Here is a 49899-nt window from a genome sequence, read left to right on the forward strand (position 1 = left end):
CCGGCAACGCACAGACCAACGACAGCGACACCCACCAGGATACCGAGCTTGGGGGTGATCGGAAGATTCTTCAAAAATTTCACGGGGCTTCTCCGGGGGCTTCTCCGATGCGGGACCGCGCTTCTGCACGGATTCACCACATCAGTTACCGAAATTTCCTTCCCATGTACCGCTTGCAAAATAGGCATGCACAAAGAAACGGGCCGGAGAAAACTCCGGCCCGTTTCGTCTCGATATTTGATGTCGGAGTCGCCGTCAGAACGTCAGCGCCTTGGCCTGCTTGACATGCGGCAGGGTCAGGGTCTTGGCCAGCACGTCTGCGGGCACGGCTCCATCGACCTCGACCAGCGCGATGGCGTCGCCGCCCTGCTTGTGACGGCCGAGGTTGAAGGTCGCAATGTTGACGCCGGCATCGCCGAGCAGCGAGGCGAACTTGCCGATGAAGCCCGGCTTGTCCTCGTTGGTGACGTAGATCATCGACTTGCCGAACTCCGCATCGACGCGGATGCCCTTGACGTCGACGAGGCGCGGCACGCCGTCCGCGAACACCGTGCCGGAGACCGAGCGCTCCTGCCGCTCGGTGGTCACGGTCACCGTGATCAGGCTCTCATAATCGCCTTCCGCCGCGCGGACGACTTCGTCCACGACCATGCCGCGCTCCTTGGCCACCACCGGGGCGGAGACGACATTGACGTCGCCCAGCATCGGCCGCAGCAGGCCCGACAACGCCGCCGAGGTCAGCGCCTTGATCTTCATTTCCGCGACATGGCCCTCATAGGTGATCGTCACCTTGGAAATGCCGGTCTCGGTGAGCTGGCCCGCGAACGAGCCGAGCTTTTCGGCCAGCTCGATGAACGGCTTCAGCTTCGGCGCTTCTTCCGCCGTGATCGAGGGGAAGTTTACCGCATTGGAGATCGCGCCGGTGAGCAGATAGTCCGACATCTGTTCGGCAACCTGCAGCGCGACGTTCTCCTGCGCTTCGGTGGTCGATGCGCCGAGATGCGGGGTGCAGATCACATTCGGACGGCCGAACAGCACGTTGGCCTTGGCCGGCTCTTCCACGAACACGTCGAAGGCCGCGCCCGCGACATGGCCGGAGTCGAGCGCCGCCGCCAGCGCCGCTTCATCCACAAGGCCGCCGCGCGCGCAATTGATGATGCGCACGCCCTTCTTGGTCTTGGCGAGCGCCGACGCGTCGAGGATGTTGCGGGTCTTGTCGGTCAGCGGCGTGTGCAGGGTGATGAAGTCGGCGCGCTTGAGCAGGTCATCGAGTTCGACCTTCTCCACGCCGATGTCCTTGGCGCGCTCCGGCGACAGGAACGGATCGAACGCGATCACCTTCATGCGCAGACCGATAGCGCGATCCACGACGATCGAGCCGATATTGCCGGCGCCGATCACGCCCAGCGTCTTGCCGGTGATTTCGACACCCATGAAGCGGTTCTTCTCCCACTTGCCGGCTTGCGTGGAAGCGTCGGCGGCGGGGATTTCGCGGGCCAGCGCGAGCATGAGCGTGATCGCGTGTTCGGCGGTGGTGATGGAATTGCCGAACGGCGTGTTCATCACGATGATGCCCTTGGCGGTCGCCGCGGGAATCTCGACGTTGTCGACGCCGATGCCGGCGCGACCAATCACCTTCAGGTTCTTGGCCTTCTCGAGAATCTTCGCGGTCGCCTTGGTGGCCGAGCGGATCGCGAGGCCGTCATAGTTGCCGATGATCTCGGCCAGCTTGTCCTTGTCCTTGCCGAGATCCGGCTGGAAATCGACCTCCACGCCGCGATCCTTGAAGATCTGCACGGCGGCGGGAGACAGCGCGTCGGATATGAGAACTTTTGGTTTGGTCATGGTGTTCTTCCTTCACCTCCCTTCAGGGAGGTCGGCCTTCAAGGCCAAGGTGGGATGAAAGGATTCAAAGAAGCCGCGCTGCCAGGTCTTCTCCCTCTCCCCGTTCTGACGGGGAGAGGGTCGGGGTGAGGGGCGAAACGAAAAGAAAGATGCCCCTCACCCGACCGCGTTGCGGTCGACCTCTCCCCGCTTGCGGGGAGAGGTAAAAGAAGCGTCAGGCCGCCTTGGCCAGCGAGGCCTTGGTCTCGGCAAAAGCCCAGTCGAGCCACTGCGTCAGAATCTCGACGTCCTTGGCTTCAACCGTCGCGCCGCACCAGATGCGAAGGCCGGCGGGCGCATCGCGATAATGCGCGAAGTCGTAACCCGCGCCTTCCTTCTCCACGGCCGCGACCAGCTTTTTCGCGAAATCGGCCTGGGCGTCGGCAGAGAGCGACGTGATCGCCGGATCAATCACCTTCAGGCAGACCGAGGTGTTGGAGCGGATCGCCGGATCGGCGGCGAGGAAATCCACCCACGGGGTCTTCGCCTTCCAGTCGGCCAGCACCTTGGTGTTGGCATCGGCGCGCGCGATCAGCGCCTTGAGACCGCCGACCGACTTGGCCCAGTTCAGCGCATCGAGATAGTCCTCGACGCAGAGCATCGAGGGCGTGTTGATGGTCTCGCCGACGAAGATGCCTTCGTTGAGCTTGCCGCCCTTGGTCATGCGGAAGATCTTCGGCAGCGGCCACGGCGGCGTGTAGCTTTCGAGGCGGGCGACGGCGCGCGGCGACAGGATCAGCATGCCGTGGGCGGCTTCACCGCCCAGCGCCTTCTGCCAGGAGAAGGTGACGACATCGAGCTTCGGCCAGTCGAGCGGCTGCGCGAACGCGGCGGAGGTGGCGTCGCAAATGGTCAGACCTTCGCGGTCCGCCGCGATCCAGTTCGCGTTCGGAACACGCACGCCGGAGGTGGTGCCGTTCCAGGTGAAGATGATGTCGGAATTCTTGTCAGCCTTCGACAGGTCCGGAATCTCGCCATAGCCGGCGTGGAGCTTGACCACGTCCTTGAGCTTCAGCTCCTTGACGACGTCGCTGACCCAGCCTTCGCCGAAGGACTCCCAGGCGATGGTAGTGACGGGGCGCGGCCCGAGCAGTGACCACAGCGCCATTTCGACGGCGCCGGTGTCGGACGCGGGCACGATGCCGATCTTGTAGTCGGCGGGGACTTCAAGCACCTCGCGCGTCAGGTCGATCGCGAGCTTGAGCTTGGCCTTGCCGACCTTCGCACGGTGCGAGCGGCCGAGGGCGGCGTCCTTGAGATTTTGGGGGGCCCAGCCGGGGCGCTTGGCGCAGGGGCCGGAGGAGAAATGCGGCACGTTCGGCTTGGCGCCGGGCTTCGCTACAGTCATCGTCTATCCTTCCAGATAGTGAGCCTCCCGTTGGGGGGAGGTGTCCCGCCGCCGTCAATATGGAAGGTTTCGGATTTCGTCAAGAAACTTTGCCCCGCGCAGATCACAAAGCCGGGATGCAGGGCGCCCCTCCCCGCCCGGTCAGGCGGGCCGTTTCCAAGCCTCCAGCGGGATGTTCGGCATCTCGAAACGCTCGGTCGTCCGGGTGTACCAGCCGCCCTCCATGCGCCCGATCAGGTCGAGCTTTTCGGCGTCGACATACTGCCGCGCAGCGTCGATCACCGCGTGATCCTGGACATGAACCGTCAGGATGCGGCCGAGCACCAGACTGAAATTGCCGAGCGCCACCTCCTGCATGAAGGTGCATTCCATCGACACCGGCGAGGCTGCGATGCGCGGCACCTGCACCTTCTCCGAAGGCACGAGTTTCAGGTTCGCCTCCGCCGGTTCCTCGACGCCCTTGGGAAAAGCGATGGAGGTGATCCGCATTTCCTGCGCCAGCGCGTAGGGCACGAGGTTCACCACGAACTGCTCGTTGGCGCGGATATTGGCGCGGGTGTCCTTCGGCTCGCCCGGTCCCTTGCTGCCGATGCCGACGCCGACCGTCGCCGGATCGGAGCCGAACACATTGAAGAACGAGAACGGCGCGGCGTTCACCGCGCCGCTGGCATCGCGCGTGGTGATCCATGCGTTCGGGCGCGGCAATACGGTGGCCAGCAGCAGCTTGTAGCGCTCGCCCGGCTTCATCGCCTCGAAATCGAACTGCATCGTCGCCCTCCGTGACTTGCATGGTGCAAACCGTTTTGGGGCAACCTAGATGCTTTTTTGGAACTTACAACGCTGGACGCGGATTCACCCGCGCATGGGCGGTCTGCCCGCGCAGCGTCAGCCGTCCCGTGCCCCGGATTCCGGCGAAGCGCCAACCGGCGGTCCGCCCGGCGGACGATGCAGGAAGGTGATGGTCGCAAACGCGCCGATCCACGATCCCACCGCGGCAAAGGCCACGTAGACCCAGTTCTCGGTGTAGCTGATCACCGCATAGGACGAGAGCAGATACCAGATGCTGCTCCAGTTGGCGGCGGGCACGCGCTTGCGCGCCACCACCGCCGACGTGAACATGACATAGACGGCGTCGGTCGCGGCGGTGGCGAACAGAACCGCGACCGCGGTGAGGGGATTGATGGCCGGCATGGGCGCTTCCTCGGCTGGTGATAACCGAGCTTACTCCGCATCCGGCGCGGCCCGCCGCCACATGGATCAAAGACCGAGAATTTTTTCGCAATCGTCGATCCAGCGCCGCACGCAGGCGTAGCCGTCGAGGTGAAAACCGCCCTCATGCGCGACGCGCGTATAGGCCAGCAGCGCCACGTCAGCCAATGACAGGGTGTCATCGACCAGAAACCGGGTGGCATGCAACTGATGCTCCATCCGCGCCAGCGCGGCATAGCCGCGCTTCACCCTGTCCGGATCGAGCTCACCCTGCGACTTGCCGAGATAGACCATCATGAAACGGCAGACCGCGATATACGGCTCGTGGCTGTACTGCTCCCAGAACAGCCATTCATCCATCTTCGCCGCGAGAAATGCTTCCGCCGGAATGAGGTCGGTGCCGCGCGCCAGATAGCGGATGATGGCGTTGGATTGCGCCAGCGTGCGTCCGTCCTCGAGTTCGAGCACAGGCACCTGCCCCGCCGCGTTGAGCTTGAGAAACTCCGGCGTTCGGCTTTCGCCCTTCATCGTGTCGATGCCGATCCAGGTGTAGCGGCGCGAGAGCCGGTCGCACACCCACTTCACCTTCAGGCAGTTGCCCGAATTCAGATCGCCGTAGATTTTCATCGCAATCACCGCGTTCCGTGGCTGCCCCGGACCACAGTCCAACAAGCAAAGCGGCCCCTGTCAACGACAAGGGCCGCGGGAAACCATCGCACCGGATGACACGATCAGAACTTGTAGCCGAGGCCGCCGCGCACCGTGTTGATATTGGTGTCGATCGGGCCGCTGAAGCGGACATATTCCCACTCGCCGCGCGCGAAGAAATTGCCGAACAGCATGGCTTCCGCGCCGACGCCGAAGGTGTAGCCGACCATCAGCCGCTGGTTCTTGCTCTCGGTCGTGCTGTAGGTCACGTTGTAGTCCGTGATCGTCGGCGTTCCGGTGCCGACATAGGTGCCGGCACTGTTGATGGTGCTCGACCGGACACTGTCTGCAAGGCCGAGCGCAACGCCGCCGAAGGCATAAGGCATGAAGCTGCCGATCACATAACCGGCGCGGCCGCGGAGCGTCAGCACGTCGGTGTAGTTGATTGAAGCCGCCGCGTTCGCGGTCGCTGCATAGTTGACATCATCGACCGTAATCTGCCGGGACATGGTGCCGCTGGCCTTGCCGCCGAAGTTGCCATGCATGTAGCTGGCGTCGACGCCCATCACCACATCGCCCCATTGCCCGTTGTATCCGGCGAAGCCGCCGAACGCGCTGTTCTGGTGCGAGACCTTGCCGCCGATCACCGGCCAGGTCGACACGCCCAGAACCTGTTCAACGGTGGTCAGCGCGAGCTGCTGCGCGGCGATATCCTTCGTCGCGCCGTTGAAGTTGGCGTCGGACGAGCCGTAGGCGGCCTGACCGCCGACATAGAACCCCTGCCATCTGACATAGCGCGGGCTTTCGCGGAGCATGCCGCGCAACACCGGCAGATCATCCGGAAAATCGGCGGCGTGCGCACCCTGCACAGCTCCCGCCATCATCATCGCCAACACGATCCGACGCATCACGGCACTCCCGTTACAAACGCTTAACTACGTTCGATCATGCCGCGTTAACCCTAATCATTCGTTATCGCCGCGCGCCTCGCGCAAAAGAAAACGGCGCGGAAAAATCCGCGCCGTTGAAGTTTGAAGGAGGGAGAAGAGAGAAGAGTCGGTTCAGCCCTTGCGCATCAGCGGCATCACCGGCGGCGCATAGGCCGGCACCGGATCAATCGCCCAGCGCACACCGAGTTTCAGGTCGTGCGAGGTGAGATGCTTGAAGGTGGTCGGATTGTTGATGTTGTTGGTGCCGTCGTAAGCGATGACGTCGCCGGTGATGCCGTCACCCATGTCGAGGTAGCGGTAGGCCAGTTCGAGTGTCAGGCTTGGATTGATCTTGTAGGCAAGACCGGCGTGAACCGCCCAGGCGAAATTCCACTTCGAGGCATCGGCTGCGTAAGCGGAGCTAGGTCCACCGTTGGTGGTCTGACCAACATCCGTGTAGTTTGCCATCGTGACCCGCGCGGTACCGACACCGGCGCCGATGAATGGCGTGACGCACCACCAGGTGCCGAGATCGGCGTAGGCGTTGGCCATGATCAGCCATTCGGACTTGTTGCCGGTGTACTTGTTGAACCCACTCTGCAGGCCACCCGCGTTGAACGTATTCACCTCATAACCGTTCAGCGTCGAGCTGGCGCGGTATTCACCGGTCACGTCGGCGCGGAACCAGTTGTTGAAGCGATAGCCTGCGCCGAGGCCGAAAATGCCGGCGCTGTTGAAGTCCGCCTTCTGGCTCTGGCTGATCAGATTGGCTTCCAGCGCGTTGCTGAGATGCTGGACCTTCTGATTGCTGAAGCCGATATCGCCGCGCAGATACCAGCCGCCGAAATCCTCGACCGGAGGCGGCACATACATCGGAGGCGGAGGGGGAAGATCGGCGGCAAGCGCAGCCGAGGAAATGAATGTCGCCGCGCCGGCAGCAAGAAGATTCTTCAGAGTACGCATTGGTCCGGTCCTTTCGCCGGTGAGGCAGACAAACGCCTCACGCTCAAAACTCATGAGCGGACCATGGCACCAAATGTTTAAGCGGCACTTAACCCTAATTCTTAACCGCGATTTTTAATCTGGCTTAAGCGGGACGGTAAACATTTACACAACGCGCACGGCATCGCGCGCCGCAATTCCTAACGATGTGTTGATGAATTAAGTCAGCGATGCTGACTCAGTGACCGCTGTTGTCATGGCCGGGCTCGTCCCGGCTATCCACGTCTTGATTGCTGCTGTCCAAACGTGGATGCCCGGGACAAGCCCGGGCATGACGAAGGAAGATGCAAGATTGTATGCGCGCGCTTACAGCCTGTGGCGCTTGATCTGCGGCAGGAACACCGCAAGCAGGCCGATCGCCGGCAGGAACGCGCAGATCTGATAGACGAAGGCGATGCCCTTCCAGTCCGCCACTTCGCCCAACACCGCCGCGCCGATGCCACCGAAGCCGAACGCCATGCCGTAGAACAGGCCGGAGATCATGCCGAGGCGATGCGGCATCAGTTCCTGCGCGTACACAATGATCGCCGGCATCGACGAGGAGATGATGAAGCCGATCATTCCACTCAGCACCGCGCTCCAGAACAGATCCGCATAAGGCAGCGCCAGCGAGAACGGCAGCGCGCCGAGGATCGAGAACCAGATCACGTATTTGCGGCCGAAGCGGTCGCCCAGCGGGCCGCCGAAGAACACGCCGACCGCGCTCGCGCCGAGGAACACGAAGAGATAGAGCTGCGCCGCCTGCGTGGTGACGCCGAATTTCTGCATCAGATAGAAGGTGTAATAGCTGCCGATGCTCGCCGTGTAGAACGTCTTGGAGAACAGCAGCACCATCAGCACGCCGAGCGCGGCCATGGTGCGCGCCGAGGACGGGCCGTCAGCAGGAAGCGAGGCATGACCGCCCTTGCGCTGCGCGACGCGCGGCGCATACCAGCGGCTGATCTGCCAGAGGATGGCAATGGCCAGCGCCGCCACCAGCGAGAACCATGCGATGCTGCCCTGCCCGAGCGGCACCACGATCAGCGCGGCCAGCACCGGGCCGATCGCCGTTCCGAAATTTCCGCCGACCTGAAACACCGCCTGCGCGAAACCCATGCGTCCGCCCGAGGCCATCCGCGCAATGCGCGAGGATTCCGGATGGAACACCGCCGATCCCGTCCCCACCAGCGCGGCGGCGATCAGGATGGTCCCGTAGTGATGCGCGAGACTGAGCAGGATGAGGCCTGCGAAGGTGAAGCCCATGCCGAGCGGCAGCGAGAACGGCAGCGGCCGCTTGTCGGTGTAGGCGCCGACCAGCGGCTGCAGCAGCGAGGAGGTGAACATGAAGGCCAGCGTGATCAGCCCGATCTGGCTGAAGTCGAGCGCGTAATTGTCCTTGAGGATCGGATAGACCGCGGGGATCAGCGACTGCATCAGATCGTTGAGCAGATGGGTGACGCTGATCGCGCCGATGATCGCATAGGCGGGACCGGCAGCCTTGGCCGGCTGCTCCGGAGCCTCCACGACGATGGGCGCAGCGAGGGTGTCTTCCGACAGGATAACGGGCTTGTTCACGGCTGTTTCCGGGCAAAATGCAAAGCGAATGCGCCTGACATACAAATTCGGCGGATGCGCCACCAGTCGCGATTACCCATGGCTGATGTGCCGGATTGGCCAGACTGCTGCGAAGCTACTCCCCCTCCCCGCCCGCGGGGAGAGGTGAAAGAAAATCAAGCCGCCGCGGATGCTGTGCCGAGTGCCGAAACGATCATGTCGACGGCCTCCTCGACGAGATCGCGGTTGTCGCCCTCGCCCATCACGCGGATCACCGGTTCGGTGCCGCTCGGACGGATTAGCAAACGGCCGCTGCCGTTCAGACGCTTCTCGGCATCGAGGATCGCGGACTTCACGCCGGGATTGTCGAGCGGCTTGCCGGTGCGGTAACGCACGTTCTTGAGAATCTGCGGCATCGCCTCGAAGCGGTGGCAGACTTCCGAAACCGGGCGACCGAGGCGCTGCACCACGGCCAGCACCTGCAACGCGGCGACGAAACCGTCGCCGGTGGTGGCGAAGTCGGACATGATGATGTGGCCGGACGGCTCGCCGCCGAGGTTGTAGCCGCCCTTCAGCATCTGCTCGAGCACATAGCGGTCGCCGACCGGCGTGCGCAGCAGCTCGATACCCTGCTCTTTCAGGAAACGCTCGAGACCCAGATTCGACATCACGGTGGCGACGATGCCCGGCTTCGCCAGACGGCCGTCGTCCTTCCAGCTCTGCGCGATGACGGCGAGCAACTGGTCGCCATCGACCACATGGCCGCGCTCGTCCACGATGATGACGCGGTCGGCGTCGCCATCGAGCGCGATGCCGATGTCGGCGCGCATCTCGCGCACCTTGCGCGACAGCGCATCCGGCGAAGTCGATCCGCAGTCCTTGTTGATATTGAAACCATCCGGCTCGACGCCGATGGAGATGACATCCGCGCCAAGCTCCCACAGCGCTTCCGGCACCACCTTGTAGGCGGCGCCGTTGGCACAATCGACCACCACGCGCAGACCGTCGAGGCTGAGATCGCGCGGCAGGGTGCGCTTGGCGAATTCGATGTAGCGGTCATGCACCCCGTCGATGCGGCGGGCGCGGCCGAGACTGGCGCTCTGGGCGAGACGCTTGTCGAGATTGTCGTCCATCAACTGTTCGATCTGCGTTTCCACATCGTCGGACAGCTTGAAGCCGGCGGGGCCGAACAGCTTGATGCCGTTGTCGTCGAACAGGTTATGCGAGGCGGAAATCATCACGCCGAGATCGGCGCGCATCGATTTGGTCAGCATCGCCACAGCCGGCGTCGGCATCGGGCCGAGCAACAGCACGTCCATGCCCACGGACGTGAAGCCCGCAACCATCGCGTTCTCGATCATGTAGCCCGACAGGCGGGTGTCCTTGCCGATCACCACGCGATGGCGATGATCGCCGCGCTGAAACACCAGCCCGGCGGCCTGGCCGACCTTGAGCGCCAGTTCCGGCGTGATCAGACCATTGGCGCGGCCGCGAATGCCGTCGGTCCCGAAATATTTGCGCACCATGAATTCCCCTGTTCCGCCGAGTCTCTGGCCAGGCTTCGTGAAGTACCGGCCGGCTCTGGCGAACGCCCCATTGTAGCGGAGAGCACGTTATAAAGCCTCTGCGAGGGGAAATTCTTCAAAAAATATGATGAATCATTACCGCCGCCCAAGGCGGGCGGCGGCGCTTATCCAATTGAAATATAATGATATTTATCTCGATTGACGCCGGAAACCGGGCGTCACTTCTTCCGCTTGATGTCCTGGTCGTGCTTCGACGGCGGCGGCTGGGTCACATTCACCGGGTCAGACCCCGGGAACGATTCTTCCAGCCCCTTTTCAAGGGCGTCGTCGAGCTTCTTCTTTTCAGGGTCCCTGGGCTTGTTCTCGGATTTCGGCTTGGTATCCGCGTCCATGATCTGCTCCTGCGTTCGGGTTCGCAGGGTCAACGCCCGGGAACGGCCCATGTTCCGGCCCGGACAGCGGGCCGCCGGCACTAGTCCTTCCGCTCGGGATGCGGGTCGGGCTGGGTCAGCTTGACCGGATCGGACGCCGGGAAGGTCTCCTCCAGCGCCTCATTCAGTTCGTCGTCGAGCTTGCGCTTTTCGGCTTCGGCCTTTTTGGCGGCGTCCGGATCGGCTTTTTTCGTGGTCATCGCGCTCTCCAAAAGGATGGCGGCTGTTTGCGCGCGCCTCAACCATGATAGATGATTGCGGGAAGAAAAAATTCAATGAGGACGCGCCCATGAAGAACATCACCTGCATCGAGGACCTGCGGCAGATTCACAAGCGCCGCGTGCCGAAGCCCTTCTTCGATTATGTGGACGGCGGCTCCTATGCGGAAGAAACCCTGCGCGCGAACATCAGCGACATGCAGAAGTTCAAGTTTCGCCAGCGCATCCTCGTCGACATCTCGAAGCGTGAACTCAACACCACCATCCTCGGCGAACCGGCTGCGATGCCGCTGATCCTCGCGCCGATCGGCTCGGGCGGACTTCAGCATATGGACGGAGAAATCTACGCCTGCCGCGCCGCGCAGAAGGTTGGCATTCCCTACACGCTCTCCACCATGTCGATCTGCTCGATCGAGGACGTCGCCGCGAATGTCGACAAGCCGTTCTGGTTTCAGCTCTATGTGATGAAGGACCGGGGTTTCGCGAAGTCGCTGATCGAGCGCGCCATCGCCGCCAAGTGCAGCGCGCTGGTGCTCACGGTCGACCTGCAGGTGCTCGGCCAGCGCCACGCCGACGTCAAGAACGGCCTGACCGTGCCGCCCAAACTCGCGACGCTGCGAAACCTGATCGACTTCGCGACCAAGCCAGCCTGGGTCATGGGCATGCTCAAGGGCAAGAGCCGGAATTTCGGCAACATCACCGGCCATGTGAAGGGCGCGGGCGATCTCGGCTCCACCTCGGAGTGGGTAGCCTCGCAGTTCGACCAGTCGCTGAACTGGAAGGACGTCGAATGGATCCGCTCGATCTGGCCCGGCAAGCTCATCATCAAGGGCATTCTCGACGTGGTCGATGCGCGCGAGGCGGTGAAGACCGGCGCGGAGGCCATCGTGGTCTCCAACCATGGCGGACGGCAGCTTGACGGCGCACCGTCGTCGATTTCGGTGCTGCCGGAGATTGTACAGGATGTCGGCTCGCAAACCGAAATCATGTTCGACGGCGGCATCCGCACCGGACAGGACGTGATGCGCGCGCTCGCGCTCGGCGCGAAGTCCTGCATGATCGGCCGCGCCTATATCTACGGCCTCGGCGCCGGCGGACAGGAAGGCGTGGAGTTGGCGCTGGACCTGATCGGCAAGGAACTGAGCACGACCATGGGCCTCACCGGCATCAACCGCATCGACGAAATCGACCGCCATGTGCTGACGGACCACATGCAGACCAATGCGTGAACCGTTCTTCCTCCCCTCTCCCCTTGCGGGAGAGGGTGGCGAAATCGAGTGAAACGAGATTGAGCCGGGTGAGGGGTCGAAGCGGCTGCTGAGAGAACCCCCTCACCCGCCTTCGCTTCGCTCATGCACCTTCTCCCACAAGGGGAGAGGGGAAGAATTGCATCAGCCGAGAAACATGTTCGCGTCCAATATCTACTGACAACTCCACGTCGTCGTCTTGTCCGCAGCCATCGTAGCCGTACAGGCCTTCTGCTGGACCGCATCCGATCCCGGCGCCTTGAACTTCACGTAACCCGCCAATTCGCGCGGCGCGCCGCGGAGCATGCTCACCTCGGCCACTGTCATGCCTTTGGCGGTGAAATCGTCGGTGATCTTCTTCTTGATATCGTCGATCTCGGCGGGATTGAAACCCTGCGTGCCGCGATAGCTCGTATAGGCGCTGACCGCGACCAGAACGAGCGCGACGACAACGATGATTTTTCCGGTTCTGTTCAAGGCTGGTCCTTGTTTCGAGCGTGCTGAATATCGTCATTGCGAGGAGCAAAGCGACGAAGCAATCCATTGCAAGAAGAAGTGGGTTGCTTCGCTTCGCTCGCAATGACGACGACGTTACTTCACCAAGTCCGCTTCGACCAGCGCGCGCAGGTCCAGTGTGACAGTGGGACGCTTGCCGAACCACAGTTCAAAGCCGCGCACGGCCTGATGCAGCAGCATGCCGAGGCCGTCGGCGGTCTTCAGACCTCGCGCTTTCGCTGCGGCCAGCAATGGCGTTTCTAGCGGCACATAGACAAGGTCCGCGACGGTCGCGGTTGCGGGAAGCGCGCCGATATCAATATCGAGTGCGGGCTGCCCCTTCATGCCCAGCGATGTGGTGTTCACCAGAAGCCCCGCGCGCGGCAGCACGTCGCCAATGCTATCCCATGCCAGCGGCCTGACCCGTTCGCCGAACTGCTCCGCCAGTGCCTGCGAGCGCGACGCGGTGCGGTTGGCCAGATGCACCCGCGCGATGCCGCGCTCCAGCAGACCGAAGATCACCGCGCGCGCGGAGCCGCCCGCGCCCAGCACCAGCACATCGTCGGCGCTGTCCCATCCCGGCGCGCTGGCGTCGAGATTGCCGATGAACCCTTCGACATCGGTGTTGGTCGAACGCAGTTCGCCGTCATTGTCGAAGTAGAGCGTGTTGGCCGCGCCGACCGCCGTGGCCCGCGCGTCCGCAAGCGTCAGCGCGCGCGCCTGCTCCTTGTGCGGAATCGTGACATTGGCGCCGCGATAGCCGCGCGCCTCAAGATTTGCGATGAACTTCGCAAACGCCTGCGGCTCCACCGCCTCGATGCGATAATCGCCGTCGATGCCGAACGACGTCAGCCAGTATTTGTGAATCAGCGGCGAACGCGAATGCGCCGCGGGCCAGCCGATCAGACATGCGGCGGGAGTGATGCTCATTTGGATTGATTCCAGACGTCTCTTTCATTCCGTGCGGGCGGACGGTTGTCGCCGCCCGCGCCAGAGGAATATCAAAGCGCCCAGCAAAGCGCCAACGGCAATGCCCTCGGCAAGACCGATAAAAATGGTGAGCAGGAATGTCGCAAGCAGCATCAGCGCCGTGTCATACGCGCGAAGCTGCGTCATGAATTCGTGTTTCTCCGCCATGTTCCACGCCACCACGGCAAGGACGCCGGCCAGCGCCGCCAGCGGAATGTAGCTCGCCAGCGGCGCAGCCAGCAGCATGAAGGCGAGCAGGAACACCGAATGCAGCATCCCCGCGACGGGGCTTCGCGCACCGGCGCGGACATTGGTCGCGGTGCGCGCGATAGTGCCGGTAACGCAGATGCCACCGAACAGCGCCGAGCCGATATTGGCAAGGCCCTGCGCCACCAGTTCGCCATTGGAGCGGTGACGCCGCCCGGTCATGCCGTCCGCGACAACGGCGGACAGCAGCGACTCGATCGCGCCCAGCACCGCGAACATGATGGCGTCGGGCAGCACGGCCTCCAACTTCGCCAGCGTGATCGCCGGAAACGACGGCATCGGGAACGACTGCGGAATGCCACCAAAGCGCGTGCCGATGGTTTCCACCGGCAACGCCAGCAGCGCGGCGGCGACGCTTGTGGCGGCGACAGCAATCAGCATGCCGGGCCAGGTGGGGCGAACCCTGCGCACGCCGAGTATGATGCCGATGGTCACCAGCGAAATCGCAACCGCCGCGATATTCGTTGTGCCGATGGCGCGGCCGAGCGCTTCGAGTTTTGGAACAAGCTCGCCCGGCTCCTTGCCCGGCAGCGTGATGCCGAAGAGATCGCGAATCTGGCTGGCAAAGATGATGACGGCGATCCCTGCGGTGAATCCCACCGTCACCGGATGCGGAATGTAGCGAATGTAGCTGCCGATGCGCAGCAGTCCTGCAACGACCAGGAACAGTCCAGCCATCATCGTCGCCAGCAGCACGCCCTCGATTCCATGACGCGCCATCGAGGCGGCGACCAGCACGATGAACGCGCCCGCAGGCCCGCCGATCTGAAACCGGCTGCCGCCGAGCAGCGAGACAAGAAAGCCGCCGAAGATCGCGGCGTGGAGTCCACGGTCGGGCGTGGTGCCGGATGCGATGGCAATCGCCATCGACAGCGGCAGCGCGACAATGGCGACGGTCAGGCCCGCAACGACATCGGCGCGGAAGGCGTCGAGACTGTAGCCCTCACGCAGCACCGTGAGGGTTTTCGGCATGAACATGTCCGAGGAGGCCTGCTGCGGCTGGCTCGGCTCTGGGCTCGTTGCATCCATCGGTCTGCACCCGTGGTCCATGCCGGCGCGTCACCGGCTCAATGTTGCGGAGGCTCCTTCAGCCGCACGCCCCGGCCGCCGCCTTCGCTGCGTGCGTTGTCGCCGATCAGGTCGACGCCGGCCCGGTTCAGCGCGTCGACCACCTTGGTCAGGGAGTCGACAACGCCCCGCACCACGCCGCTGCTGGCCTCCATCCGCTGGATGGTGGGAAGCGACACGCCGGACAATTCCGCGAGGGTCTTCTGGTCTATGCCCAGCAGCGCCCGCGCGGCGCGCATCTGCGACGATGTGATCACGGTCAGGATTCCATTTCAGGCAAGCAGAATGCAACTAAAAAACTGCTCTAATGATGTATAATACATCATCGAAAGCCGTTTTGCATCTGAATTCGACCACGAACGCAATTTTCCACCTCTCCCCGTTCGTTACGGGAAGAGGTGAAGAATCTCGCATTTCTGTTCGTAACCGGCTCCGCCCCCTACGCCGCCGCGCTGTGGGCGGCGATGATCTGGTCCGCCGCACGGCCGATCACCTCCGCCATGTGGTCGAACTGCCGGGTGAAGCCGCCCGATCCCGCGGTCGCCGAGCGCACCTCCACAATGAGATCGCCGATTTCCGCTTCCGGCATCATCGCCCGCACCACATCCCAGCCGGTCCAGCCCTCGCGGGTGTCGAAGCCGAGAATCTGGCCGCGCCGCCCAGACAGGATCGAGTTGATCTTCGCCGTCGCATCGGTGGGGCAGACGATCTCGACCACATGAATCGGCTCCAGCAGCACCGGCGCGCATTGCGGCAGCGCTTCGGCGACGCCGATCCGCGCCGCCGTCCGGAACGCCTGATCGGACGAGTCGACACTGTGATAGGAGCCATCGGTTAGCGTCACTTCGATGTCGATCACCGGGAAGCCGAGCGGGCCGCGCGACATGCCGTCGCCGACGCCCTCCTCGACAGCACCGATATAGTTTTTCGGCACCGCGCCGCCGACAATCTTTTCACGGAAGACGACACCGCTGCCGCGCGGCAACGGTTTCACATCCAGCACCACATCGCCGAACTGGCCGTGTCCGCCCGACTGCTTCTTGTGCCGCCCGCGCTGGGTGACGGTCTTGCGGATGGTTTCCTGATAGCCGACCGGCGGCGCATGCTGTTTCACGCTGACGCCGAAGCGATCCTTGAGCCGCTCCACCGCGACGCGCAGATGCATTTCGCCCTGCCCCCACAGCACCATTTCATGGGTCAGCGGATTGTGGACCACACTGAGCGACGGGTCTTCCTCCACCAGCCGCGTCAGCGCCTGACCGAGCTTGACGTCATCCTTCCGGTCCGTCGCTGCAAGCGCCGTTGCCAGTACAGGCGGCGTCGCCGCAACATCAATGATCGACGCAGGCGTTGTCTTGCCTGTCGTCAGCGTTTCGCCGGTGTGAACCGCATCGAGCTTGCCGAGCGACACCGTATCGCCCGCGGCCGCAGATGAACGCTTGGCATCGGCACCGCCGTTCGGCGTCAGAATGCCGGACACACGTCCATTGCCGCCGCCGGAGGACTGGATGGTGTCGCCATCGGCGATGTGGCCGCGCAGGATGCGCGTCAGCGAGAGCTTGCCGCCGTGCTGAAGATGCGTGGTCTTCATCACGTAAGCCAGCGCGGTCTTCTCATCCGAGATGCCGAGACGCGCAGCCGTTGCCGCCACGCCGGGCGCTTCATGGCGCAGCGCCTTCATCAGCCGCAGCACGCCGTTCTCGCGGGTGGCGCAGCCGAGCAGCACCGGACAGATCTGCCCTTCACGCAGCTCGCTGGCGAGATCGTCGAACACCGCATCGCGCGGCGGCGGGATGTCTTCGAGCAACTGTTCAAGCAACCGGTCGTCATGATCGGCGAGCTTTTCCAGCATGCTGAGCCGGGCTTCCTTCTCGCGGTCGAGATCGCCCGCCTCGAGGTCGATCACTTCCGACGGCATGTGCTCGCGATAAACAAAGGCGCGCTCCAGCGCGAGATCGACGAAGCCGGCGATCAGGTCGCCCTTCCAGATCGGAATCTGCCGCAGCACCAGCGGCGTGCGCGAGGCCGGCTGCAATGTCGCCAGCGTTTCGCGGATGCGCTTGTTGGCCTTGTCGATCTTGTTGAGGAACAGGAAGCGCGGAACGCCCATGTCCTCAAGTTCGCGCATGATGATCTGCAGTTGCGGCAGCTTGCGCTCGTCGGCCTCGCACACGACCACGGCGGCGTCCACGGCGGGCAATGCGGCGCGCATGTCATGCGCGAATTCGACCGAGCCGGGACAGTCGATGAAGGTGTAGCTGTCGCCCATGAAAGTGGTGGTCGCGGCGGTCATGCCGACGCTCATGCGATGGCTGCGCGCCTCCGGAGACGAATCCCCGACGGTGTTGCCTGCTTCGACGCTGCCTGCTTTGGGAATGGCCCCGGTCCGGGCCAGGATTGCTTCGAGTAAAGAGGTCTTGCCACTCTGGAATGGGCCCACCAGTGCGATGCACCGGGGACCTCGGGGACTTCTCAGGTTGTCTTGCCGTCCAGCGTCTTGTCCCATTTGCCGTCTCCTGTCTGGAGCACGGCCCGCATCAAGCAGTCCCGGCGAAGTGCATCCGGTCGCCGCCGGAACGCTCTGACTTCAATGTTGCGCGCATTCCGCTCGCGCCAATCCCACTTCTGCGGAATGCGCTCATGCGGGTCGGCACTTCTGATCGTCTCAAGCGGCGATGCGGTTGGCAAGCGCGAAACATGCCGCTGCGCAGCAATGTGATGTTGTCATTGCGAGCGAAGCGAAGCAATCCACTCTTGAAATGTCAAAGAATGGATTGCTTCGTCGCAAACGCTCCTCGCAATGACGAGTGAAACTAGAATTCTTAGAAGCGGCCGGGGCGCAGTTCCAGGCTCTGGACACCGCCGGCGACGCTGAGGCCGGTCTGGCCCTGCACACTGAGCGGCTGAAGCGCGAAGGAATTCTGCGAGCCGCCGATCAGGGCGTTGCCGCCGACGCCGGCGACCACCGCGGCGCTGGCGCCGACACCGGCATAATTGCCGGAGAGGTCACCGGGACCGAACTGAACGGTCGGCGCGAACACCGCCCAGGACAACGCCGTCTCGGTGGTGATGCCGAGGTCGATGCCGACCTTGGTGATGCGCGCGGTGTACAGATCGTCCGGGCGGCCCTGCGAGCGGAACACACAGCCGAGGTTGGTGACCGAACCGACGATCATGCCGACATTCGGGCCGCCGCGGCACTCCAGCACGCCGACCTGGGTTGTGGGCTGCTGCGCATTCGCAAACGAAACGGCGGCAGCGAACACGGCGGATGCCACGGACAGAATGGTCGAGAAACGGCGCATGGACTATCTCCGGCTGAATGGCGCGAACAGAAACGATGATCTGAAAAGACCCGAAAGGTCTCCGCATCTAGTCACACCCTCCGGCAATCTTCAATCGCCGCCGGCCGATAGTCCTTAAAGAGCAACAAAAAAGGCCCGCGTGAACGGGCCTTTTCCATTGAGGTTTGTTAACCCAACACCTTAGTGGTGACGGCGATGGTGATGACGCTTCTTGCCGCGCTGGAAGGTCACCGGCTCGAGGTCGAGGCCGACCACGCCGCCGCTTACGTTCACGCCGGTCTGGCCCTGCAGGCTGAGGGGCTGAAGCGCGAACGAGTTCTGCGAACCGCCCCAGAGCAGGTTGCCGCCGCCGCCAACGCCGAACGAAACGTTGCCGCCGACGCCGCCGTAGTTGCCGGCCAGATCGCCGCGGCCGATGCGGCGGGTCGGTGCATGAACCGCCCAGGCAAGGCCGGTGTTCTCGGTGACGCCGAGGTCAACGCCGAAGCGGGTGACATGCGCCAGATAAGGCTCCGGCCGGCGGCCCTCGCTGCGGAACACGCATTCGAGCGTGGTCGCGGAGGCGACCACCATGCCGACGTTCTGGCCGCCCTGGCATTCGAGCACGCCGATCCGCACGCCCTGGGGCTGCTGCGCGTTCGCTGTGGCGAATGAGGCGACGAGAGCCACGGCAGCGGCTCCGAGAAGGGATGAAAGACGCATGGAATAAACTCCGGATTGCAGGTTTTTGATTGCGGGCGGACAAAAGGGAAGCGCCGTGTCAAAAACATGGCGCTTCTCCTATTTCCAATCAAACTGCCGTCATTATTCGGGCAGTGTGCTTTTTGAAGTGCTGCGTTACCGCAGATTGCCGCAAAACCGCTGGATGCGCTTGCAGGCTTCCTCCAGATCCGACGTCTTCGTGGCATAAGAAATGCGGAATGCCGGGCCGAGGCCGAAGGCCGATCCCTGCACCACCGCGACGCCTTCCGTTTCCAGAAGCTCGGTCACGAAATCTTCATCGGTCTCGAGCTTTTTGCCCGACGGCGCGGTCTTGCCGATCGTGCCTGCGCACGACGGATAGACATAGAACGCGCCTTCCGGACGCGGGCAGTCGATGCCAGTCGCCTGGTTCAGCATGGCAACGACAAGGTCGCGGCGCTCCTTGAACACAGCATTGTTCGCAGGGATGAAATCCTGCGGGCCGTTGAGCGCCTCGACTGCCGCCCACTGCGCGATCGACGACGGGTTCGAGGTCGACTGCGACTGGATGGTGGCCATCGCCTTGATGAGCTGCTCGGGGCCGCCCGCGTAGCCGATGCGCCAGCCGGTCATGCAATAGGCTTTCGAGACGCCGTTCACCGTCAGGGTGCGGTCGAACAGCTTCGGCTCGACCTGCGCCGGCGTGGTGAATTCAAAGTCGTCGTAGACCAGATGCTCGTACATGTCGTCGGTCATCACCCAGACATGCGGATGCTTCACCAGCACGTCGGTGAGCTTCTTCAGTTCGGCGCGCGAATAGGCCGAGCCGGTCGGGTTGGACGGCGAGCACAGGATGATCCACTTGGTCTTCGGTGTGATCGCAGCTTCCAGCGCCTCGGGCTGCAGCTTGAAGCCGAACTCGGCGGTGCAGACCACCGGCACCGGCGTGCCGCCGGCCAGCGACACCATTTCCGGATAGCTGACCCAGTATGGCGCCGGGATGATGACTTCATCGCCGGGGTTCAGCGTCGCCATCAGCGCGTTGTACAGCACCTGCTTGCCGCCGGTGCCGACGCTGATCTGGCTGCGCTTGTAGGTCAGGCCGTTCTCGCGCTGAAACTTCGCGATGATCGCGTCCTTCAGTTCGGGAATGCCGTCCACCGCGGTGTACTTGGTCTTACCGGCCTCGATGGCGTGGATCGCCGCCAGCTTGATGTTGGCAGGCGTATCGAAGTCCGGCTCACCGGCGCCAAGGCCGATGACGTTGCGGCCCGCCTCTTTGAGCTGACGTGCTTTATCCGTGACCGCGATGGTCGCGGACGGCTTCACACGGTCAAGCGCAGCGGACAGAAACGGCATCTTGTTCTCCTGAGGGATGCTGAGGGTCGCGAAGGCCCGGATTCGCGGATTTTAGCGGGCGGGGCACCCTAAAGCGGGTGACGCTGCATCGCAAGAAGGTTCCCGCAACTTGCACGAATTATTGAAAAAAGCAGGATTTTCCCGGCAGTTTGAACGTGCGATGACTTTGATATTGCACCCCAAAGTGAGTCCCGGCACCCCTTGACAGTTTCCCTTGAGAACAGCGCTCGCCTTGCCGCATTGGCTGGCACGCTTTTGCCGGATTCGGAGCCGGAAGAATCCTTCGATCGTCTCACGCGCATGGTGACTCGGCTGCTCGGTGTGCCCGTGGCGCTGGTGTCGCTGGTCGACGAACAGCGGCAGTTTTTCAAGAGCCAGCAAGGACTCGGGGGATGGGCTGCGGAAAGCCGGCAGACTCCGCTGACCCATTCATTCTGCCAATATGTCGTGATCGACGAGGCACCGCTCGTCGTCACCAACGCCGAGAACGATCCCCGCGTGTGCGATAATCTGGCGATTCCCGATCTTGGTGTGAAATCCTATCTCGGCGTGCCGCTCACGCTGCCGTCGGGCCACGTCATCGGATCGCTGTGCGCCATTGATACGAAACCACGCGAATGGTCCAACAGCGACCTTGCAACCATGGGTGAAATCGCCGCCATTGCAATGAGCGAAATCAGCCTGCGCCGTGAAATTGGCAGGCGGCGCGAGGCAGAAAACAATCAGGAACTGCTGATCGCAGAACTGCATCACCGTGTAAAGAACACGCTATCAACGGTTCAGGCGCTGATCCAGCTCAGCATCGCGTCATCGCCAGATTTGGCGAAGTTTCGCGACACCATCGGCGTGCGGATTGCCTCGCTCGCCAACACCCACACGCTTCTGGCGCACAAACGATGGGGCGCAATTTCGTTCCGTGACCTCCTCATGAGCGAACTCGCGCCCTACGCGCAGCCCGGCCGCATCGCGCTCCGAGGCCACGATTTCGATCTCGGCGCCGAGGTCGCCACGACCGTCGGCATGATGATTCACGAACTCACTACCAACGCCGCCAAGTACGGCGCGCTGTCGTCAGCGGAGGGAGAGATCACCGTCACATGGCAGACTGCCGAACGTGCGGAGCCCTGCGGCCTGGACGTCGCATTTGTCTGGCAAGAGACAAACGGCCCGCTGCTGGCCTACGAGGGTCACAAAGGCTTCGGCTCGACATTGATCGAGCGGCTGATCGACAAGCAGTTCGGGGGGAGTACCACCTTCGACTTTAGGCCGGAAGGTCTATCATTTCGCGCGACATTCACAGCGCCGATTTCACCGCAATAACTTCCGGTCGCAAAGGAGTGATAACACGCACCAAGATGTGCACGTCGGGGAGACGTGCATTTGCACTGCAATAGGGTACAATTTGCCATGCGAACTGATGGTCGCAGCCGATTTCCACTATTTCCAGATGCCGGGGCTTGCGGCATGCCGCCCTGCACCTCATTGTCTACCGGTCAATCCGCCAGCCTCTCGCGAACCCTTCGGCATGTACAAGCTCTACTCGATGCAACGCTCCGGCAACAGCTACAAGGTCCGCCTTGCGCTGGCGTTGCTGAACGCGCCGTACAAGGCGATCGAGGTGGACATCCTGCGCGGCGAAAGCCGCACGCCGGAATTTCTCGCGCGCAATCCATCAGGCCAGGTGCCGCTGCTGGAAGTCGCCGACGGACGTTATCTCGCAGAGTCGAATGCGATCCTCTGGTATGTCGCCATCGGTACATCATTGGCGCCGGAAGACCGCATCGACCGCGCGCAGGCGCTGCAGTGGATGTTCTTCGAGCAGCATGCGCTGGAGCCGAGCGTCGGCGCGGCCTATTTCTGGCTGGTGCTGGTGCGCGGCGGACGCGACCTGCAGACCCATTCGCTGGAAGACTGGATGGAGCGCGGCTACGCGGCGCTGCGGGTGATGGAAAACCATCTCAAGACCCACGACTATTTCGCGGCGGGCCACCTCACCGTCGCCGACATCGCGATGTACGGCTACACTCATGTCGCCAACCAGTGCGACTTCGACCTCACCGGGTATCCGTCGGTCCGCGCCTGGCTGAAGCGGGTCGAGAGCGAGCCGCGCTTCGTCTCGATGGCATGGAAGCCCGCCGAGGTGATGGCGCCCGGCACAGTGCCGGGAACCGAGACAGACCTTACCGCCGAAGCCTGATTCCGCCCGTTCCGAGGCCGGGATACCGGGCATAACCTGCTGATTTTTCTCAGGTTGCCTCGGTTTAGCCATGTTTGGCGGGGCCGTGCCGCAATGTTGACAGCGATTCCTGAGATTTTGTGACGGGGTGATTCGCTGCCTGTTTTGAGGATTCACGACCATGCTCCGGTCGCCGGTTTCAGGAATTGGTTTCGGACTGCGGTCTGCGCGCTTTGCGCCTGCCCGATTGTCGAACGCGCTCGCCGCCTCGCTCGCGGTGGCCTCGCTGTCGGTCTGCCTGCTCGTGACCGTCACGGTGCTGTCGATCAAGGTCGTGGCCGCCATGCCGATTTCCGGCTGACCCCCAAACTCCCTTTGCATCAGAACATTTTCTTCGATCGCACGGAGGCGCGCGATGGAGACACCGATGAAAACGCCGCTTGTCATGGTTTCAGCGACACTGACCGTCGCGATCATCCTTGTCGCGGGATTTCTGATCGCCACGCAGGCGCGCGGCCAGACCGCCGAGCCGCCGCGCGTGCGCTGTGTGGCGACGAAAACCATGACCGTCTGCGAGACGGGTCACGACCATTTGTGGAAAATGAAGAACGCGCCAGCGGCGATAAACGCAAAGCCGATCGCGTGATTCCAGCCCAGCGGCTCCTTCAGGTACAGCACCGAAAACCCGGCGAACACCACCAGCGTGATGACTTCCTGCATCGTCTTGAGCTGCGCGGCTGAATAGACCGCGCTGCCCCAGCGGTTGGCCGGCACCGCGAGCCAGTATTCAAAGAATGCGATGCCCCAGCTCACCATGATGACCAATGGCAGCGCGTGATCCTTGAACTTCAGGTGCCCGTACCAGGCGAAGGTCATGAAGACGTTGGAAAGCAGCAACATCAGGATCGGCAAGAGAAACGGCGACACCGTCGTGGGCATGGAAGTCCTTTCGGCAGATTATCTGGCAAGTCAGGGCTGAACCGCAGGCATGATGGGACCTGCAGGCAAGGGTGAATCTGAAAGCGTTTCCGGCATCCATATGTAGAACAGGATCAGGGCGCTTCCGGCAACAGCGGCGAGACAATAGAATGCCGCACTGTATCCGGCGGCCACGATGATCGCCCCGGCGACCGCCGTGCTCAGTGCTCCGCCGAGCCCCGCCGCCGTGGCAATCGCGCCCTGGCTGACATTGAAATGGCCAGTGCCCCTTGTCAGATCGGCCACCACCAGTGGAAACAGCGCGCCGTAGATTCCCGCTCCGATTCCGTCGAGCAGTTGCACGCCGACCAGCCACCATGGATTGTCGGAGAGCGGATACATCGCCCCGCGAAACGCCAGCACCGCCAGCGCCACGGCGAAGATCGGCTTTCGTCCCCATAGATCGGCTTTTTGTCCGACAATCACGGCCACCGGCACCATCACGAGTTGCGCGGCCACGATGCACGCGGACATCAGCGTGGTTGCAAGCGCGGGATTGGCCAGCGCGAGTTTCTGCCCGACCAGCGGCAACATGGCCGCGTTGGAAAAATGAAACAGTACGGTGACCGCCGCAAAGACCAGAAGCGGACGGCAGGTGAGCAGGACCCGAAAGCCGGACGGCTTTTTCTGTCCAACCGCTTCCTCGCTGCCGTCGAGGCCGCGCGCCAGCGCATCATCGATACTCGCCGCCGGGATCGACAGGGTTGCCATAACGCTGGCGACGGCCATCGCCGCCAGCAACCAGAACACCACAACAGGTCCGTAAAAATAGGCGAGACCGCCCGCGAGGACGGCCGACACCGCGTTTCCCGCATGATTGAACGCCTCGTTGCGCCCGATCCGCGCGGCGAAAGCCCTCGGCCCGACAATACCCAGTGTGATGGCGGCGATGGCCGGCGCGAAGATCGCGGCCGCGGTCCCGGCAAAAGCCTGAGTGGCGGCCACCAGCCAGAATTGCGGCACCAGCGGCAGGACTAGGCAGGCCACGGTCACCGCAATCGCGGCAGCCACCACCAGCGCCCGTTTCGCCTTACTGGCGTCTATCAGCGCGCCCGCCGGTGTTTGCGCGGCGATGCCCGCCAGCGCGGCCACGGACATGACGATACCGATGCTCGCTTCATTCCACTTCTGCTCGGTCAAAAGGTAGATCGCCAGATATGGCCCCAACCCGTCGCGGACATCGGCCAGAAAGAAATTCAGGGCATCCAGAGGCCGCTGGGCTTGCGTGGCAGCGATCGTGGACACTTGATTTCGTTCCTTGTCGGGACCCTCGAAAATGCGCGGACCCGGGAAAAGTTCCGCCCCCTGTGGACAACCGCCCGCTGTCACATGTCTGTTGTCGTCGTCCCCTAGCGTCCAATCGCACGATCCGCCCCCCGTCACGGATCGCGCGTTCGGGCGGTCCCCGGCTGCGTAAATCCCCTCTGCGCTGAATCCAGCCGGGGCCGCATTTTTTGACCGAAGCCGCTGCTGTTCCAATCCGCGTTATCGCTTTCGATCAATGCCCTGTATCCGCTATAACCGGCCTCAAGCGTTGACCGTCTCTTCGATCCCGGCACAGGTTTCATGATCCGCTGTTTCTATGTGGCCATCGTCATGGCCGTCGTCGCTCTCATTTTGCTGCCGTTCCAGCTTGCCGGCATCCTGCTCAACAACCGCCTGCAGCGCATCGTCCCGAACCTGTTTCATCGCACGGCCTGCGCCGTGATCGGCATCCGCATCAATCAGGCCGGCGAGCGCACGCGCGAAAGCCCGGTGCTGATCCTCTCCAACCACGCCTCGTGGCTCGACATCATCGTGCTCGGCGCCATCGCGCCGGTGGTGTTCGTCGCCAAGTCCGAAGTCGCGAACTGGCCGCTGTTCGGCCAACTGGCCAAACTCCAGCGCACCGTGTTTGTCGAGCGCGAGCGCCGCCATAAGACCGGCGATGCCGCCCGGGCCATGAGCGAGCGGCTGATCGGCGGCGATGCCGTCGTTCTCTTTCCCGAAGGCACTTCCAGCGACGGCATCCGCATCCTGCCATTTCGTTCGGCGCTGATCGGCGCGGTGCATCACGCCATCGGCGATTCCACTCATCACGATCGCGTCACTGTGCAGCCGGTGTCGCTGGCCTATGTCCGCTTCGGCGGCGTTCCGGTCGGCCGGGCGCTGCGCGAGAAAGTGGCTTGGTACGGCGATGTCGATTTGGTGCCGCATCTGCTCGGCGTGTTCGCGTCGGGCGCGGTCGATGTCACGGTGAGCTGGGGCGCGCCGGTGAGCTACGGCATGGACGCCAACCGCAAGGAGATCGCGCGGGAGGCCGAAAACGCGGTGCGGCGCATGACGGCGCACGCTTTGCGCTCGCCTGCGGCGCAGCCGTCAGGTAGTGAGGACGTGGCGGCAGGTGCCGTCCCGGTCTTTGAACAAACCTGACGGATCAAGAATCATGGACATCAGAAATCTGGGCGGCTCCGGCCTGCGCGTGTCCGCGGTCGGCCTCGGCTGCAACAATTTCGGCCAGCGCACCGACCTCGAAACATCGCGCAAGGTGATCCACAAGGCGATCGACATTGGCATCACGCTGTTCGACACCGCCGACATCTATGCCGGACGCGGCGGCTCGGAGACCGTTCTTGGCGAAGTGCTCGGCAATCGCCGCAAGGACATCGTGCTCGCCACCAAGTATTCCAAGCCGATGAGTGACGACGGCACGAAACAGGGCGCATCGCGGCGCTACATCATGAGCGCTGTGGAGGACAGCTTGCGCCGCCTCAAGACAGATTACATCGACCTTTACCAGCAGCACGATTTCGATCCGCTGACCCCGATTGAAGAAACGCTGCGCGCGCTGGAAGACCTGATCCGTCAGGGCAAGGTGCGTTACATCGGCTGCTCGAATTTCCCGGCCTGGCGCGTCGCCGAGGCGCAATTCACCGCGCGCGGCATCAACACCCACGCCTTCGTGTCGTGCCAGGACGAATACAGCCTGATCGTGCGCGACATCGAAAAGGATCTGCTGCCAGCGGCGCAGGCCTACAATCTCGGGCTGCTGCCGTTCTTTCCGCTCGCCAGCGGCCTACTGACAGGGAAGTACAAGCGCGGCGAACCCGCGCCCGCCGATACCCGTTTCGCCAAGATGAAGTATCTCAGCGACCGCTACATGACCGACCGGAATTTCGGCATCGTGGCGAAGCTGCAGGAGTTCGCCAGCGCCCACGGCAGGACCATGCTGGAACTGGCGTTCTCATGGCTTGCGGCGCGGCCGCAGGTCTCGAGCGTGATCGCCGGCGCCACGCGCGTCGAGCAGATCGAGCAGAATGTCAAAGCCATCGGCTGGAAGCTGACAGCGGAGGACATGGCGGAGATTGATCAGATCACGAAGGGTTGAGATGTCACTCACTCTCGTCATTGCGAGCGAAGCGAAGCAATCCACTCTTCGAGAGAAAAGCTGGATTGCTTCGTCGCTACGCTCCTCGCAATGACGAAGCCAACTGCTACACCACCAACCCCTGCACCGCCTTCGCGGAGCTGCTGTCCGGAAACACCGTGTCCGCCAGCACGCGCTCGCCGAGGCCGAGATGATCGCGCAGCACGCCCTTGATGACACCGCGCAGATCGGTGGTCGGCTTCAGGTCGCGGCCTTCATAGAGGCTTGCAGCCTTCAGTCCGGGCCAGTCCGAAATCACGCGCCCGCCATTGACCGCGCCGCCCGCGAGCAGCGCGATGGTGCCGGTGCCATGATCGGTGCCGTCGGTGCCGTTGATGCGCGCAGTGCGGCCGAATTCAGTGGCGACCACAATCACGGTGTCGCGCCAGCGTTCGCCGAGGCCGCTCTCGAATTCCGCCAGCGCACCATCGAGACCACCCAGCAATTGCGCGAGACGCCCGACGGGGCCACCCTCGTTCGCATGGGTGTCCCAGCCGTCGAAGGCCAGCGCCGCGAGGCGCGGGCCGTCATCCGCCGCCATCAATCGTGCCGCGCCCTTGGCCGCGAGTTTCATTCCGGCTGCGCCATTCATGCCGGGCTTCGGCTTCATGCTCTCGTCGCGCGCCGCGATCCTGTCGATCTGCAAGCCCTGCGACAGCGCCGCCGCCAGCGCGGGATCGCGATGGGAGTAGAGATTCATCAGGCGCAACGCGGTGTCGTCGGCGGCCTGCGGGATATAGGGCGGCACCCAGCCGACCGTCGGCGCGGCGCCGCGCAGCACCAGCGGCGTGGTCGGGCCGACCGCGAGCCCGCTCATGACGCGCTCGCCACGCGGCAGCGCTTCCAGTGCGCGGTTGAGCCAGCCGCTTTGCACGCGCCCGGGCCCGGCAAAGCCGCTTTCCAGCACATCCTGCCCGTCAAAATGCGACCGCTCGCGATACGACGTCGCCACCGCATGAACCACGGCGGCCTTCCTGTCCTTGTACATCCGCGCGAACTCCGGCATCGCCGGATGCAGAGCGAAGAAGGAATCGAGCGCGATGGCCGCATGCGGACCTTCGCGCGACAGTGCGATCGACCCATGCAGCGCGGCGTAGTCCGGATCGCCCACCGGCGCGACGGTGGCGAGGCCATCCAGCGCACCGCGCAGGATGATGGTGACGAAGCGTGGATCGCGGCCATCCTTCGCGCGCGCGAATTTCGGCAGGTAAGCCCAGGCCGCGAAGGCCGCCGATCCCATGAGCAGGGAGCGGCGCGTGATCCCGCGCCCAGCGTGGCTTTCGCAACAGTCGGATGACAGGCCGGACATGCTCATCTCCTCTGAAACTCGGGCGACATCAGCAATAGCGCAAGGGCCTGCTGTTTCGATTCCGCCCGTTCGATGGTCTGCCGCGTTTCGCCGGAAGCGGCCTCGCCCGCCACCACATCGAGCAGCGCACGCGGATCGACACTGTCGCCGATACGCGAGGAAATCTGCGAGGCGATATCGAGACGCAGCTTGATGCCTTCGGGCGCGGCCCATGCGGCATTGGTGTCGGCGAAACCATTGGGACCGGCGGGCGTCCAGAGCGGCTGGCCGAGCACGTTCAGGCCGCCGAGATAACGCTGCGGGTCTTCGGGAATGCGGCCCATCATGCGGCCCGAGGCCACCAGGTATTCGTATGGCATCCGGATCTTGGTCATCGGCGCGCGCCATGCCTCATCCGCATCCACCAGCGCCAGCGTCATCGCGCGCAGGTCGCCGCCGGTCTTCCTGAAGGTGGCCTCCAGCTTCGCCACCAGCGCGGGCGGCGGATCGTCGGCAATGAAGTGGCGCACGAACTTCGTGGCGATGAACTTCGCCGTCGAAGGATGGCGCGCGATATCGGCCAGCGCGGCCTCTCCCTGCGCGACGCCGGTGTCCTCATAGACCTTGCCGAGCAGTTTCTGCGGCCCCGGCTCATGGGCGTTCGGAAAAAAGACAAAGGTGCCGGGCGGCGCGAGCCGTCCGTCGCGCCCGGCGAAGGTCCAGCCGGTGATGATGCGCGCCAGCGATGTCACATCGGCCTGCGTGTAGCCGCCGTTCACGCCGAGGGTGTGCAACTCCATGATCTCGCGGGCGAGATTTTCATTCAGGCCGCGCTTGCGATTCTGTCCGGCGCGTGACTGCGGACCGAACGAGCGCTGGTTGTCGAGAAAGAACAACATCGCCGGGTGCTGCTCCACCGCACGCAGCATGTCGCCGAACTGACCGAGCACATGCGGCCGGATCGCTTCACGCTCGAACGCGCCGGACCAGATTCGCGCCAGCGCGCCCTTGCTGGCCGAGGTACAGAAATGATTGGACCAGAACACCACCAGCCGCTCGACAAAACCGCACTCCGCGATGGTGGCGCGCTGCAGCCGCGCCAGCGCCTCGGCGCGAAAGGTTTTCTGGATTACGTTGAGCGGCTTCGGCGGCTCCTTCGGCTGCGCTGTTTTCGGTAGCATCGCCTCGGTCTTGCTGTCGCCCTGCATCGTCTCGCGCATCGCCGTCATCTCGGCGGGCTTGTCCGCCGCGGATGACATGGCCGCATCCGTTTTCGCGGCCTCGCGCTGCTGCTTCACGTCCTTCTGATAATCGAACACCATCTGCGCCAGCGCGGGCGACGGCAGCAAACCCGGCGCATCGAGCAGCGCCGCGTTGGGCCGCCCCAGTTCCGCCCTCACAAAGCCGCGCGGATCGGACGCCGCGCTGGACAGGTCGCCGGCCGCGCCGCCGCGCGCACCCAATCCGAACCGGTTGAGTGCGACCAGAGCGCCTTGCGGGTCACGCGCCATTGCTGGAACTCACGATTGATCTCAAAGGCCGGTTGGCCGAATATGTTTGCGAGTATGCGTCATCGGCGCATGAACGTCACATGAAGGATTTGGCGGCGTTGTGAACGAGATCGTGACCAGACCACTCGCGAATGCCGCCGGGCAGCGGACGCTGAGTTGCGCGCGGTGCGGAACAGCGTTCACCTGCAACCTGTCCGGTTCCTGCTGGTGCTCGGACGAGACGGCGAAACTGCCGCTGCCTGCGGAGGGCGAGGACTGCCTGTGTCAGGCGTGCCTGCGGGCGGCGGCGGCGCGGACGATTTCTCCGCCCTAGCAACGTCATTGCGAACGAAGCGAAGCAATCCAGCTTTGCTCACATGGATTGCTTCGTCGCTTGCGCTCCTCGCAATGAAGGCACGCTAACCACTACACCGCATATCCCGGCGACTTGCGCGCCATGCTGCCGAATGCATCCAGCAGTTTCTCGCGCCAGGCGTAAACCGGATCGTCTTCCGTCAACAGCTTGAACGCACTGGTCGCACGCGCCCACTGGAACGGGCCGAATACGATGTAGTCAGCGTAGTTCGGCGACGCGCCGCCGATAAAGGGTTGCGTCTTGAGCGTGAGCCGCATCGGGTTCAGCGCGTTGCGAAAACCTTCCACCGCCTGATCGCGATTGGCCGCCGCGTCTTCCAGCGTTTTGCCGAGGCGCGCTTCGCGGGTCTTGCGGAAGTAATCCTGATCGACAGGACGCAGCAGGCCGTGAATATCCGCCGCGATCATCGGAAAGATTCCGCCGAGGACGACGGTGTCGCCCCACCAGTTCAGCATCCGCCCCATGGCGCGGCCGCCCTCGCCGCCGAACAGCGACGGGCGATCCGGATAGGTGTCTTCGAGATAGTTCGCGATCGCCCACGAATCCGCGACGGCGGTCTCGCCGTCGAGCAACACCGGCACCTTGTCCGACTGATGCGGCGCGATGGCCTCTTTTTCGGTGAAGCGCCAGGGAATCGTTTCGGCCTTGATCTCCTTGTGCGCTAGCGCCATGCGCGTGCGCCAGCAATACGGGCTGAACACACGCTCGGTTTCGGTGCCGCAGAGTTCAAACAGTTTGCGCGCTACAGCCATTGCCTCAACCTCTCACGACCGAAGCGGTCTGCCCGAACAGAACCTTCTTCTGCTCGTCAGTGAATGTCTTGCCGAGACTTGAATTCACCGTCGGCCCGACCGCATAGGCGCGCACGGTCGCCGGTTTCGCCTTGATGGTCTCAAACCAGCGCTTGAGATGCGGGAAGTCTTCCAGCTTCTGGCCCTGCCGTTCATAGGGCACGATCCACGGATACGCCGCCATGTCGGCAATGGAGTAATCGCCTGCGACATAGTCGCGATCGGCAAGGCGGCGGTTGAGCACGCCGTAAAGCCGGTTGGTCTCGTTGACATAGCGGTCGATGGCATAGGGAATTTTTTCGGGCGCATAGTTGCTGAAGTGATGGTTCTGCCCGGCCATCGGGCCGAGGCCGCCCATCTGCCACATCAGCCACTGGATCACATCGAAGCGCTTGCGCAGATCGGACGGCAAAAACTTGCCGGTCTTTTCGGCGAGATAGATCAGGATCGCGCCGGATTCGAAAATCTTCACCGGAGCGCCACCGTCCGCAGGCGCATGGTCGATCATCGCCGGCATGCGATTGTTCGGCGAGAACGCCAGAAAGTCGGGCTTGAACTGATCGCCGGTGCCGATGTTCACCGGGTGAATCGTGTACGGAAGGCCGGCTTCTTCGAGAAACATCGTGATCTTGTGGCCGTTCGGCGTCGGCCAGTAATAGAGGTCGATCATCTTTTTTCCTTGGCTTGATCCGCGGGGCTTAAGGCCCGGCGATGCGCGCGGCAAAGTCAATGCGATTGCATGAAACTCGCCCAAGGGGCCGGTGTCAAGCGCGCCCGCCCCTGCTGCGCGGCTTTCGCGCGGCCGGTTCGGTCACAAAAAAATGACGGCGCCACGCAGAGGAGACACGCGGCGCCGTCATCACCTTACGACCGGGAGAGCGCCCGGGTCGAAGGCATCACATCCCGAGAATCGCGATGTCCTTCACCGTGCCGCTGACGCCGGAGATCTTCGCGGCTTCCGTCGCCTTGCCGGTGGCCAGATCGACGCTGTAGAGCGTGTCGCCGGCCATCATCCAGGCTTCATTCTTGCCGTTGCCATCCGACCAGATGTCGAATGCCGCGGTCGTGGGCTTGATGCCGAGCTTGCCGACCGCGCCGAGCACGCCGTCATTTGGCGGCGCCTGCTTGATCAAGCCGCCGATCGTCGCGTCGATATTGTAAAGCGCGGTTTCCTTGGTGCCCTTCACCGAGTTGGTGTAGGCGCCGGCCACGATGTTCGGCTTCTCGCCCTTGTGCATGTCGGCGTCGGCATATTTGTGATCGCCATCCTTGGTGACCTTTCCGTCATCGACATTGGCGCGCAAGTTCATGCCGTCCGCGCCCATGACCCGCAGACGATCCGCCACGGGATTGAAATCCACCGTTACCGCAACGCCCTTGGCGATCATGGTGTCGAGCTTCGATTTCATTGTGGCCTTTCCGTCCTTGGCGATGGTCACCACGGTGCCGTCGTCGACCAGTCCGTACAGCATGCCGTCGGCAGGACGCACATCAATCCCGACCAGCGCACCGGAAATGCCGGTGACCTTTACGGAACCGATCGCCTTCTTCTGGGCGGTGTCGACCGTCGCGATCGTATCATTGCCGACAAGAGCCGCGACCTGGGCCGCATTGGCTGCGGCAGACGTCATCAAAAGTGCGGCGGACGCGGCCAAAACAGAACGAATCTTCATAGAGAGCTCCTGTGTTTCGACGGTCCCTCCGGACAAGGTGCGGGGACCGATACAGGCGATACCGGCGGCAACGACCAACGGATGCACGCCTTCCCAAAATTTTTTTGGCGCGCGTGCATCCAAATGCCGCACCGACGAAGTATAAAGGCCATGCAAACTCCGCTGGATGACCGACGCCTTGGACGCCCGCACACAAAGTTCCCTGCTGGATCACGCGCGCAACGCTCAACTTGCGGCTGCGCTGGCGCGATGCGCCGTGGGTGACCGCAGCGCGCTCCAGATGATCTACGACAGCGAGTCCGCGCGCATGATTGGCGTCACCCGCCGCATCCTGATCCGCCAGGATCTGGCTGAGGAAGCGGTGCACGACGCATTTGTGCGGATCTGGCAGGGCGCAGCGGGATTCGACCCCCAGCGCGGCAGCGCGATTGGCTGGCTTTATGCCATCGTTCGCAACCGCGCACTCAGCATCTATCGCAGCGAACACCGTTACGACCCGGCCGACGAGATTCACGAGATCACGGCCGACGATGCCATGTCGCGGCTGCCCGAAACGAGCGCCCTTCGCCGCTGCCTCGAAGCGATCGAGCGCCCGCGCCGAGACGTCGTGGTGCTTGCCTATGCACACGGCATGAGTCATGGCGAACTCGCCGGGCGCCTCAAGGTGCCACTTGGCACGGTCAAGAGCTGGGTGCGCCGCAGCCTGATCTCGCTTCAGGAGTGCATGGGATGAGCATGCAGGACGAGCGCGACGATATGGCCGCCGACTACGTCATGGGTCTGCTCGGCGACGCGGACGCAGCGGCTGCGGAAAATCGCATGCAGACCGACGCGGTGTTTGCGCGCGCGGTCAATGCATGGCGCGAACGGCTTGCGGATTTCGACGCCTCCGCCGAACCGGTCAAGCCCGGACCTGACCTGTGGAAGCGCATCGCAGAAACCACGGGAAAGGAATCCGTCAGCGCACTTCCCGGCATACGCAACGCGATGATCGGCGCGACGATATGGAACGACCTGAAGTTCTGGCGAACGGCCGGGCTCGCCAGCGGCCTTGCGGCACTGTTCTTCGCCGTGATCGCCATCGGCGCAATCTCGACCTCCAAAGAATTGCGCCGCGATCTGGTCGCACTGGCACAGAGCAAGCCGGTCTATGTCGCGATTCTCGTCAACGACAACACGAGGGAAGCGGGCGCCGTGGTCAATGCGTTCGCGAACGGCCGCGTCGAGTTGATCCCGCTGAGGGCAATCGACGTGCCGCCCGGCCGCGCATTGCAGGTCTGGACCTTGTGGGACCGCGCCATCGGCCCCAAGTCGATCGGCCTGACAAACCGGTCGCGCACGCTGCAGCTCGATCTCAGCGCACTTCCGGAAACAGCGGCCGATCAGTTGTTCGAGATCACGCTCGAACCGGAGGGCGGATCGCCGATCGGCAGGCCGACAGGCCCGATCCTGTTCAAAGGGAACGCAGCCCGCACGCTGTAACCTTATTCCACCGCCTTCTTCGGCTCCACGATTTCAAATCCGGTCGAGAACTCATCGAGCAGGCCGAACAGCTCGCGCAGCTTGAACGGATTGCCGCCCACCGACACGTCGCCGGTCAATACGCTGCCGAGGAAGGTCCGCTGCTTGAGTGTGATGGCGTCGAGCGCGGCGCGCGTCAGGGTCACGCTGGCGTCGGCGTTGTCGGAGAGCTTGCCCGCGGTGTGGGTGAGCGCGGAGTTCTCCAGATTCATCACATAGGTCTGGTTGAGATCGGTGAAGGTCCAGTTGATGACGATTTTCTTGCCTTCAGCCTTCGCCGCGTTCAACCGCACACCGAGGAAATCGAACGCAAGATCAATCGAAATGCCCTTCAGCAGTTCGGCATTCACCAGCGCGGGCGGCTGCGGGCCGACGCCCTTGCGCAATTCCAGCGCGCCGAGCAGGTAGGCGTTGCGCCAGGTTGCGGTCTCGCTCTGATAGCCGAGCTGTTCGAGCGCATCCGCGCCAAGCTCGCGCGCCTCCCTGTTGGCCGGATCGGCGAACACCAACTTGCTCATCACGCTGGCGACCCAGCGATACTGTCCGGCCTTGTAATCCTCGCGCGCGCGTTTGATAGCCGCCTCCGCGCCGCCCATATATTCCACCTGCTTCTTCGCTTCTTCGGCGCGCGGCAGCGGATTGAGGTCGGCGGGATTGGCGTTGTACCAGCCGAGATAGAACTGATAGACCGCCTTGGCGTTGTGACTGAGCGAGCCGTAATAGCCGCGCGAGGCCCAGTCGTTCGCCAGCGACGGCGGCAGCTTCAACTGTTCGGCAATCTCGGTCGGCGTCAGGCCGTGGTTGAGCAGGCGCACGGTCTGGTCGTGGATGAACTTGTAGAGATCGCGCTGCTTGCCCAGATAGGCGACGATGCGCTCGTTGCCCCACATCGGCCAGTGATGCTGCGCGATCACCGCGTCCGTCTTGTCGCCATAGCGCGCGATGGCCTCGCTGATATAGCGCGACCACAACCGGCCATCGCGGATTTCCGCGCCGCGGAGCGTGTAGAGATTGTGCATGTTATGGGTGGCGTCTTCCGCCATGTTCAGCAGCCTGAACTGGGGGAAGTACATGATCATCTCGCTGGGCGCCTCCGAACCGGGCACCAGATGAAACTCGATCTCCACGCCGTCGATCTTACGGGTTTCGTAGGATTGCTTGATCACATCGTTCGGCGGGATCAGCGAAATCGACCCCATGGCGAGCGCCTTGCCGAGACCGGTGTCGATCTGCGCGCGGTCGCCCACCGGCAATGCGCTGCCGAACTGGTATTGCGCGCGGCGTGACATCGCATTGCCCGCGATGACGTTCTCCGCCACCGCATGTTCCATGAAGCCGTCCGGCGCGATCACCTTGACCTTGCCCGACTTGGCGTCGTCCTCGGTGATGACGCCCTTGGCGCCGCCGAAGTGATCGGCATGGCTGTGGCTGTAGATCACCGCCGCCACCGGCTTGGCGGGCCGGTTCTTCAGGTAGAGATCGAGCGCAGCCCTAGCGGTCTCGTTCGACAGCAGCGGGTCGATCAGGATCAGGCCGGTATCGCCCTCGATGATGGTGAGATTGGCAAGGTCGATCCCGCGCACCTGATAGACCCGCTCCGTCACCTTGAAGAGACCGTTGATGGCGTTGAGCTGCGCCTGCCGCCACAGGCTGGGATTGACCGTGGCCGGGACCTGATCGCTTTTGAGGAAATCGTACTGTTTGGTGTTGAAGGCCGGCTTGCCGGTAGGCCCGGGAACGATGCCGTCCGGCAATGTCGCGATGAAGCCGCGCCGCGCATCCTCGAAATCGGCCCGGTCATTGAACGGCAGCGTCTTGAGAAAGGCGTCATTGACCGCACGGCTGGCAGGTTCAGCATCCTTCGACTGGGCGAAGGATGGCGTTAGCGGCGCGACGGCAAACAGAGCTACGGCCAGCAATCTGGCGGTGCATGTATACGGCATGAGACCTCCCCGGACTTGTCGCGCGGCTTTCGGCATGCACCGCACGTTGGTTCCAGCCTAGCAGGACATCTGCACAGGTTTCATCGCAAACTTCGCCCCTCCCGCCGAAGAAATCGCCCTTTTCTCTCCACGCTTCGCGCCCCATATTCCGCCCATGGCGAAGAACCCCGATTCCGCGAAGAAGCCTCCGAAAACCCCGAAATCGAAAGCGCATCGTCCCGATGTGCAGCCGATCGGCCCTGCGCTGGCGGAGCTGTTGAACCCGGCGATCAACCGCGGCGATGCGGGCATGGGCTCGGGCACCGGCCTGCAGCCGCCACCGGACAATTCAAAGGACCGGCGCTCGGGCGGCGAGGCCGCAATCCACCGCGCCCGGAAATCGACGCCGAAGGATTTTGTGCAAGGCGAGCCGCGCCCGACCCCGCTGCAACCGGCCCCGCAGCCTCCCGGCGCGAGAATCCAGACGTCGGGCGGTTTCGAGGAAGCCCCGCAGGCCAACTACGGCACCAGCGCGCCGATCCCGACCCTCGATCCCGAACTGGCAAAGCAGCTCGGCTACGATGTCGAAGATGACGACTCGTTCCGCCCCGCCCGCAACAAGATGGAAAGCCTCGGCGTCAAGGCGACCGCCGATGCACTGGAAAATCTCATTCGCGACGGGCGGCCCGAATTCCGTAAGGATGACGGCTCGCTGAAGGTCTGGACGCCGCATCGCCCGCCCCGCCCGGAGAAGTCCGAAGGCGGCGTGCGCTTTGAACTGAAATCCGACTATCAGCCGAAGGGCGACCAGCCCACCGCGATCAGGGAACTGGTCGAAGGCATCCAGCGCAACGACCGCACGCAGGTGCTGCTCGGCGTCACCGGCTCGGGCAAGACCTACACCATGGCGCAGGTGATCGAGGCTACGCAGCGCCCGGCGATCATCCTCGCGCCCAACAAAACGCTGGCGGCGCAGCTTTACGGCGAATTCAAGAGCTTCTTCCCCGACAACGCGGTCGAGTATTTCGTTTCGTATTACGACTACTACCAGCCCGAAGCCTATGTGCCGCGCACCGATACCTATATCGAGAAGGATTCCTCGATCAATGAGCAGATCGACCGGATGCGCCACTCCGCGACGCGCGCGCTGCTGGAGCGCGACGACGTTATCATCGTGGCGTCGGTGTCATGCATCTACGGTATCGGCTCGGTCGAGACCTACACCGCGATGACCTTCGCGATGAAGAAGGGCGAGCGCGTCGACCAGCGCCAGCTCATCGCCGATCTCGTCGCGCTGCAATACAAGCGCACGTCGGCGGATTTCACCCGCGGCACCTTCCGCGTGCGCGGCGACACTATCGACATCTTCCCGGCGCACTATGAAGACCGTTCGTGGCGCGTGAACATGTTCGGCGACACCATCGAAAGCATCGAGGAGTTCGATCCGCTCACCGGGCACAAGCAGGACGAGCTTGAGTTCATCAAGATCTACGCCAACTCGCATTATGTGACACCGCGCCCGACGCTGATTCAGGCGATGAAGAGCATCAAGGCCGAATTGAAATGGCGGCTCGATCAGTTGAACGCGCAGGGCCGCCTGCTTGAGGCGCAACGCCTCGAGCAGCGCACCACATTCGATCTGGAAATGATGGAGGCGACGGGCAGCTGCGCCGGCATCGAGAATTATTCGCGCTATCTGACCGGCCGCAAGCCGGGCGAGCCGCCGCCGACATTATTCGAGTATGTGCCGGACAACGCGCTGGTGTTCGCCGACGAAAGCCACGTCACCATTCCACAGATCGGCGCGATGTTCAAAGGCGACTTCCGCCGCAAGGCGACACTTGCGGAATATGGCTTCCGCCTGCCCTCTTGCATGGACAACCGCCCGCTGCGCTTTGAAGAGTGGGACATGATGCGCCCGCAATCGGTCGCCGTGTCGGCGACGCCGGGCGCCTGGGAACTGAACGAGAGCGGCGGCGTGTTCGTGGAGCAGGTCATTCGACCGACCGGACTGATCGACCCGCCGGTCAACATCCGCCCCGCCCGCACCCAGGTGGACGATCTGGTCGGCGAAGTGCGCGAGACCGCGCGCAACGGTTATCGCTCGCTGATCACAGTGCTGACCAAGCGCATGGCTGAAGACCTCACCGAATATCTGCATGAGCAGGGTATTCGTGTCAGGTACATGCACAGCGACATCGACACCATCGAGCGCATCGAGATCATCCGCGACCTGCGCCTCGGTGCCTTCGATGCGCTGGTGGGCATCAATCTGCTGCGCGAAGGCCTCGACATTCCGGAATGCGCGCTGGTCGCGATCCTCGATGCCGACAAGGAAGGCTTCCTGCGCTCGGAGACGTCACTGATCCAGACCATCGGCCGCGCCGCACGTAACGTCGACGGCAAGGTGATCCTGTACGCAGACCAGATCACCGGCTCGATGGAGCGCGCCATCGCCGAGACCGACCGTCGCCGCGAAAAGCAGGTCGAATACAACACAGCCCACGGCATCACGCCGGAGAGCATCAAGCGCGACATCGGCGACATTCTCGGCAGCGTTTACGAGCGCGATCATGTGCTGGTGGAAATCGGCGACGGCGGCATGGCCGACGACGCGGTCGCGATCGGTCACAACTTCGAGGCGGTGCTGGCCGATCTCGAAACCCGGATGCGCGAGGCCGCGGCCGATCTCAATTTCGAGGAAGCCGCGCGCCTGCGTGACGAGGTCAAGCGTCTCCGCGCCACTGAGCTCGCTGTGGTGGACGATCCGACCATCAAGCAGCGCGGCGTGCAGGCGAAGGCAGGCGCTTACGCCGGCAAGAAGAAGTACGGCGATGCCGCCAATCTTCCGGCGCAGCTTGATCGCGCGGCCGCAAAGATGAAATCGCGCGCGCGCAAGCCGACGCTGGATGAGATGGGACCGGGCACCGAGAGCAAGATCTTCCAGCCGACCAACTCGCGCCAGTCCGGCCCCGAATTCGGCGGTCGTCCAACGGGGTCACCCGGCCGCTCCACCGGCGGTGCGCCCGGCAAGCGCGGCGGATGGAAGAAGAGGTAGGCGTCTATTTGCCATCCCCCCTCGCCCCCTGCTAGGTCATCGTCAGATTTCCGAATGCGACTATCTGAGTAAGACCTAGGGGACCGACCACATGGCCGACGCCGATCTGGATGCGATCATCCGGCAGCTTGCAAAGCAGCAGCACAAGACTCTCACCGCCGCCGTGAAGAAGCAGCGGGATCGTTACGCTGCGCTTGCCGCGAAGGCGAAGGACGCGCAGGGCAAGCAACTCAACAAGCAGCTTGCCAGGGATGTGCTGGAGATCGGCACCGCCACCGTGAAGCGGCTGCAGATGTCCGCCGACAACGCGGCCTACAGTCACGCCCGCGCGATGCGCCAGGCCACCGACGCGGCCAAGGAGGCTGCGAAGAAGATTGCGGCGGCCGCGAAAGCCGGCAAGCCGAAGGCGCCAAAGAAGGCTACGAAGAAAACGCCGGCGAAATCCTGAGCCGAAAGGAAGTCCAGCGCGCGGAAAGTCTTGCAATCACCGAAGCTGATGCGCTGCAGTCGGGGTCATCCGCTCGTCATGCGCGGCCCTGTGCCCCGTTTCGTCATTGTGAGCGAAGCGAAGCAATCCATTCTTGAAAAGTCAGGAAAGAGCTGGATTGCTTCGTCGCTTCGCTCCTCGCAATGACGACCTTAACCAGCGAAGCCGGCGCAACGTCGACACATCGGGACTCATCACAAATCCCGCCGCCGACGTTGTCCGTCGCCACGTTTTTTAGCCCAGCTTTCAATTCGTGCCGCGTCATCGCGGCGTTCTCCGAGAAAACTCGGTGCGCCGGAGCAGGACGTCTTGCAGCGATCATGCTGTCTCTGATCAAGGACAGCGTCCCATCGTCCCGTCGGGTGCGGACAACATACTAGCACCGGACATTCATCTGTCCATGCGGAACAGCGCTTGCGCGCTCACCTCACCGGCAGGTGTTGCCTTTTGATTTTCTCTTACACCGGCAACGACATGCTGCGCTGAAGCAACGGCGTTCCCCCGCTGCGCTGAAAATTATTGTGCGAGCACGCGCGCAAGATCAATCAGGCTGGTGGAAATCGGCTTGGTGCGTCCGGCGATTTCCGCCAGCGGCGTGCGCGTGATCTCGCCGCGCTGCTCGCCGACCAGAACGCCGGAAACGCCTTCCGCCAGCGAGGTCAGCGCCGCCACGCCAAGCCGCGTCGCCAGCAGCCGGTCGAACGCGGTGGGCGGCGCGCCGCGCACCACATGGCCCAGCACGGTGGCGCGCAGTTCGAATCCGCCCATGCCGCCGTTGCCGGCGAAGTATTCGAGGATGCGCGCGGCGTTCTCTTTCACGCCTTCGGCCAGCACCACGATGGCGTGGGTCTTGCCGCGCTCATAGGCCGCGCGCAACCGCTTGGCGATCTCCGCCGCCGAGACCTCGAACTCCGGCGTCGAGATGACTTCGGCGCCGCCGGCGAGGCCCGCCATCATGGCGAGGTAGCCGCAGTTGCGGCCCATGGTCTCGACCAGAAACGCGCGGGTGTGCGACGAACCCGTGGTGCGCAGATTGTCGATGGCCCCGACCGTCACGTTGATCGCGGTGTCGCAGCCGATGGTAACGTCGGTGCCGTACAGGTCGTTGTCGATGGTCGAGGCCACGCCGACCACGGGAAATCCGAGCGCGTGCAGCGCTGCCGAACCGGTCTGCGAGCCGTTGCCGCCGATCACCACCAGCGCGTCGATGCCGCGCGTCGACAGATTGCGCAGCGCCCTCGAGCGCCCGCCCTCCTCGCGGAATTCCTTCGAGCGCGCGCTGCCCAGAAACGTGCCTCCGATCTGGATGATGCCGCCGACATCGCGCGCGTTGAGCCGGGTCATGCGATCGTCGATCAGGCCCTGCCAGCCTTCGCGCACGCCATAGACCGCGATATCGCGATTGAGCGCGCTGCGCGTGACCGCGCGGATCGCCGCATTCATGCCGGGAGCGTCGCCGCCGCTGGTCAGGATCGCAATTGCTTTCATGAGGAGAACTTTAGGATGTGATTTGCTTGCCGTCCATGTGGCCCCGGGCGGGCCGCGCACGTCCCCGATCAGATCGGATGGGGATAATGCACCTTGCGCGAAACCGTTCCTCGCGGTCCTATAGCGAATGTAACAATCACACAGGTTTATGACAGGCCCCGCGAATGACCCGCATGACATCTTTCTCAGGTGCGCTGCTGATCATCGCTCTTGCCATGACCGGCGCAGAAGCTGCGAAGAAGCCCGCCAAACCGGCCGAGCCGATGGCGCAGGATACCTCGCTCAACAATCTGAAGGATGCGCCCCAAGCGCCGTCGCTGACCTGTGAAGGCCCGTTCGCGAAGGACACCACGCACGACAAGCTGGTGGCCGCATTCGGCGCGAAGAATGTCGCCTTCAAGGACGTGGAGGTCACCAGCAACGTGCTGACCAAGGCCACCGTGCTGTTCGACGCCGATCCGACGCGGCGGCTGGTGGTATTCTGGAAGGACGAAAAAACACGGACCAAACCTCTGGCAGCCTCCATCGAAGCACCGTCGACATGGACCGGCCCCGGCGGCGTGCGCAACGGCCTGACGCTGCGCGAACTCGAAAAGCTCAACGGTGGCGGCTTCAGTCTCACCGGGTTCGGCGGCATCGGCGGCGGCGAGGCATCGAAGCTCGGCGGCCCCTTCGTGAATCTGCCGGGCGGCTGCACGCTGAAAATCCGTTTCGAGCCGGGCATTGCCAGTCCGCTGCCGTCACGCTTCGCATCGGTAACGGGTGATGTGCTGATCGCCTCGACCAACCTGATCCTGCGCCGCGTGCGTCCGCAGGTGGTCCAATGGAGCATCCATTACCACTGATGCCAGTGGTCCGATTCTGACATTCGCATCCCGTTTCAGCAGGCACCCCTGCGAATGTTAGAATCAAAGGACCACTGGCAAATCCTGATTTCTAGTGGAGTTCTTGATTTGACATTCGCTTTGAGGACTCGCTGCCCGCAGGTCGCGAATGTCAAATCCACTCCACTAGCGCAGACAATGATCGCTAGATTGGAGAGATTCCGTTAAACTTCATGGCGCGTGCTGCTTGATCCCGATGGGGTTCCCGCTTACGGAACCGCACGGTTTGGGGAGGCAATGCAATGAACAATCAAAAATCCGAAGCCTGCGTCCGGACATTCATTGACTCCTATTACGTTGGCGAGGTCGCGCGCATGGAAAGTTGCTGCGCCGATACCTTCACCTCCCTGACCCACGCGCCCGTCGAGATTTTCCCCCATCTCGGCTTCCATCAGGGCCGGGACTGGATCGCGCAGGCGATCCGGATTCAGAAAGAGCGCTATGCCGAACGGCGCTACACAATCGAATTCGTCATCGCCGACGAGGTGCAGGCCGCGACACTGACCCAGGCCGCGCTCACCAAGCGCGGCGATCGGCGCGTGATCACGCTTCACGTCGGAGAATTCTTCACGCTGCGCGATGGCCTCATCACCGAGCATCGCTCGATGTTCGACTCGTTCGATCTGATCCAGCAGTTGCTGGGGCGCGATCTCACCGACGAGTTCGCCGTCCGCATGAAGGATGTGATGCGGTAGCCGCGGGCGGATCATCGCGCCGCGGCGACCCCGAGTTCGCGCACAAGGCCGAACCACAGCGCCGTCAGTTCGCGCGCGGCGGGGTCCCGATTGGGCTTGAGACGGACGGCGGTATGTACCAGCACCAGCTTTGACGCAGGATCGACGAAGATTGCCTGCCCGTTGGTGCCGAGCATCGCGAACATGCGCCGCTTCGCCGGCATAATCCAGGTCTGATAGCCGTAGCCATAGAACGGTGTCGCCACGCGCGGCGCGCGGAACGATCCTTCCGGCGCGGTGGTCGCCTCGATCACCCACGCTTCCGGAATAACGCCGCCGCCATCGCGCGCGAGTAGAAGCCCGAAGCGCGCATAGTCGCGCAGCCGCGCGGCGAGACAGCAATAGGCCTGCTCCTGATTGTGACCGTCGACGGTCCAGCTCGCCTCGTCCTCCGCGCCCATCGGCTTCCAGATTTTCTCCGACAGATAATCGGCGAGCCGTTTGCCGGTCGCCGCTGTCAGAACGAGGCCGAGGGTTTCGGTCTGGGTGCCGGCATAGGCGAATTTCGTTTCCGGCGGGGCATCGCGGTTGCTGTAACGGCGAAGCAGATTGGCAGCATTCGGCAGGTCGGAGCGGCGCAGGTCACGGCTGAAGGCGAAGGCATCGTCCGTGCCGTCATATCGCTCCGAGAACGCGATGCCCGCGCTCATGGTCAGCAGCGCGCGCAGCGAGGTCTGGCCATAGGCGCTGCCTTTCATTTCCGGCACATAATCCTGCGCCAGATCCTCGACAGAGCGGATCTTGCCCTCCTTGATCGCGATGCCGACCAGCATCGCCACCATGGTTTTCACCATCGAGTTGGACAGCAGGCGGTCGGTGTCGCGCCGTCCATACTGATAGCGCTCGAACAGGATGGTCGAGTCCCGCACGATCAAAAGGCCGGTCGCGGGATGCCGCGCCAGATACTGATCAATCGTGCGGCGCTCCCCGTCGAAGTCATACCGCCAGCCGCCGCTGTCGCACGCGCGCGCCAGTGGCGATGGCTCCGCAGGCGGCAGAACCGCATGCGCCGGCAGCAGTTTGTCGAAGTTGCTGAATGTCGCGACCATGTACTCCTGCTTCGCCCGGTCCGCGATGGTGCCGAGCGGATAGTTGCGGCCGGCGCCATAGGCCTCCGCATCCGGTCCCGATTGCGAGAATGACGGGCCGCAGGGACTGACGGAAGCTGCGCCGGATACCTCCGCTTTTGCAGCCGTCCCGGTTATCAGGACGCAGATGGCCGCCGCCATGCGCAGCCGGCACAAGGCTGAAAGGAAGGTCATCGGCGTTTCCCAAACATTTTTTATGAAAGCAGCAAGGTCAGTTCAATTCACGCCGAGGATGGCGCGGGACGGTACGGCGCACAAGCGCTCCCCGGATGAACCGGTTGACCCCGCCGCCCGACCAACCTTTGCCCGGACAGGTTTCCGGATCACGAGGGACATAATGAAGACAGTTCTTATCGCCGCTCTGGGGACCATTGCGGGTCTCATTCTCGGAGCAGCGCTCGGCATTCTGGCCGGCGTCGCCTGGACCAGCATTTTCAGGACCACCGATTTCGAGGGTTACAGCGCGATGCTGGTGTTCTTCACCTTTGCGCCGATCGGCGCGGTGCTGGGCGGTTTGACCGGCGCGATCTGGGCGGCCTATGCCGCGTCCCGCAAGCGCCTGCGGATGGAAAGCGAATCCTAACAACCGGTTAAGCGCTGCCGCAGCTTTGTGCGAACGCACGTCCTGATTGAACATTGGGCGGTAATCCCGCTTTTCTCGCATTTGTGCATTGCAGTATTGCGGCTTGTCATCCGGGCGGAACTTGCTATCTGGCATACAAATAATTGGAATTTCAGCTTTTTGGCCGGACGTCATCGACGACGTTACGTAGGCCATTCGCTGTTGCTACCAGGCGACATTTCAGGACCTCAAAATGACAGAGCACAGCCTCTGGCGTTTTTCTCGCGCGTTTCATCGCGCCTTGAACGAGCGCCAGACCGATCACCTCGAATCGATTCTGGACGACAACATCGACTGGGCGATCTACGGCCCGATCGACATGTTCGCCTTCCTCGGGCCGCGCCAGGGCAAGCGCGCGGTGGTCGACGTCGTTCGCGAAATCTCCGACATCGTCAATCTCCACCGGTTTGAGCGGGAGTCGGTGATGCTGGGTGAAAACTCCGCCGCATCGCTGATGCGCTACTCGCTGACCCCGACCGCATCGGGCCAGCCGATCAGCATCCGGATCGCCATCTTCGCGACCTTCAATGCCGGCCGCCTGACCAGCCTGCGTGCCGTGATCGACACGTTCGACCTCGTCGAACAGGCGCTGGGCCGCCAGATTCATCTGCCCAAGATTGCCTGACAATTACCTAACGACTGCCTGACCGCCATCGTGACATGGCGATGACGAAAAAGCCCTGCCTGCGCAGGGCTTTTTCGTTGGCGTGAGCGGCCCGAAGCCCGCAGTCACAATTGCGACAAACAGAATTGAGACAAGATCGCGGCGGACGGTGTTGCAGCGCAAGCGCGCCCTGCCCGTCCGACACGTCGCTGACTCCGTGACCTCCGATCAGCCCTGAATGACCTGGAATGCCATGCTCCCGCGAATGCTTCATCCCTCGCCTCAACGCTGGATGTCGATCACGCTGGCAGTCCTGTGCGGCCTCTCCATCGCAACAAGCCGTCTCGCGCACGCTGAAGACGATGAGCCCGTGGCAGGCGAAACGACGCCGGCTGACGTCGCCGTGCCTCCCGACTCCGAGATCGACTGGAGCATCCTTAACGGCGACCCGCGCTCGATCTACGAAACCGAATCGCCAGCAGCGATCGACCGCAAGGTCCGCGCCGCGCTCGACGATCCGTGGTCATGGAGCCGCAACGACAGGCCGGATGGATCGTCCGCCGTCGCGATCAAGCAGCCTGTCAGTCCGTTCCTCAACACCCAGGTCGGCGCCGATATCACCGTGGCGGGCCGGACGCCCACGGTCGCGTCCGAGGTGCTGCTGCGGAAAATCGACAATGACGTCACGCAATCGTCAGGCAGCGCATGGGCGGCGATTACCGCGCCCGGCGTCGCATCGGTGTGGGACAAGACAGCCGTCGAGGCGCGCACCGATCCCGGACAGGAGCAGAGCCGCCTCGCGACCCTGCTCACCAAGTCCGTTCCGTTCGGCGGCGACAGATATTCCCTGACGCTGCAGCAGGGATACAATGTCACGCAGCAAACGCTGGTGCCGTTGTTCGGCCTCGGCGCATCGCAGCGGATTTACGAAAGCGAGCAGACCGCGAAACTCGGCATCGTCGAAACCGGCACCACCTTCATCGCCGGCCAGACCCATTCGTCAGCCGATGACAAGTGGCTGCGCCGCGTCGCGGCCGAGCAGAAATTCTTCGGCGGCCTGCTTGTCACAGGTTCGGTCAGCGAAACGCCGAGCGGCTTCGCCAACAGCAGCCTCAGCGCCGGCTTCAAGGCGCGCTGGTAAGTTCCGCTTAACCTTCCGGCTACCATGCCGCGCATTCCCGCTTTGTCCACGGTATGAATCTGTCTTCGCCGTACCGCCGCCGCGTTTCGGTCACGATCGACTGGACTGATATACCGGTCAATACATCGTGCGGGGGACATCCGCGCTCGCTCAACCTGCGAAACAAGGAACAGCCGATGAACGCTCTTCAGGCCGAAAAGTCCGAAATCACCGATGAGGACAAGAACCTCGCCGCCGTGACCGAAGTGGAAGCCGGCATTCGCGACTTCGTCCGCAAGGACGTCGCCTATCTGCGCCGCACGCCCGCAGCCCCGGCCGCCGACGCTTCAAACGACACGTCAGCGGACGCCGCGGTGAGCAGCGTCAACACCCTGATCCATCGTGTCGCCGGCGCGTCACTCAGCGAGATCGAAAACCTGATCACCGAACTCGAAGGCCTGCGCACGCTGATGCACAATGAAGGCCAGCGCATCCAGCGCGAGCTGGCCGGCTACGCGCAGCTCGGCCAGACGGCGATGAAATCGACGCGGATGATTGCCGACAACCTCGCGCAGTGGAAGCGAACCGCGCCCGAGCCGCGCCAGGACTGAATCATTCCGGACTTACTGCGCGCCTGATCCTGCAGGATTTGCGCGCAGGCTCTCCCTGAGACTTGCTGCCGCCCTCTCTGTGACACGAGCGGGCGGCGCTTTTTCATCCGAAGCTGCTTGAGAGCTAGACGGGCGGCTTGCGCGGCAGGAAGGCTTTCCCCTCGAACGAAAACACCAGTTCGCCGCGCTGATTGCTGGCGGTATTCAAAAATCCAACCAGCCCCCATTGCGGGCGGGATTCGAGGACACGCAGCGAGGAGATTTCTGACAAGTAAGTCAGCGTATCGCCGGCCAGCACCGGCTTGATCCATTTCAGATTGTCGAATCCCGGAGACGGCCCCGACAGAACAGGCTTCTCGCCGCGCGCCAGAGCCGCTTCGGCATCGCGCTTGAAGTGCGCGACGGTGAGCTTCATGAAAATCGCGGAGACATGCCAGCCCGACGCGGCGAGACCGCCGAACACGGATTTGCGTCCCGCTTCCTCGTCGAGGTGAAACGGCTGCGGATCGAACTTGGCGGCAAACTTCTTGATGTCGTCCGCGAGAAACGTGAACGAGCCGAGTTCGCGGCGATCGCCGATCTTGACGTCTTCAAAGTATGGCATCGGAATTCCTTAACTCGCGCCGGCCGCGGCGCGCCGCAGCACCATCAGCGGCAGCGTACCCAACAGCAGGGTCTGCCCCGATGCATTGCGCATGTCATTCTTGATCCGCACGAAGCCGACGTCCGAGCGGCTTTTCGACTGGCGGGTGTCCAGCACCTCGACCGAAACCGTCAGGTCGTCGCCGGGGCGCAAGGGCGACACCCAGCGCACTTCCTCCACACCCGGAGAACCGGCGGACGCGATGTTGTGGATGAAACCATCCCAGCAGATGCGCATCAGCAGCGAGCACATGTGCCAGCCTGAGCCGGACAGGCCCTTGAGCAGCGAGCGCTGTGCCGCCTCCTCGTCCAGATGCATCGGCTGCGGATCGAATTCGGTGGCGAATTCCAGAATATCTTCGCGGGAGACATGGTGCGGTCCGAATGTGCCGAAATGTCCCGGTTTGAAATCTTCAAATGTCAGTTTCATCGTTTCAATCGCGTTGTGGATTGGCGCAGTTTGGCCGTTATTTGCAGACACCTCAAGTAAGGTGTTTGCCGGTCGCCTTCCGTCCGTTTCGGCAATATGCGACAACGGACATCCGTTCGCCTGCCGCCATCCCTCCTCCCGGCTCATCTGGAGACAAACCATGTTTCAGTTTCAGGATCTCTTCCAGTGGGACAGGTTCATCACGCCTGCGATCATCAAGGCGTTCTACTGGCTGGCCATCGCGCTGGTGATCCTGTTCGGCATCTCCGGCATCTTCTCCGCGCTGACAATGATGGCGATCAGCCCGTTCGGCGGCTTCATCCTGCTGCTCGCCGCGCTCGCCGGCATCGTGGTCGGGATCATCATGGCGCGCATCAGCGCCGAGCTGATCCTGATTGTATTCCGGATCAACGAGAATCTCGGCGCCATCCGCGACCAGGGCCGCGACCGGCAGATGTAAATGAAATGATTGCACCTCTCCCAGCAAGAGCGGGGCGAGGGAGCAGAAAGATCAGTTGTTGAACCGGAAGTGCATCACGTCGCCGTCGGCGACGATGTATTCCTTGCCTTCCAGCCGCAGCTTTCCGGCATCCCGCGCACCGGCTTCGCCGTTGAGTGCCACGTAGTCCTCATAGGCAATCGTTTCGGCGCGGATGAAGCCCTTCTCGAAATCGGTGTGGATCACGCCCGCCGCCGCGGGCGCCTTGGTGCCCTTGGTGATGGTCCAGGCGCGCGCTTCCTTCGGCCCGACGGTGAAATAGGTGATGAGATGCAGCAACTCGTAACCGGCGCGGATCAGGCGATCGAGGCCCGCTTCTTCCAGCCCGAGCGTATCGAGAAAGTCGACGCGCTCCTCGCGTGACAGGGTCGCGATCTCGGATTCGATCTTGGCGGAGATCACCACTGCGACCGCGCCTTCCTTTTTGGCGTGATCGAACACCGCCTGCGAGAAGCTGTTGCCGGTGGCGGCCGAACCTTCCTCGACATTGCAGACATAGAGAACGGGCTTCGATGTCAGAAGCCCGAGCATGCGGAAATTACGTTCTTCTTCCGGCTTGCGCTCCATGCCGCGGGTCGGCTTGCCGTCGCGCAGCAGCTTCAGCGCGCGCTCGACCAGATCGAGCTGTTCCTTGGAATCCTTGTCGCCGCCCTTGGCCTTCTTGCTCAGGTTATCGACGCGCTTCTCGAGGCTGTCTAGATCGGCCAGCATCAGTTCGGTCTCGATGGTCTCGATATCGGCCAGCGGCGCGATCTTGCCTTCGACATGGGTGATGTCGGAATCCTCAAAGCAGCGCACCACATGCGCCACCGCATCGACCTCGCGGATGTTGGCAAGGAACTGGTTGCCGAGGCCTTCGCCCTTCGATGCGCCGCGCACCAGACCCGCGATGTCCACGAAGGTCAGTTGCGTCGGGATGATCTGGGCGGACTTCGCGATCGCCGACAGCTTGTCGAGGCGCGGATCGGGCACCGCCACCGCGCCGACATTCGGCTCGATGGTGCAGAACGGATAATTCGCCGCCTGCGCGGCAGCCGTTTCCGTCAGCGCATTGAACAGAGTGGACTTGCCGACATTAGGCAATCCGACGATGCCGCATTTGAAACCCATTTGATCCTCAACTTCTCATTTTCTCGTCATTGCGAGGAGTGAAGCGACGAAGCAATCCACCTCTTTCGCTATGGATTGCTTCGCTTCGCCCGCAATGACGTGTAGCGACGCTCGACTATTTCGCGGGCTTTGGCCCGCTCTCGTCGCCGTCCTTCCCAAACCCCTTTGCATCCATTGCCAGATGCACCTTGTTCGCGAACGAAGCGTCCTGACCGGTCACGATAAACGCCGCGTTGTCGGCCACCGCTTCGCACAGCGCCTTGACCCACGGCATTTCGCTTTTGGCAAAATCTGACAGGACATGGTGATGCACCAGATCCTTGACGCCGGGATGTCCGACGCCCAGCCGCACGCGACGATAGTCGTTGCCGACATGCGCGGATATCGAACGCAGGCCGTTATGTCCCGCGATGCCGCCGCCGATCTTGACCCGCAGCTTCGCGGGCGGCAGTTCGATCTCGTCGTGAAACACCGTGATGTCGCCGACGCCCATCTTGAAGAACTTCGTGGCCTCGCCGACCGCGTTGCCTGACTCGTTCATATATGTCGTGGGCTTGAGCAGAATGACGCGCCCGTTGCCGATGTGGCCTTCGGAGGTCTCCCCCTGAAAACGACGGCGCCATGGTGCGAAACCATGACGCCGTGCGATTTCGTCGACAGCCAGGAACCCGATATTGTGCCGGTTGCCCTGATACTTCGCGCCGGGATTTCCCAGTCCGACGAACAGGCGCATGGCTCGGGCCGCAGCTCCTTACTTCTTCTTGTCGCCGCCGGCAGGCGCC

The 49899-nt window shown here is 63.1% G+C and carries 52 protein-coding genes and 1 pseudogene; 19 read left to right on the forward strand and 34 right to left on the reverse strand.

Going from position 1 to position 49899, the window contains the following annotated elements; translation table 11 throughout:
* Window positions 1–255: 255 nt before the first annotated feature.
* The 11 genes from serA to HMPREF9696_RS21835 all read right to left on the reverse strand — a co-directional run bounded on the left by serA (window position 256) and on the right by HMPREF9696_RS21835 (window position 10710).
* Entirely contained in the window at window positions 256–1845 is a 1590-nt protein-coding gene (gene serA, locus HMPREF9696_RS11360; protein WP_002713149.1) for a phosphoglycerate dehydrogenase, read from the reverse strand.
* A 214-nt stretch (window positions 1846–2059) separates the two neighbouring features.
* The gene (locus tag HMPREF9696_RS11365) at window positions 2060–3232 is read right to left on the reverse strand and encodes a phosphoserine transaminase (protein ID WP_002713150.1); all 1173 of its coding nucleotides are present in this window, start codon (window positions 3230–3232) and stop codon (window positions 2060–2062) included.
* A 141-nt stretch (window positions 3233–3373) separates the two neighbouring features.
* Window positions 3374–4000, reverse strand: a complete 627-nt coding sequence (locus HMPREF9696_RS11370; RefSeq protein ID WP_002713151.1) for a flavin reductase family protein — start codon at window positions 3998–4000, stop codon at window positions 3374–3376.
* A gap of 117 nt (window positions 4001–4117) precedes the next feature.
* Complete coding sequence (locus HMPREF9696_RS11375; protein WP_002713152.1) at window positions 4118–4423, reverse strand: hypothetical protein; 306 nt, start codon at window positions 4421–4423, stop codon at window positions 4118–4120.
* A gap of 66 nt (window positions 4424–4489) precedes the next feature.
* Window positions 4490–5068, reverse strand: a complete 579-nt coding sequence (locus tag HMPREF9696_RS11380) for a glutathione S-transferase family protein (protein ID WP_040301390.1) — start codon at window positions 5066–5068, stop codon at window positions 4490–4492.
* 104 nt (window positions 5069–5172) lie between these two features.
* Window positions 5173–5997: an outer membrane protein gene (locus tag HMPREF9696_RS11385; RefSeq protein ID WP_002713154.1), complete on the reverse strand. Its 825-nt coding sequence runs from the start codon at window positions 5995–5997 to the stop codon at window positions 5173–5175.
* A 153-nt stretch (window positions 5998–6150) separates the two neighbouring features.
* Window positions 6151–6981: an outer membrane protein gene (locus HMPREF9696_RS11390; RefSeq protein WP_002713155.1), complete on the reverse strand. Its 831-nt coding sequence runs from the start codon at window positions 6979–6981 to the stop codon at window positions 6151–6153.
* Between the two features lie 345 nt (window positions 6982–7326).
* Window positions 7327–8574 (reverse strand): MFS transporter, encoded by a 1248-nt coding sequence (locus HMPREF9696_RS11395; protein WP_002713156.1) that lies wholly within the window; start codon window positions 8572–8574, stop codon window positions 7327–7329.
* A 155-nt stretch (window positions 8575–8729) separates the two neighbouring features.
* Window positions 8730–10079: a phosphoglucosamine mutase gene (glmM, locus tag HMPREF9696_RS11400; RefSeq protein WP_002713157.1), complete on the reverse strand. Its 1350-nt coding sequence runs from the start codon at window positions 10077–10079 to the stop codon at window positions 8730–8732.
* A 218-nt stretch (window positions 10080–10297) separates the two neighbouring features.
* On the reverse strand, window positions 10298–10471 hold the full coding sequence (locus HMPREF9696_RS21830; protein ID WP_002713158.1) for a hypothetical protein: 174 nt from the start codon (window positions 10469–10471) through the stop codon (window positions 10298–10300).
* An 80-nt stretch (window positions 10472–10551) separates the two neighbouring features.
* Window positions 10552–10710 (reverse strand): hypothetical protein, encoded by a 159-nt coding sequence (locus tag HMPREF9696_RS21835; RefSeq protein WP_002713159.1) that lies wholly within the window; start codon window positions 10708–10710, stop codon window positions 10552–10554.
* Window positions 10711–10799: 89 nt separating this feature from the next.
* On the opposite strand from HMPREF9696_RS21835, the gene HMPREF9696_RS11405 reads away from it, so the two are divergent.
* On the forward strand, window positions 10800–11957 hold the full coding sequence (locus HMPREF9696_RS11405; protein ID WP_002713160.1) for an alpha-hydroxy acid oxidase: 1158 nt from the start codon (window positions 10800–10802) through the stop codon (window positions 11955–11957).
* 192 nt (window positions 11958–12149) lie between these two features.
* Here the strand turns inward: HMPREF9696_RS11405 and HMPREF9696_RS11410 are convergent, their stop codons facing one another.
* The 8 genes and pseudogenes from HMPREF9696_RS11410 to HMPREF9696_RS11445 form a co-directional block, all read right to left on the reverse strand.
* Complete coding sequence (locus tag HMPREF9696_RS11410; protein ID WP_002713161.1) at window positions 12150–12452, reverse strand: hypothetical protein; 303 nt, start codon at window positions 12450–12452, stop codon at window positions 12150–12152.
* Window positions 12453–12566: 114 nt separating this feature from the next.
* Entirely contained in the window at window positions 12567–13400 is an 834-nt protein-coding gene (locus HMPREF9696_RS11415; RefSeq protein WP_002713162.1) for a shikimate dehydrogenase, read from the reverse strand.
* 57 nt (window positions 13401–13457) lie between these two features.
* Window positions 13458–14735: pseudogene (locus HMPREF9696_RS11420) on the reverse strand (SulP family inorganic anion transporter); the annotation flags it as partial.
* Between the two features lie 38 nt (window positions 14736–14773).
* Window positions 14774–15031: a helix-turn-helix domain-containing protein gene (locus HMPREF9696_RS11425; RefSeq protein ID WP_002713164.1), complete on the reverse strand. Its 258-nt coding sequence runs from the start codon at window positions 15029–15031 to the stop codon at window positions 14774–14776.
* A 182-nt stretch (window positions 15032–15213) separates the two neighbouring features.
* Window positions 15214–17280, reverse strand: coding sequence for an elongation factor G (locus HMPREF9696_RS11430; protein ID WP_002713165.1), 2067 nt, complete (start codon window positions 17278–17280; stop codon window positions 15214–15216).
* A 316-nt stretch (window positions 17281–17596) separates the two neighbouring features.
* Window positions 17597–18079 carry a DUF992 domain-containing protein gene (locus tag HMPREF9696_RS11435; RefSeq protein WP_002713166.1) on the reverse strand — a complete coding sequence of 161 codons (483 nt, stop codon included), beginning with the start codon at window positions 18077–18079 and terminating at the stop codon, window positions 17597–17599.
* A gap of 180 nt (window positions 18080–18259) precedes the next feature.
* On the reverse strand, window positions 18260–18781 hold the full coding sequence (locus tag HMPREF9696_RS11440; protein ID WP_002713167.1) for a DUF992 domain-containing protein: 522 nt from the start codon (window positions 18779–18781) through the stop codon (window positions 18260–18262).
* A 135-nt stretch (window positions 18782–18916) separates the two neighbouring features.
* Window positions 18917–20119 (reverse strand): pyridoxal phosphate-dependent aminotransferase, encoded by a 1203-nt coding sequence (locus HMPREF9696_RS11445; protein WP_002713168.1) that lies wholly within the window; start codon window positions 20117–20119, stop codon window positions 18917–18919.
* A 201-nt stretch (window positions 20120–20320) separates the two neighbouring features.
* Between HMPREF9696_RS11445 and HMPREF9696_RS11450 the strand changes: the two genes are divergently transcribed.
* The 4 genes from HMPREF9696_RS11450 to HMPREF9696_RS11465 all read left to right on the forward strand — a co-directional run bounded on the left by HMPREF9696_RS11450 (window position 20321) and on the right by HMPREF9696_RS11465 (window position 22941).
* Window positions 20321–21439, forward strand: a complete 1119-nt coding sequence (locus tag HMPREF9696_RS11450) for an HWE histidine kinase domain-containing protein (protein WP_002713169.1) — start codon at window positions 20321–20323, stop codon at window positions 21437–21439.
* Between the two features lie 205 nt (window positions 21440–21644).
* Entirely contained in the window at window positions 21645–22316 is a 672-nt protein-coding gene (locus HMPREF9696_RS11455; RefSeq protein WP_002713170.1) for a glutathione S-transferase family protein, read from the forward strand.
* A gap of 160 nt (window positions 22317–22476) precedes the next feature.
* Entirely contained in the window at window positions 22477–22656 is a 180-nt protein-coding gene (locus tag HMPREF9696_RS11460; RefSeq protein WP_002713171.1) for a hypothetical protein, read from the forward strand.
* A 66-nt stretch (window positions 22657–22722) separates the two neighbouring features.
* Window positions 22723–22941: a hypothetical protein gene (locus HMPREF9696_RS11465; RefSeq protein WP_157170022.1), complete on the forward strand. Its 219-nt coding sequence runs from the start codon at window positions 22723–22725 to the stop codon at window positions 22939–22941.
* Here HMPREF9696_RS11465 and HMPREF9696_RS11470 read toward each other — a convergent pair.
* On the reverse strand, window positions 22878–23234 hold the full coding sequence (locus tag HMPREF9696_RS11470) for a DMT family protein (protein WP_002713173.1): 357 nt from the start codon (window positions 23232–23234) through the stop codon (window positions 22878–22880). The two genes, HMPREF9696_RS11465 and HMPREF9696_RS11470, sit on opposite strands and share 64 nt — an antisense overlap.
* Before the next feature lie 30 nt (window positions 23235–23264).
* Window positions 23265–24518: an MFS transporter gene (locus HMPREF9696_RS11475; RefSeq protein WP_002713174.1), complete on the reverse strand. Its 1254-nt coding sequence runs from the start codon at window positions 24516–24518 to the stop codon at window positions 23265–23267.
* Window positions 24519–24839: 321 nt separating this feature from the next.
* On the opposite strand from HMPREF9696_RS11475, the gene olsA reads away from it, so the two are divergent.
* Entirely contained in the window at window positions 24840–25685 is an 846-nt protein-coding gene (olsA, locus tag HMPREF9696_RS11480; protein ID WP_002713175.1) for a lyso-ornithine lipid O-acyltransferase, read from the forward strand.
* A 13-nt stretch (window positions 25686–25698) separates the two neighbouring features.
* Window positions 25699–26640 carry an aldo/keto reductase gene (locus tag HMPREF9696_RS11485; RefSeq protein ID WP_002713176.1) on the forward strand — a complete coding sequence of 314 codons (942 nt, stop codon included), beginning with the start codon at window positions 25699–25701 and terminating at the stop codon, window positions 26638–26640.
* Window positions 26641–26746: 106 nt separating this feature from the next.
* On the opposite strand, the gene HMPREF9696_RS11490 is transcribed toward HMPREF9696_RS11485, so the two are convergent.
* Together HMPREF9696_RS11490 and HMPREF9696_RS11495 are read right to left on the reverse strand one after the other, a co-directional pair.
* Window positions 26747–27988, reverse strand: a complete 1242-nt coding sequence (locus HMPREF9696_RS11490; protein WP_002713177.1) for a DUF1501 domain-containing protein — start codon at window positions 27986–27988, stop codon at window positions 26747–26749.
* 2 nt (window positions 27989–27990) lie between these two features.
* Complete coding sequence (locus HMPREF9696_RS11495; protein ID WP_002713178.1) at window positions 27991–29478, reverse strand: DUF1800 domain-containing protein; 1488 nt, start codon at window positions 29476–29478, stop codon at window positions 27991–27993.
* Window positions 29479–29578: 100 nt separating this feature from the next.
* Between HMPREF9696_RS11495 and HMPREF9696_RS22035 the strand changes: the two genes are divergently transcribed.
* Window positions 29579–29791: a cysteine-rich CWC family protein gene (locus HMPREF9696_RS22035; RefSeq protein ID WP_245259223.1), complete on the forward strand. Its 213-nt coding sequence runs from the start codon at window positions 29579–29581 to the stop codon at window positions 29789–29791.
* A 92-nt stretch (window positions 29792–29883) separates the two neighbouring features.
* Here HMPREF9696_RS22035 and HMPREF9696_RS11500 read toward each other — a convergent pair whose 3' ends face one another.
* The 3 genes from HMPREF9696_RS11500 to HMPREF9696_RS11510 form a co-directional block, all read right to left on the reverse strand.
* On the reverse strand, window positions 29884–30585 hold the full coding sequence (locus HMPREF9696_RS11500) for a glutathione S-transferase family protein (protein ID WP_002713179.1): 702 nt from the start codon (window positions 30583–30585) through the stop codon (window positions 29884–29886).
* Between the two features lie 4 nt (window positions 30586–30589).
* The gene (locus HMPREF9696_RS11505) at window positions 30590–31294 is read right to left on the reverse strand and encodes a glutathione binding-like protein (protein WP_002713180.1); all 705 of its coding nucleotides are present in this window, start codon (window positions 31292–31294) and stop codon (window positions 30590–30592) included.
* 226 nt (window positions 31295–31520) lie between these two features.
* Window positions 31521–32297 (reverse strand): DUF4394 domain-containing protein, encoded by a 777-nt coding sequence (locus tag HMPREF9696_RS11510; RefSeq protein WP_002713181.1) that lies wholly within the window; start codon window positions 32295–32297, stop codon window positions 31521–31523.
* 166 nt (window positions 32298–32463) lie between these two features.
* Here HMPREF9696_RS11510 and HMPREF9696_RS11515 point away from each other — a divergent pair, with 166 nt between their 5' ends.
* Together HMPREF9696_RS11515 and HMPREF9696_RS11520 are read left to right on the forward strand one after the other, a co-directional pair.
* Window positions 32464–33030 carry a sigma-70 family RNA polymerase sigma factor gene (locus HMPREF9696_RS11515; protein ID WP_002713182.1) on the forward strand — a complete coding sequence of 189 codons (567 nt, stop codon included), beginning with the start codon at window positions 32464–32466 and terminating at the stop codon, window positions 33028–33030.
* Complete coding sequence (locus HMPREF9696_RS11520; protein WP_002713183.1) at window positions 33027–33779, forward strand: anti-sigma factor; 753 nt, start codon at window positions 33027–33029, stop codon at window positions 33777–33779. Before HMPREF9696_RS11515 ends, HMPREF9696_RS11520 begins: the two co-directional genes overlap by 4 nt.
* Before the next feature lie 2 nt (window positions 33780–33781).
* On the opposite strand, the gene HMPREF9696_RS11525 is transcribed toward HMPREF9696_RS11520, so the two are convergent.
* Complete coding sequence (locus HMPREF9696_RS11525; RefSeq protein WP_002713184.1) at window positions 33782–35761, reverse strand: alkyl/aryl-sulfatase; 1980 nt, start codon at window positions 35759–35761, stop codon at window positions 33782–33784.
* A gap of 154 nt (window positions 35762–35915) precedes the next feature.
* Here HMPREF9696_RS11525 and uvrB point away from each other — a divergent pair, with 154 nt between their 5' ends.
* Window positions 35916–38798 (forward strand): excinuclease ABC subunit UvrB, encoded by a 2883-nt coding sequence (gene uvrB / locus HMPREF9696_RS11530; protein ID WP_002713185.1) that lies wholly within the window; start codon window positions 35916–35918, stop codon window positions 38796–38798.
* 91 nt (window positions 38799–38889) lie between these two features.
* Complete coding sequence (locus tag HMPREF9696_RS11535; protein WP_002713186.1) at window positions 38890–39246, forward strand: hypothetical protein; 357 nt, start codon at window positions 38890–38892, stop codon at window positions 39244–39246.
* Between the two features lie 103 nt (window positions 39247–39349).
* On the opposite strand, the gene HMPREF9696_RS21675 is transcribed toward HMPREF9696_RS11535, so the two are convergent.
* Window positions 39350–39607 carry a hypothetical protein gene (locus tag HMPREF9696_RS21675; protein WP_157133439.1) on the reverse strand — a complete coding sequence of 86 codons (258 nt, stop codon included), beginning with the start codon at window positions 39605–39607 and terminating at the stop codon, window positions 39350–39352.
* Between the two features lie 194 nt (window positions 39608–39801).
* On the reverse strand, window positions 39802–40773 hold the full coding sequence (locus tag HMPREF9696_RS11540; RefSeq protein WP_002713188.1) for an ATP-dependent 6-phosphofructokinase: 972 nt from the start codon (window positions 40771–40773) through the stop codon (window positions 39802–39804).
* Window positions 40774–40946: 173 nt separating this feature from the next.
* Here HMPREF9696_RS11540 and HMPREF9696_RS11545 point away from each other — a divergent pair, with 173 nt between their 5' ends.
* A complete protein-coding gene (locus tag HMPREF9696_RS11545; RefSeq protein WP_245259224.1) occupies window positions 40947–41618 on the forward strand; it encodes a hypothetical protein in 672 nt (223 codons plus the stop codon).
* Between the two features lie 281 nt (window positions 41619–41899).
* Window positions 41900–42352 carry a nuclear transport factor 2 family protein gene (locus HMPREF9696_RS11550; protein ID WP_002713190.1) on the forward strand — a complete coding sequence of 151 codons (453 nt, stop codon included), beginning with the start codon at window positions 41900–41902 and terminating at the stop codon, window positions 42350–42352.
* Between the two features lie 11 nt (window positions 42353–42363).
* On the opposite strand, the gene HMPREF9696_RS11555 is transcribed toward HMPREF9696_RS11550, so the two are convergent.
* Complete coding sequence (locus HMPREF9696_RS11555; protein WP_002713191.1) at window positions 42364–43653, reverse strand: serine hydrolase domain-containing protein; 1290 nt, start codon at window positions 43651–43653, stop codon at window positions 42364–42366.
* A gap of 163 nt (window positions 43654–43816) precedes the next feature.
* Between HMPREF9696_RS11555 and HMPREF9696_RS11560 the strand changes: the two genes are divergently transcribed.
* The 4 genes from HMPREF9696_RS11560 (at window position 43817) to HMPREF9696_RS11575 (ending at window position 46436) form a co-directional block, all read left to right on the forward strand.
* Entirely contained in the window at window positions 43817–44062 is a 246-nt protein-coding gene (locus HMPREF9696_RS11560) for a YMGG-like glycine zipper-containing protein (protein ID WP_002713192.1), read from the forward strand.
* Between the two features lie 232 nt (window positions 44063–44294).
* Window positions 44295–44726 (forward strand): nuclear transport factor 2 family protein, encoded by a 432-nt coding sequence (locus tag HMPREF9696_RS11565; RefSeq protein ID WP_002713193.1) that lies wholly within the window; start codon window positions 44295–44297, stop codon window positions 44724–44726.
* 232 nt (window positions 44727–44958) lie between these two features.
* The gene (locus tag HMPREF9696_RS11570) at window positions 44959–45846 is read left to right on the forward strand and encodes a hypothetical protein (RefSeq protein WP_002713194.1); all 888 of its coding nucleotides are present in this window, start codon (window positions 44959–44961) and stop codon (window positions 45844–45846) included.
* A 176-nt stretch (window positions 45847–46022) separates the two neighbouring features.
* Window positions 46023–46436: a hypothetical protein gene (locus HMPREF9696_RS11575; RefSeq protein ID WP_002713195.1), complete on the forward strand. Its 414-nt coding sequence runs from the start codon at window positions 46023–46025 to the stop codon at window positions 46434–46436.
* Window positions 46437–46560: 124 nt separating this feature from the next.
* Here HMPREF9696_RS11575 and HMPREF9696_RS11580 read toward each other — a convergent pair whose 3' ends face one another.
* Together HMPREF9696_RS11580 and HMPREF9696_RS11585 are read right to left on the reverse strand one after the other, a co-directional pair.
* Complete coding sequence (locus tag HMPREF9696_RS11580) at window positions 46561–47040, reverse strand: MaoC family dehydratase (protein WP_002713196.1); 480 nt, start codon at window positions 47038–47040, stop codon at window positions 46561–46563.
* 9 nt (window positions 47041–47049) lie between these two features.
* Window positions 47050–47508 carry a MaoC family dehydratase gene (locus HMPREF9696_RS11585; protein ID WP_002713197.1) on the reverse strand — a complete coding sequence of 153 codons (459 nt, stop codon included), beginning with the start codon at window positions 47506–47508 and terminating at the stop codon, window positions 47050–47052.
* 160 nt (window positions 47509–47668) lie between these two features.
* On the opposite strand from HMPREF9696_RS11585, the gene HMPREF9696_RS11590 reads away from it, so the two are divergent.
* On the forward strand, window positions 47669–47968 hold the full coding sequence (locus HMPREF9696_RS11590) for a DUF4282 domain-containing protein (protein ID WP_002713198.1): 300 nt from the start codon (window positions 47669–47671) through the stop codon (window positions 47966–47968).
* 51 nt (window positions 47969–48019) lie between these two features.
* On the opposite strand, the gene ychF is transcribed toward HMPREF9696_RS11590, so the two are convergent.
* Window positions 48020–49117 (reverse strand): redox-regulated ATPase YchF, encoded by a 1098-nt coding sequence (ychF, locus tag HMPREF9696_RS11595; protein WP_002713199.1) that lies wholly within the window; start codon window positions 49115–49117, stop codon window positions 48020–48022.
* 115 nt (window positions 49118–49232) lie between these two features.
* Entirely contained in the window at window positions 49233–49850 is a 618-nt protein-coding gene (gene pth / locus HMPREF9696_RS11600; RefSeq protein WP_002713200.1) for an aminoacyl-tRNA hydrolase, read from the reverse strand.
* Between the last annotated feature and the right edge of the window lie 49 nt (window positions 49851–49899).

Origin of the sequence: Afipia clevelandensis ATCC 49720, from assembly GCF_000336555.1 — a bacterium.
Taxonomy (GTDB): Bacteria; Pseudomonadota; Alphaproteobacteria; order Rhizobiales; family Xanthobacteraceae; genus Afipia; species Afipia clevelandensis.

Excerpts from the sequence above, each read along its gene's own strand:
- serA (WP_002713149.1), bottom strand. The coding sequence starts at position 1,845 with ATGACCAAACCAAAAGTTCTCATATCCGACGCGCTGTCTCCCGCCGCC.
- HMPREF9696_RS11365 (WP_002713150.1), bottom strand. The coding sequence starts at position 3,232 with ATGACTGTAGCGAAGCCCGGCGCCAAGCCGAACGTGCCGCATTTCTCC.
- HMPREF9696_RS11370 (WP_002713151.1), bottom strand. The coding sequence starts at position 4,000 with ATGCAGTTCGATTTCGAGGCGATGAAGCCGGGCGAGCGCTACAAGCTG.
- HMPREF9696_RS11375 (WP_002713152.1), bottom strand. The coding sequence starts at position 4,423 with ATGCCGGCCATCAATCCCCTCACCGCGGTCGCGGTTCTGTTCGCCACC.
- HMPREF9696_RS11380 (WP_040301390.1), bottom strand. The coding sequence starts at position 5,068 with ATGAAAATCTACGGCGATCTGAATTCGGGCAACTGCCTGAAGGTGAAG.
- HMPREF9696_RS11385 (WP_002713154.1), bottom strand. The coding sequence starts at position 5,997 with ATGCGTCGGATCGTGTTGGCGATGATGATGGCGGGAGCTGTGCAGGGT.
- HMPREF9696_RS11390 (WP_002713155.1), bottom strand. The coding sequence starts at position 6,981 with ATGCGTACTCTGAAGAATCTTCTTGCTGCCGGCGCGGCGACATTCATT.
- glmM (WP_002713157.1), bottom strand. The coding sequence starts at position 10,079 with ATGGTGCGCAAATATTTCGGGACCGACGGCATTCGCGGCCGCGCCAAT.
- HMPREF9696_RS21830 (WP_002713158.1), bottom strand. The coding sequence starts at position 10,471 with ATGGACGCGGATACCAAGCCGAAATCCGAGAACAAGCCCAGGGACCCT.
- HMPREF9696_RS21835 (WP_002713159.1), bottom strand. The coding sequence starts at position 10,710 with ATGACCACGAAAAAAGCCGATCCGGACGCCGCCAAAAAGGCCGAAGCC.
- HMPREF9696_RS11405 (WP_002713160.1), top strand. The coding sequence starts at position 10,800 with ATGAAGAACATCACCTGCATCGAGGACCTGCGGCAGATTCACAAGCGC.
- HMPREF9696_RS11415 (WP_002713162.1), bottom strand. The coding sequence starts at position 13,400 with ATGAGCATCACTCCCGCCGCATGTCTGATCGGCTGGCCCGCGGCGCAT.
- HMPREF9696_RS11430 (WP_002713165.1), bottom strand. The coding sequence starts at position 17,280 with ATGGGACAAGACGCTGGACGGCAAGACAACCTGAGAAGTCCCCGAGGT.
- HMPREF9696_RS11435 (WP_002713166.1), bottom strand. The coding sequence starts at position 18,079 with ATGCGCCGTTTCTCGACCATTCTGTCCGTGGCATCCGCCGTGTTCGCT.
- HMPREF9696_RS11440 (WP_002713167.1), bottom strand. The coding sequence starts at position 18,781 with ATGCGTCTTTCATCCCTTCTCGGAGCCGCTGCCGTGGCTCTCGTCGCC.
- HMPREF9696_RS11445 (WP_002713168.1), bottom strand. The coding sequence starts at position 20,119 with ATGCCGTTTCTGTCCGCTGCGCTTGACCGTGTGAAGCCGTCCGCGACC.
- HMPREF9696_RS11455 (WP_002713170.1), top strand. The coding sequence starts at position 21,645 with ATGTACAAGCTCTACTCGATGCAACGCTCCGGCAACAGCTACAAGGTC.
- HMPREF9696_RS11460 (WP_002713171.1), top strand. The coding sequence starts at position 22,477 with ATGCTCCGGTCGCCGGTTTCAGGAATTGGTTTCGGACTGCGGTCTGCG.
- HMPREF9696_RS11465 (WP_157170022.1), top strand. The coding sequence starts at position 22,723 with ATGAAAACGCCGCTTGTCATGGTTTCAGCGACACTGACCGTCGCGATC.
- HMPREF9696_RS11470 (WP_002713173.1), bottom strand. The coding sequence starts at position 23,234 with ATGCCCACGACGGTGTCGCCGTTTCTCTTGCCGATCCTGATGTTGCTG.
- olsA (WP_002713175.1), top strand. The coding sequence starts at position 24,840 with ATGATCCGCTGTTTCTATGTGGCCATCGTCATGGCCGTCGTCGCTCTC.
- HMPREF9696_RS11485 (WP_002713176.1), top strand. The coding sequence starts at position 25,699 with ATGGACATCAGAAATCTGGGCGGCTCCGGCCTGCGCGTGTCCGCGGTC.
- HMPREF9696_RS11490 (WP_002713177.1), bottom strand. The coding sequence starts at position 27,988 with ATGTCCGGCCTGTCATCCGACTGTTGCGAAAGCCACGCTGGGCGCGGG.
- HMPREF9696_RS11495 (WP_002713178.1), bottom strand. The coding sequence starts at position 29,478 with ATGGCGCGTGACCCGCAAGGCGCTCTGGTCGCACTCAACCGGTTCGGA.
- HMPREF9696_RS11500 (WP_002713179.1), bottom strand. The coding sequence starts at position 30,585 with ATGGCTGTAGCGCGCAAACTGTTTGAACTCTGCGGCACCGAAACCGAG.
- HMPREF9696_RS11505 (WP_002713180.1), bottom strand. The coding sequence starts at position 31,294 with ATGATCGACCTCTATTACTGGCCGACGCCGAACGGCCACAAGATCACG.
- HMPREF9696_RS11510 (WP_002713181.1), bottom strand. The coding sequence starts at position 32,297 with ATGAAGATTCGTTCTGTTTTGGCCGCGTCCGCCGCACTTTTGATGACG.
- HMPREF9696_RS11515 (WP_002713182.1), top strand. The coding sequence starts at position 32,464 with ATGACCGACGCCTTGGACGCCCGCACACAAAGTTCCCTGCTGGATCAC.
- HMPREF9696_RS11520 (WP_002713183.1), top strand. The coding sequence starts at position 33,027 with ATGAGCATGCAGGACGAGCGCGACGATATGGCCGCCGACTACGTCATG.
- HMPREF9696_RS11525 (WP_002713184.1), bottom strand. The coding sequence starts at position 35,761 with ATGCCGTATACATGCACCGCCAGATTGCTGGCCGTAGCTCTGTTTGCC.
- uvrB (WP_002713185.1), top strand. The coding sequence starts at position 35,916 with ATGGCGAAGAACCCCGATTCCGCGAAGAAGCCTCCGAAAACCCCGAAA.
- HMPREF9696_RS11535 (WP_002713186.1), top strand. The coding sequence starts at position 38,890 with ATGGCCGACGCCGATCTGGATGCGATCATCCGGCAGCTTGCAAAGCAG.
- HMPREF9696_RS21675 (WP_157133439.1), bottom strand. The coding sequence starts at position 39,607 with ATGATCGCTGCAAGACGTCCTGCTCCGGCGCACCGAGTTTTCTCGGAG.
- HMPREF9696_RS11540 (WP_002713188.1), bottom strand. The coding sequence starts at position 40,773 with ATGAAAGCAATTGCGATCCTGACCAGCGGCGGCGACGCTCCCGGCATG.
- HMPREF9696_RS11545 (WP_245259224.1), top strand. The coding sequence starts at position 40,947 with ATGACATCTTTCTCAGGTGCGCTGCTGATCATCGCTCTTGCCATGACC.
- HMPREF9696_RS11550 (WP_002713190.1), top strand. The coding sequence starts at position 41,900 with ATGAACAATCAAAAATCCGAAGCCTGCGTCCGGACATTCATTGACTCC.
- HMPREF9696_RS11555 (WP_002713191.1), bottom strand. The coding sequence starts at position 43,653 with ATGACCTTCCTTTCAGCCTTGTGCCGGCTGCGCATGGCGGCGGCCATC.
- HMPREF9696_RS11560 (WP_002713192.1), top strand. The coding sequence starts at position 43,817 with ATGAAGACAGTTCTTATCGCCGCTCTGGGGACCATTGCGGGTCTCATT.
- HMPREF9696_RS11565 (WP_002713193.1), top strand. The coding sequence starts at position 44,295 with ATGACAGAGCACAGCCTCTGGCGTTTTTCTCGCGCGTTTCATCGCGCC.
- HMPREF9696_RS11570 (WP_002713194.1), top strand. The coding sequence starts at position 44,959 with ATGCTCCCGCGAATGCTTCATCCCTCGCCTCAACGCTGGATGTCGATC.
- HMPREF9696_RS11575 (WP_002713195.1), top strand. The coding sequence starts at position 46,023 with ATGAACGCTCTTCAGGCCGAAAAGTCCGAAATCACCGATGAGGACAAG.
- HMPREF9696_RS11580 (WP_002713196.1), bottom strand. The coding sequence starts at position 47,040 with ATGCCATACTTTGAAGACGTCAAGATCGGCGATCGCCGCGAACTCGGC.
- HMPREF9696_RS11585 (WP_002713197.1), bottom strand. The coding sequence starts at position 47,508 with ATGAAACTGACATTTGAAGATTTCAAACCGGGACATTTCGGCACATTC.
- HMPREF9696_RS11590 (WP_002713198.1), top strand. The coding sequence starts at position 47,669 with ATGTTTCAGTTTCAGGATCTCTTCCAGTGGGACAGGTTCATCACGCCT.
- ychF (WP_002713199.1), bottom strand. The coding sequence starts at position 49,117 with ATGGGTTTCAAATGCGGCATCGTCGGATTGCCTAATGTCGGCAAGTCC.
- pth (WP_002713200.1), bottom strand. The coding sequence starts at position 49,850 with ATGCGCCTGTTCGTCGGACTGGGAAATCCCGGCGCGAAGTATCAGGGC.